Annotated in this window: 48 protein-coding genes, 2 tRNA genes and 4 pseudogenes; 32 read left to right on the top strand and 22 right to left on the bottom strand. The window is 71.5% G+C overall.

What is annotated here, in order from left to right; translation table 11 throughout:
• Positions 1-152: 152 nt before the first annotated feature.
• The 3 genes from ACFYXM_RS02405 to ppk2 form a co-directional block, all read right to left on the bottom strand.
• Positions 153-2,753 carry an SdrD B-like domain-containing protein gene (locus ACFYXM_RS02405; RefSeq protein WP_389286093.1) on the bottom strand — a complete coding sequence of 867 codons (2,601 nt, stop codon included), beginning with the start codon at positions 2,751-2,753 and terminating at the stop codon, positions 153-155.
• A gap of 528 nt (positions 2,754-3,281) precedes the next feature.
• Positions 3,282-5,099 carry a multicopper oxidase family protein gene (locus ACFYXM_RS02410; protein WP_389286095.1) on the bottom strand — a complete coding sequence of 606 codons (1,818 nt, stop codon included), beginning with the start codon at positions 5,097-5,099 and terminating at the stop codon, positions 3,282-3,284.
• 569 nt (positions 5,100-5,668) lie between these two features.
• Positions 5,669-6,490: a polyphosphate kinase 2 gene (gene ppk2 / locus ACFYXM_RS02415; protein ID WP_389286097.1), complete on the bottom strand. Its 822-nt coding sequence runs from the start codon at positions 6,488-6,490 to the stop codon at positions 5,669-5,671.
• Between the two features lie 346 nt (positions 6,491-6,836).
• Between ppk2 and ACFYXM_RS02420 the strand changes: the two are divergent.
• Positions 6,837-6,995 (top strand): annotated as a pseudogene (locus ACFYXM_RS02420) (universal stress protein); the annotation flags it as partial.
• Between the two features lie 112 nt (positions 6,996-7,107).
• Here the strand turns inward: ACFYXM_RS02420 and hypB are convergent.
• Together hypB and ACFYXM_RS02430 are read right to left on the bottom strand one after the other, a co-directional pair.
• On the bottom strand, positions 7,108-8,055 hold the full coding sequence (gene hypB, locus ACFYXM_RS02425; protein ID WP_389286099.1) for a hydrogenase nickel incorporation protein HypB: 948 nt from the start codon (positions 8,053-8,055) through the stop codon (positions 7,108-7,110).
• 4 nt (positions 8,056-8,059) lie between these two features.
• Positions 8,060-8,389: a hydrogenase maturation nickel metallochaperone HypA gene (locus tag ACFYXM_RS02430; RefSeq protein ID WP_389286101.1), complete on the bottom strand. Its 330-nt coding sequence runs from the start codon at positions 8,387-8,389 to the stop codon at positions 8,060-8,062.
• Between the two features lie 216 nt (positions 8,390-8,605).
• On the opposite strand from ACFYXM_RS02430, the gene ACFYXM_RS02435 reads away from it, so the two are divergent.
• The 16 genes from ACFYXM_RS02435 to ACFYXM_RS02510 all read left to right on the top strand — a co-directional run bounded on the left by ACFYXM_RS02435 (position 8,606) and on the right by ACFYXM_RS02510 (position 24,570).
• Positions 8,606-9,661, top strand: coding sequence for a hydrogenase expression protein HypE (locus tag ACFYXM_RS02435; RefSeq protein ID WP_389286103.1), 1,056 nt, complete (start codon positions 8,606-8,608; stop codon positions 9,659-9,661).
• A 60-nt stretch (positions 9,662-9,721) separates the two neighbouring features.
• Positions 9,722-11,494: a nickel-dependent hydrogenase large subunit gene (locus tag ACFYXM_RS02440; protein WP_389286104.1), complete on the top strand. Its 1,773-nt coding sequence runs from the start codon at positions 9,722-9,724 to the stop codon at positions 11,492-11,494.
• A gap of 1 nt (position 11,495) precedes the next feature.
• The gene (locus ACFYXM_RS02445; protein ID WP_389286106.1) at positions 11,496-12,476 is read left to right on the top strand and encodes a NifU family protein; all 981 of its coding nucleotides are present in this window, start codon (positions 11,496-11,498) and stop codon (positions 12,474-12,476) included.
• Positions 12,473-13,171 (top strand): DUF5947 family protein, encoded by a 699-nt coding sequence (locus tag ACFYXM_RS02450; protein WP_389286108.1) that lies wholly within the window; start codon positions 12,473-12,475, stop codon positions 13,169-13,171. Before ACFYXM_RS02445 ends, ACFYXM_RS02450 begins: the two co-directional genes overlap by 4 nt.
• Positions 13,168-13,854: a DUF6084 family protein gene (locus tag ACFYXM_RS02455; RefSeq protein WP_389286110.1), complete on the top strand. Its 687-nt coding sequence runs from the start codon at positions 13,168-13,170 to the stop codon at positions 13,852-13,854. Before ACFYXM_RS02450 ends, ACFYXM_RS02455 begins: the two co-directional genes overlap by 4 nt.
• On the top strand, positions 13,851-15,290 hold the full coding sequence (locus ACFYXM_RS02460) for a hypothetical protein (protein WP_389286112.1): 1,440 nt from the start codon (positions 13,851-13,853) through the stop codon (positions 15,288-15,290). The genes ACFYXM_RS02455 and ACFYXM_RS02460 overlap by 4 nt, the downstream gene beginning before the upstream one ends.
• Positions 15,287-15,406, top strand: coding sequence for a DUF6893 family small protein (locus tag ACFYXM_RS02465; RefSeq protein WP_389286114.1), 120 nt, complete (start codon positions 15,287-15,289; stop codon positions 15,404-15,406). Before ACFYXM_RS02460 ends, ACFYXM_RS02465 begins: the two co-directional genes overlap by 4 nt.
• Positions 15,407-15,436: 30 nt before the next feature.
• Positions 15,437-15,964 carry a hydrogenase maturation protease gene (locus ACFYXM_RS02470; RefSeq protein WP_389286116.1) on the top strand — a complete coding sequence of 176 codons (528 nt, stop codon included), beginning with the start codon at positions 15,437-15,439 and terminating at the stop codon, positions 15,962-15,964.
• A gap of 2 nt (positions 15,965-15,966) precedes the next feature.
• A complete protein-coding gene (hypF, locus tag ACFYXM_RS02475) occupies positions 15,967-18,546 on the top strand; it encodes a carbamoyltransferase HypF (protein WP_389286118.1) in 2,580 nt (859 codons plus the stop codon).
• A 47-nt stretch (positions 18,547-18,593) separates the two neighbouring features.
• A complete protein-coding gene (locus ACFYXM_RS02480; protein ID WP_389286120.1) occupies positions 18,594-18,890 on the top strand; it encodes a HypC/HybG/HupF family hydrogenase formation chaperone in 297 nt (98 codons plus the stop codon).
• Positions 18,887-19,990, top strand: coding sequence for a hydrogenase formation protein HypD (hypD, locus tag ACFYXM_RS02485; protein ID WP_389286122.1), 1,104 nt, complete (start codon positions 18,887-18,889; stop codon positions 19,988-19,990). Before ACFYXM_RS02480 ends, hypD begins: the two co-directional genes overlap by 4 nt.
• The gene (gene hypE / locus ACFYXM_RS02490) at positions 19,987-21,084 is read left to right on the top strand and encodes a hydrogenase expression/formation protein HypE (RefSeq protein WP_389286124.1); all 1,098 of its coding nucleotides are present in this window, start codon (positions 19,987-19,989) and stop codon (positions 21,082-21,084) included. The genes hypD and hypE overlap by 4 nt, the downstream gene beginning before the upstream one ends.
• The gene (locus ACFYXM_RS02495; RefSeq protein WP_389286126.1) at positions 21,085-21,873 is read left to right on the top strand and encodes a DUF6390 family protein; all 789 of its coding nucleotides are present in this window, start codon (positions 21,085-21,087) and stop codon (positions 21,871-21,873) included.
• Between the two features lie 5 nt (positions 21,874-21,878).
• On the top strand, positions 21,879-22,538 hold the full coding sequence (locus tag ACFYXM_RS02500) for a dienelactone hydrolase family protein (RefSeq protein WP_389286547.1): 660 nt from the start codon (positions 21,879-21,881) through the stop codon (positions 22,536-22,538).
• 719 nt (positions 22,539-23,257) lie between these two features.
• The gene (locus ACFYXM_RS02505; RefSeq protein WP_389286128.1) at positions 23,258-24,298 is read left to right on the top strand and encodes a sporulation protein; all 1,041 of its coding nucleotides are present in this window, start codon (positions 23,258-23,260) and stop codon (positions 24,296-24,298) included.
• On the top strand, positions 24,298-24,570 hold the full coding sequence (locus ACFYXM_RS02510) for a twin-arginine translocase TatA/TatE family subunit (RefSeq protein WP_389286130.1): 273 nt from the start codon (positions 24,298-24,300) through the stop codon (positions 24,568-24,570). Before ACFYXM_RS02505 ends, ACFYXM_RS02510 begins: the two co-directional genes overlap by 1 nt.
• Before the next feature lie 109 nt (positions 24,571-24,679).
• Here ACFYXM_RS02510 and ACFYXM_RS02515 read toward each other — a convergent pair whose 3' ends face one another.
• The 4 genes and pseudogenes from ACFYXM_RS02515 to ACFYXM_RS02530 form a co-directional block, all read right to left on the bottom strand.
• Complete coding sequence (locus tag ACFYXM_RS02515; RefSeq protein ID WP_389286132.1) at positions 24,680-24,943, bottom strand: hypothetical protein; 264 nt, start codon at positions 24,941-24,943, stop codon at positions 24,680-24,682.
• Positions 24,910-25,791: a hypothetical protein gene (locus ACFYXM_RS02520; RefSeq protein ID WP_389286133.1), complete on the bottom strand. Its 882-nt coding sequence runs from the start codon at positions 25,789-25,791 to the stop codon at positions 24,910-24,912. Before ACFYXM_RS02520 ends, ACFYXM_RS02515 begins: the two co-directional genes overlap by 34 nt.
• The gene (locus ACFYXM_RS02525; protein ID WP_389286135.1) at positions 25,686-26,099 is read right to left on the bottom strand and encodes a hypothetical protein; all 414 of its coding nucleotides are present in this window, start codon (positions 26,097-26,099) and stop codon (positions 25,686-25,688) included. The genes ACFYXM_RS02520 and ACFYXM_RS02525 overlap by 106 nt, the downstream gene beginning before the upstream one ends.
• A gap of 82 nt (positions 26,100-26,181) precedes the next feature.
• A pseudogene (locus ACFYXM_RS02530) lies at positions 26,182-26,361 on the bottom strand (RpiR family transcriptional regulator); the annotation flags it as partial.
• A gap of 244 nt (positions 26,362-26,605) precedes the next feature.
• Between ACFYXM_RS02530 and ACFYXM_RS02535 the strand changes: the two are divergent.
• On the top strand, positions 26,606-28,621 hold the full coding sequence (locus ACFYXM_RS02535; protein WP_389286137.1) for an FAD-dependent oxidoreductase: 2,016 nt from the start codon (positions 26,606-26,608) through the stop codon (positions 28,619-28,621).
• 62 nt (positions 28,622-28,683) lie between these two features.
• Positions 28,684-29,310, top strand: a complete 627-nt coding sequence (locus ACFYXM_RS02540; protein WP_389286139.1) for a PadR family transcriptional regulator — start codon at positions 28,684-28,686, stop codon at positions 29,308-29,310.
• Here the strand turns inward: ACFYXM_RS02540 and ACFYXM_RS02545 are convergent.
• A complete protein-coding gene (locus tag ACFYXM_RS02545) occupies positions 29,299-30,174 on the bottom strand; it encodes a phosphatase PAP2 family protein (RefSeq protein WP_389286140.1) in 876 nt (291 codons plus the stop codon). The two genes, ACFYXM_RS02540 and ACFYXM_RS02545, sit on opposite strands and share 12 nt — an antisense overlap.
• A gap of 188 nt (positions 30,175-30,362) precedes the next feature.
• On the opposite strand from ACFYXM_RS02545, the gene ACFYXM_RS02550 reads away from it, so the two are divergent.
• The 3 genes from ACFYXM_RS02550 to ACFYXM_RS02560 all read left to right on the top strand — a co-directional run bounded on the left by ACFYXM_RS02550 (position 30,363) and on the right by ACFYXM_RS02560 (position 32,949).
• Positions 30,363-31,022, top strand: coding sequence for a TetR/AcrR family transcriptional regulator (locus ACFYXM_RS02550; protein WP_389286141.1), 660 nt, complete (start codon positions 30,363-30,365; stop codon positions 31,020-31,022).
• Positions 31,023-31,253: 231 nt separating this feature from the next.
• Positions 31,254-32,090 (top strand): SDR family oxidoreductase, encoded by an 837-nt coding sequence (locus ACFYXM_RS02555; RefSeq protein WP_389286142.1) that lies wholly within the window; start codon positions 31,254-31,256, stop codon positions 32,088-32,090.
• Between the two features lie 358 nt (positions 32,091-32,448).
• The gene (locus tag ACFYXM_RS02560) at positions 32,449-32,949 is read left to right on the top strand and encodes an NUDIX hydrolase (protein ID WP_389286144.1); all 501 of its coding nucleotides are present in this window, start codon (positions 32,449-32,451) and stop codon (positions 32,947-32,949) included.
• A gap of 56 nt (positions 32,950-33,005) precedes the next feature.
• Here the strand turns inward: ACFYXM_RS02560 and ACFYXM_RS02565 are convergent, their stop codons facing one another.
• The 4 genes from ACFYXM_RS02565 to ACFYXM_RS02580 all read right to left on the bottom strand — a co-directional run bounded on the left by ACFYXM_RS02565 (position 33,006) and on the right by ACFYXM_RS02580 (position 39,360).
• Positions 33,006-34,067, bottom strand: a complete 1,062-nt coding sequence (locus ACFYXM_RS02565; protein WP_389286549.1) for a PP2C family protein-serine/threonine phosphatase — start codon at positions 34,065-34,067, stop codon at positions 33,006-33,008.
• Between the two features lie 227 nt (positions 34,068-34,294).
• Positions 34,295-36,100 carry a glycoside hydrolase family 15 protein gene (locus ACFYXM_RS02570; protein WP_389286146.1) on the bottom strand — a complete coding sequence of 602 codons (1,806 nt, stop codon included), beginning with the start codon at positions 36,098-36,100 and terminating at the stop codon, positions 34,295-34,297.
• 503 nt (positions 36,101-36,603) lie between these two features.
• Positions 36,604-36,677, bottom strand: a tRNA-Pro gene (locus tag ACFYXM_RS02575).
• Between the two features lie 49 nt (positions 36,678-36,726).
• Positions 36,727-39,360 (bottom strand): ATP-binding protein, encoded by a 2,634-nt coding sequence (locus ACFYXM_RS02580; RefSeq protein WP_389286148.1) that lies wholly within the window; start codon positions 39,358-39,360, stop codon positions 36,727-36,729.
• Between the two features lie 108 nt (positions 39,361-39,468).
• Between ACFYXM_RS02580 and ACFYXM_RS02585 the strand changes: the two genes are divergently transcribed.
• Together ACFYXM_RS02585 and cobF are read left to right on the top strand one after the other, a co-directional pair.
• A complete protein-coding gene (locus ACFYXM_RS02585; RefSeq protein ID WP_389286150.1) occupies positions 39,469-39,993 on the top strand; it encodes a DUF309 domain-containing protein in 525 nt (174 codons plus the stop codon).
• Between the two features lie 105 nt (positions 39,994-40,098).
• Positions 40,099-40,854, top strand: a complete 756-nt coding sequence (cobF, locus tag ACFYXM_RS02590) for a precorrin-6A synthase (deacetylating) (protein WP_389286151.1) — start codon at positions 40,099-40,101, stop codon at positions 40,852-40,854.
• On the opposite strand, the gene ACFYXM_RS02595 is transcribed toward cobF, so the two are convergent.
• Positions 40,823-41,617: a cobalt-precorrin-6A reductase gene (locus ACFYXM_RS02595; protein WP_389286153.1), complete on the bottom strand. Its 795-nt coding sequence runs from the start codon at positions 41,615-41,617 to the stop codon at positions 40,823-40,825. The two genes, cobF and ACFYXM_RS02595, sit on opposite strands and share 32 nt — an antisense overlap.
• A gap of 81 nt (positions 41,618-41,698) precedes the next feature.
• On the opposite strand from ACFYXM_RS02595, the gene ACFYXM_RS02600 reads away from it, so the two are divergent.
• A complete protein-coding gene (locus ACFYXM_RS02600) occupies positions 41,699-42,301 on the top strand; it encodes a hypothetical protein (RefSeq protein WP_389286155.1) in 603 nt (200 codons plus the stop codon).
• Between the two features lie 112 nt (positions 42,302-42,413).
• Here ACFYXM_RS02600 and ACFYXM_RS02605 read toward each other — a convergent pair.
• Positions 42,414-43,247: pseudogene (locus ACFYXM_RS02605) on the bottom strand (FGGY family carbohydrate kinase); the annotation flags it as partial.
• 657 nt (positions 43,248-43,904) lie between these two features.
• Here ACFYXM_RS02605 and ACFYXM_RS02610 point away from each other — a divergent pair.
• The 3 genes and pseudogenes from ACFYXM_RS02610 to ACFYXM_RS02620 form a co-directional block, all read left to right on the top strand.
• Complete coding sequence (locus ACFYXM_RS02610) at positions 43,905-44,912, top strand: hypothetical protein (protein WP_389286157.1); 1,008 nt, start codon at positions 43,905-43,907, stop codon at positions 44,910-44,912.
• Positions 44,913-45,035: 123 nt separating this feature from the next.
• The gene (locus tag ACFYXM_RS02615) at positions 45,036-46,565 is read left to right on the top strand and encodes an amino acid permease (RefSeq protein ID WP_389286159.1); all 1,530 of its coding nucleotides are present in this window, start codon (positions 45,036-45,038) and stop codon (positions 46,563-46,565) included.
• A gap of 191 nt (positions 46,566-46,756) precedes the next feature.
• Positions 46,757-47,284, top strand: a pseudogene (locus ACFYXM_RS02620) (DUF2264 domain-containing protein); the annotation flags it as partial.
• A gap of 377 nt (positions 47,285-47,661) precedes the next feature.
• On the opposite strand, the gene ACFYXM_RS02625 reads toward ACFYXM_RS02620, so the two are convergent.
• From ACFYXM_RS02625 to ACFYXM_RS02640, 4 genes are all read right to left on the bottom strand, one after another.
• Positions 47,662-48,294, bottom strand: a complete 633-nt coding sequence (locus tag ACFYXM_RS02625) for a lactate utilization protein C (protein WP_389286160.1) — start codon at positions 48,292-48,294, stop codon at positions 47,662-47,664.
• Positions 48,291-49,832 (bottom strand): LutB/LldF family L-lactate oxidation iron-sulfur protein, encoded by a 1,542-nt coding sequence (locus tag ACFYXM_RS02630; RefSeq protein ID WP_389286162.1) that lies wholly within the window; start codon positions 49,830-49,832, stop codon positions 48,291-48,293. Before ACFYXM_RS02630 ends, ACFYXM_RS02625 begins: the two co-directional genes overlap by 4 nt.
• Positions 49,829-50,596, bottom strand: coding sequence for a (Fe-S)-binding protein (locus tag ACFYXM_RS02635; RefSeq protein WP_389286164.1), 768 nt, complete (start codon positions 50,594-50,596; stop codon positions 49,829-49,831). Before ACFYXM_RS02635 ends, ACFYXM_RS02630 begins: the two co-directional genes overlap by 4 nt.
• Positions 50,597-50,763: 167 nt before the next feature.
• Entirely contained in the window at positions 50,764-51,498 is a 735-nt protein-coding gene (locus ACFYXM_RS02640) for a FadR/GntR family transcriptional regulator (protein ID WP_389286165.1), read from the bottom strand.
• Positions 51,499-51,868: 370 nt separating this feature from the next.
• Here ACFYXM_RS02640 and ACFYXM_RS02645 point away from each other — a divergent pair, with 370 nt between their 5' ends.
• Together ACFYXM_RS02645 and ACFYXM_RS02650 are read left to right on the top strand one after the other, a co-directional pair.
• Positions 51,869-52,774 carry a DUF2510 domain-containing protein gene (locus tag ACFYXM_RS02645; protein WP_389286166.1) on the top strand — a complete coding sequence of 302 codons (906 nt, stop codon included), beginning with the start codon at positions 51,869-51,871 and terminating at the stop codon, positions 52,772-52,774.
• Between the two features lie 48 nt (positions 52,775-52,822).
• Positions 52,823-53,128 (top strand): hypothetical protein, encoded by a 306-nt coding sequence (locus ACFYXM_RS02650; protein WP_389286167.1) that lies wholly within the window; start codon positions 52,823-52,825, stop codon positions 53,126-53,128.
• Between the two features lie 58 nt (positions 53,129-53,186).
• Here ACFYXM_RS02650 and ACFYXM_RS02655 read toward each other — a convergent pair whose 3' ends face one another.
• Positions 53,187-53,819, bottom strand: coding sequence for a class I SAM-dependent methyltransferase (locus ACFYXM_RS02655; RefSeq protein ID WP_389286168.1), 633 nt, complete (start codon positions 53,817-53,819; stop codon positions 53,187-53,189).
• Positions 53,820-54,469: 650 nt separating this feature from the next.
• Positions 54,470-54,543, bottom strand: a tRNA-Pro gene (locus tag ACFYXM_RS02660).
• Between the two features lie 126 nt (positions 54,544-54,669).
• Here ACFYXM_RS02660 and ACFYXM_RS02665 point away from each other — a divergent pair.
• Together ACFYXM_RS02665 and ACFYXM_RS02670 are read left to right on the top strand one after the other, a co-directional pair.
• Positions 54,670-55,371: a transketolase gene (locus ACFYXM_RS02665; RefSeq protein ID WP_389286170.1), complete on the top strand. Its 702-nt coding sequence runs from the start codon at positions 54,670-54,672 to the stop codon at positions 55,369-55,371.
• Positions 55,372-55,424: 53 nt separating this feature from the next.
• Complete coding sequence (locus ACFYXM_RS02670; RefSeq protein WP_389286172.1) at positions 55,425-56,327, top strand: transketolase family protein; 903 nt, start codon at positions 55,425-55,427, stop codon at positions 56,325-56,327.
• Positions 56,328-56,504: the final 177 nt, after the last annotated feature.

The raw sequence follows: 56,504 nt of genomic DNA on the forward strand, positions 1-56,504 counted from the left end.
CGCCCCCCGCCCCCCCCGCCGCCGGCGCGGCGCCCCCCCTCTCGCCCCCCCGGCGCGGGGCCCGCCGGCGGCGGGGCGCCGGCGCGCGGGGCCGCCCCCCCCCCCCCCCCCCCCCCGACGCTCCTTCCGGGCAGACCTCTCCGGTCACGGCACTAGCTGTACTGCGCCCTTCGCCTGCGCACCAGGACGACCAGCGCGGCACCGAGGACGGTGAGCGCGGCGCAGCCGGCCAGGGCCAGCGGAACCATCCGGCTCATGCCGGTGGATGCCAGACCCGAGTCGGGTGCGTGACCCGGTGGCCCCGGTACACCCGGTGCACCCGGCGCCCCCGGCGAACCCGGTTTGCCCGGTACCGGCGTCGTCGGTGTCGGCGTCGGGGTGGTGCCGGGCAGCCGGTGGTTGACTGCTGTCACCGAGACCCCGGCGTCGAGATTTTCGGGGTTCAGCACCAGCGGCCCGAACACCGCCACGTCGGGCACGGCGTACCCTGCGGGCGGGCTGACTTCCTGCCAGTAGTACGTGCCCGGTGCGCCGGTGCCCCGGCAGACTCCGTCGGTCCCGGTCGTGCAGGGCTTGTCGACCCGCGTGTCCGGCTCCGCCCCGGTGGTCTGCAAGTCGTCGGAGCCGTTCGTCTCCTTCCACAGCTGGAACTTCGCCCGGGCCAGCGGCTTGCCGTCCTGGTCGTGCTTGACCAGGCGCAGCACGCCCTCCTGTTGTCGGAAGCCGAAGTCGTAGGTGTGGTCGTTCTCCCCCGGCCCGCCGGTGGTCAGCGCCCGCTCCGGGAACTTCGCACCGCGCGGGACGATGCCCTTGGAGTCGATGAAGTGGTTGTCGCCGACATCCGCGTCCGTGGACACCCACTGGTGGAGCGGCCCGTCCTTGGCGTAGTCGGCCGGATTGTCGAGGCGGATGGTGTACTTGGTCCTCGGGCGGAGGCCGCCGGTGACATTGGAGTCGTCGAAGTAGTACTCGCCGCGCGCCGTCGTCCTGGTCGTCCCCACGAGCTTGCCCGACTCGTCGTACAGGTTGACGGTCGCGCCCACGACCGGGCGCTGGCCCGGGTTCTGGATGCCCTTGCGCTCGGGGTCGTACCAGACCCGGTTGCCGATCTGGAGCGGGGCCTGGTCGCAGAGCACCTCCAGGTCGCCCATCGAGGCGCCCTTGCCGAACGGGGCCGCGGCGCCCGGCGGGTTGAGGCGCAGGCCGAACTTCGGGTCCTGCTTGCCGTCACGCTGGAGGAACGACGTGCCGTAGCCGTAGGCGGTGTGGTCGGGGTCGAAGGCGGAGGTCGCGATGGTGTTCTCGACCTTGGAGTGCGCCATGCCGGCGAACGCCGTGTTGCGGTGACCACCCCAGCTGGTGTCGAAGAACCGGGTGCCCCGAGGGGACAGCCCGCAGCCGTTGTTGGTGTCCATCACATACATGTCGTTCGCCGGGCAGGCCTTGTTCAGGTCACCGCCCGACATGACGACGGCAGCGGAGCCGGGCGTGGTGCCGGCCGGGGCGCGGTCGCCGAAGCGGTCGCGGAAGGCCAGCAGCATCGAGCCGTCGGCCTCGAAGGCGATCTCGCCCAGTTCCGGTTCGGGGTTGGCGATGGTGGAGTTGCCGCACGGACTGCCGTTCTGCGAGGCCGGGTAGGTGCTCGTCCACGGGAACCAGCCCGCGCCGTCGCACGGGCCACCGCCGACCGTCGAGCCGCGCGGGTAGTCCAGCGGCTGGTTCAGCACGGCCTTCTGGAAGGCGCCGGTGCCCAGGTCGAAGGGCAGAACCACCGCGCGCAGGTCCGAGACCTTCCCGGTGGACTCGCCGGAGCACACCCCGCCGAGGTAGCCGGTGCCGTCCTGCATCCCCAGGCCGAAGGGGCGCCAATCCCCGGACGCCGGGCAGCCCGGGTCCGGGATCGAGTAGACGGCCTTCGGCGCCGCGGCGGTCGGCACGGTGGCGTCGTAGCGGTAGAGCTTGCGGTTGTTGAGGTTGACGACGAACAGGTCCTTGCCGTCATCCGTGATCTTGATGCCGCCCAGACTCTCCTTGCCGGGCACGACGAGGAACGCGTCGTCGGTACCCGGGCCGTGGGCCGTCGCCCCCGCGTCCGGGACGACGGTGAACAGGGAGGTCTTCTTCCGCCCGGGGTCGGTCACGTAGATGCCCCCGGCGTCACCCGGACCGTAGTCCGTGGTGCGCTTGGCCAGCGCCGAGGAGAACACCCGCTTGTCGGCCTTGTTCCACGCGATACCGAACAGTGTGCCGGTCTCGGCGTTGGTGGCGATGTTCGTGACGTCGACGTCGACGCCGCCCTGGCCGCGCGCGTCGTACGGGAAGGAGGCCAGCGTACGCTGGGCCCCGCCCTCGCGCGTGGTGGGCTGACAGGTCGTCATCAGCGGTGCGTTCTTCTGACAGTAGTCGCCCGGACTCCACAGCCCGGTGGTGAACGCCACGCTCTTCCCGCCGGAGAGGTCGACGAACTCCTCATTGCTGCTCAACTGGTTGGGCGCACCGTCCAGACCCTGGCGCGAGGCGAAGGCCGGGAACAGCACACCCGGCTTCGGATTCACCACCTGCACCCGGTACCTGCCGCTGGTGGGCTCACCCGCCGCCGGAGTCAGCGTCACGGTGCCGTCGGCCGCCGTGACCCCCTCGACACCGACCCCGGCGTCGTCGGTGAGGGTCACCTTGACGCCCGCGATGCCCGGTTCCAACGCCGGCTTCCACACACCACTGGTGTCCACGGCCCGGATCACGCGGACCGTCACGGATCCGTCCCCCGCCTGCGAGTACGCCGCAGGCGCCACGGCTAACGAGCCGCTACCGATTCCCAGGGCAAGCGCGGCCAGGCAGCCAACGGTGCGGCGACCGAGCACGCCCGGCCGTCGCCGACGCGGCTGGGGCGCGGCTCCCTTCACTTCTTCATTCTTAGATCTCATCCCCTGCTCTCAGCGTTCAGAAGGGCCTGATGCCCTGCTCGTGAGGGAGTACATAGAGATGCGGAGAACCGCCTTGCGGGCGATCTTAGAAGGGCTTTGGGCAAGATCGTGCCGTAATGGCGAACTCGGCCTCCGTGTACCGGTGTTCGGTACGGACGCTGGTGGGACTGTCGTCATCGGGCGAGCGACCAGCGATACGTCGTCGCCGTTCTGCCGGTCGTCGCCGGCGGGAGGAGCGGAGCCGGCCTGGGAGCCGGCGGCATCAAGGCCGCGTCCCTGCGCAGCGCTGACGGGACGGAGCGGCTGCGGAGCGGCACCCTGCCCTTGACGAAATCCCGGTGCGTCGAGCCACCGCCGTCATCCGATCGTGTAGGGGCGCATCATCTCGTTGTCCTCGTGTTCGAGCATGTGGCAGTGCCAGACGTACCGGCCCGGCCGGTCGAACGTCGCTTTCAGCCTCGTGACGACGCCCGGGTAGGCGACCACCGTGTCCTTGAAGCCTCTCTCCCACGCTTCGGCGGGTTGCGCGGGGCGGCCGGCCATCTGTCGGCCGAGAACCTGGAACTGCACCTCGTGGACATGGATCGGGTGGGCGTCCTTCGTGAAGTTGTGGATCTCCCATACCTCGGTCGTCCCCAGCGTCGGGGTCTCCGTGACGGGGTCGTCCCAGTGCATCGGCACGGCGGCGCCCTTTCGGTCCAGGGTGCCGAGCAGCAACTGCCGGGGACCGACGTGCGGCAGCGAGGCGGAATTCTGCTCGCTGAGGGAGAGCTGCCGGACACGGCTCGCCTCCCCCAGCGGCTCGAACGGCGGAAGCGACAGCCGACCGGGAGGCACGCTCCTGTCCGGCGCCGTGAGTGTCCCCGTCACGAACTTCATGATCTGCCCGGTGGTGGCCGGGTCCGCGGGGGAGAAATCGGTCCCGGCCTTCCCACCCCGGAACGCCGTGTCGGGCCCCTCGTTGGTGAGGTACAGCTCCGTCCCGGCCGTAAGAGACGTGAAGTCGACGACGACGTCGGCGCGTTCGGCGGGAGCGATGAGCAGCTGGTCGAGCTGGACCGGCGCCGGGAGGAAGCCGCCTTCGCTGCCTATCTGCCAGAACGGAAGTGCGGCACGCGCGGGCCTGCGGGCGAGCGGGTGGGTGGTGATCTTCAGGATCAGGTACCGCGAGTTGCACCCGTTGAGGATCCGGAAGCGGTACCGACGGGGCTCGACGCGGAGAAACGGCCAGGTTCTGCCGTTGGTCACCATCGTGTTGCCGAAGAGCTCCGGATTCCAGATCGGAGGAATGTCGCTGCCCGGGATGTAGGGTCCGCCGAACCCGTCGAAATCGCGGCGCCCGGCCGGGTAGTGGAGGCTGCCGTCGACATGGAACGAGCGGTCCTGGACGACGACGGGGATCTCGTAGTACTTCCGCCCGGGCGGATCCCCGGGCCGGGGCGCGGGGCCCGGCAGCACCCCTTCGGGAAGGTCGGCGGGGCCTCCTCGCAGGAGGTAGAACCCGGCCAGCCCGGCGTAGACGTTCAGGCGTGTGACGCCCAGGGCGTGATCGTGGAACCAGAACGTCGAGGCCCTCTCCTCATTGGCGTACTGGAACACGGCTTCGCCCCGATTCCAGACCTCGCCGAACCGGCCTTGGAACTTTCCCCTGAACTCCTCGTAGAAGGAGCCGACCTCGGCGTACCCCGCAGGAACGTCGAGCGCGTCGGGAAGGTACCAGGCCTCGGTGTAGCCGTCGCTCTCCTCGGTGTTCAGCCCGCCGTGGAGATGCGTCACGATCGGCACGGGGCCGGTGTACGGTCCGGGCGTCGAGCGGAACACGGGACTCGCGTCCCGGCCCCGGGGTCCGCCCGGAGGGTTCGCCCAGTGCAATGTGGGGTCGACCGGCAGCAGATGCGGCAGGTACCGGCCGTCACGACTCCGCAACTGGTTCTGCCACCTCACGCGCACGGGCGTTCCCGACCGGGCCTCGATGGTGAAGGCGGGGTAGTGGAAGGTGCCCGGATGCCCGGTGGAGCCGTACCCCCACACCGTTGTCGCGGGCAGACCGGGTGGCAGCACCTGCTGTCGGAACTGCCGCACGCCGATGACGTAGTTCTCGACCGGAGCACCGAGGGTGCCACGGATCGACGGCATGACGGGCGGGACGACGAGAGGCTCGACGTACTTGCCCACCTTCCGAGGGTCGAGGACGTCCCCTCGGGACGCCGTCCACAGCCTCGGACGAGCGGTGCCGGCTGGAAGGAGCGCGGCCATTCCTCCGACCGCCGCCTGGACAACCCTGCGTCTCGTGACCATCCGTACCCTCCGGTTTGCCTCGGACCGGTCTCTTCACCGTCGTCCTCCCGGCCCGGCCCTGCGGTCTCCCCGAAACCGACGGCACGTGCCGGGCGTCATCAGGCTGCCTCAGACGACCCGGACGCGCGTTGCCGGAGTACTCCGGGCGAAGGACCTCCCGGGCACCGCCGACGCCCCTCGGCAGGGTGCGGGAACTTGCCGCACACGGCGCCGTCTCGCCGATCAGGTGCCGGCGCGAGCGACCGGCACGACTGACCCGATGCGGTGACCACCGCACAGGGTCTCAAGGACCTCACGGTCCGGGCTACTGAGAGCCGGCGCCCGGTGCTGCCCGTCGGCGCGAGCCGGGCCGCAGCTCGACCGGGGCGCTCATACCCTGCTTCGCCATGCCGACCGCCCGGTGGCCGTCATGCCTTGGCCGCCCGACCGGGGGACCCGCCCCCGGCTCACCTGCTCAGTTCTGACGCGTGGTCGGGGACGTAGGTCTGAAGGTCCCTCGGCGGGCGTTGGTATCCCGTGGCCGGTGGGCGCCGAGGCAGTTCGATCTCCGACCAGGTGACCTCCTCGTACGGCAGGGTCGAGAGCAGATGGGCGATCATGTTCAGCCTCGCCCGGTGCTTGTCGTCGCTCTCGACCACGTACCAGGGGGCTTCCAAGATGTCCGTGTGGACGAACATCTCGTCCTTCGCCCGCGAATAGGCCTCCCAGCGACTGATCGACTCCAGGTCCAGCGAGGAGAGCTTCCACCGGCGGGTGGGGTCCTGCAGCCGACGCCGGAACCGCTGCTCCTGTACGGCGTCACTCACCGAGAACCAGTACTTGCGCAACAGAATGCCGTCCTCCACCAGCATCCGCTCGAAGATCGGGCACTGTCGCAGAAACCGCTGGTATTCCTCCATCGTGCAGAAGTCCATGACGCGCTCGACGCCCGCGCGGTTGTACCAGCTCCGGTCGAGCAGGACCATTTCCCCCGCGGCGGGAAGGTGCGCGACATAGCGCTGGAAATACCACTGGCCGCGCTCGCGCTCCGTGGGCCGCGGCAGCGCGACGATACGGGCCACCCGGGGATTGAGGAACTCGGTGACACGCTTGATCGTGCTGCCCTTGCCCGCCGCGTCACGCCCCTCGAACACGACGACGAGCCGTGCGCCTTCGGCCCGCACCCACTCCTGAAGCTTCACCAACTCGGTCTGGAGCCGGTACAGCTCGCGCTCGTACAGCGAGCGCGGCAGCTTCCCGGAGCCGACCTGGTCCTTTTCGTCCGGCATGGGATGACGTTACGGAGGAGAGCGTGCTCGAAGTCAAGTGTCAGCGCCGGACGTATCGCTCGCCGGACCCAGTACGACGTGTCCGATGAGACAGGCCGGCCGTCCGCCGGACCTGAGGGGGGCGGTGGACGCACCGCCGCGCTCGTAACGACCTGGGGAGCAATAAGGAGCGGGCTCCCGACGCCCTGCGACTCCGCCTCCCGCGTCGTCGGTCACCGACGCTCCTTCCCCGAGCTCTCAGCTGCTTTCGAGCAGGACAGACCCCATCCGCCTCCCTCCTCCGCCCTGGATTCGAAGCCGCACGACGCCGCTCGCCGATCCACTCCCTCTCGTTCCCCAGGTCGTAAGCCCGGCCAGGGCTGTCGTACGGGCCGCCGACGGTGCCGCGCTGCCGGTCGTCGGCCGGCGTCGGCACCGTCGCGCCCCGGCACCGCATCTCGGCCCCGTGGTCCAGGCCGCCGTGCACCACGCGCGCTGCCCCGCCGCCGTCGTCCCCCACGACTGACACGCGGGGCACACGGCTGGGATTCCGCTCGACCGGGCCGTGCTGCGTAACCGATTTCCGCCTGCGAACCCGGCTCCCGTTCCACGTCGGGCCTCGACGAATGACCGTGGGGTCAGCGCACTGCCCGACGATGCCGCTCGTCCAGCCAGCCGTACCAGTCCGGCATCCCCTCTCCGGTGGTCGCCGAGACCCTGAGCACCCGCAGGCCCGGGTTGACGGACGCGGCGTACTTCTGGCACTGGTCGGGGTCGAAGTCGACGTACGGGAGCAGGTCGATCTTGTTGATGATCACGAGGTCCGCGACCGCGAACATATGGGGGTACTTGATCGGCTTGTCCGTGCCCTCCGTGACCGAGATGATCACGACCCGGCTGCTTTCCCCGAGGTCGAAGAGTGCGGGACAGACCAGGTTGCCCACGTTCTCGACGAGGACCAGCGATCCGGGCCTCGGGGCGAGGGCCGTGAGCGCGTCCCGCGTCATCTCCGCGTCGAGGTGGCAGCCCGCACCGGTGTTGATCTGTACGACGTCACCGCCCGCGCCCCCGATGCGCTCGGCGTCGAGCGTCGTCTCCTGGTCCCCCTCGATCACCGCGACCGAACGGCCCCGTGCGGTCAGCTCCCTGACGGTGCGTTCGAGAAGGGTGGTCTTGCCCGCGCCGGGCGAGCTCATCATGTTCATCGCCACGATGTCCCGTTCGGCGAGCCAGGCACGGTTCCGCGCGGCCAGGTCCTCGTTCTTGGCGAGCACCCTCTGTTCGAGCGTGACGGTCTCCCCGTCGGGCCTGGCGGTCCCGTCTCCCCCGGTCGCCCCGTGGGCGGCGGCCGACGGGGCGAGCGGCCCGGGTCCCCGCACGAGGTCGTGGCCGTGCCCGCCGTGGTCGTGGCCGTCGTGGTCGTGGCCGTCGTGGCCGTGTGCCTCGCGGTCACGGTCGTGGCCGTCATGACCGCCATGAGCATGCCCGCCGTTCGGGTGTGCTGCATGCGGTCGGGTGAGTCCGGTGATCCGGGTACCTCCGCCGCCTTCGCCGCCACCGTCCGCACATCCGCAAGTACCGCACATGCCGTCAACCCACTCTCATAGAGACGATCTGCAACTCCCGGCCCGACGTGACGTCCACGTCGGAACTGCCGCACGGACACAGCAATACAAGATCGTTCAGGAGGAAGTCGGTCCCACACGCCCGGCAGTGCGCCCTTCCGGGCACGTGATCGATCTCCAGGAGCGCGTCCTCCGCGACCGTTCCCGCGGTCGTCAGGTCGAAACAGAAACGCATCGCTTCGGGCACCACGGCGGTCAGTACCCCTACCCGCACCCTGACGGCCCGTACCGGCCTTCCATCGGCGCGCTCGCACACCGCTTCGACGATGCCCTGAGTGATTGACAATTCATGCATCAGCGCCTCACTCTCCGGAATTCACTCACGTGGACGCGACCACCGAGAGGAAAGCGATTCCCTGCCGGAGAATCATATGTTGACAGGAGATCGCGGCTGCTCCTAGATGGTAGCAATTCGCGTGACGTCGAATTCATCACGTGTGGCAGCACCATCCCCACGTCCACATTCCTCACGTCCGACAGCGAGCGGTTCGAGACCGGAAGGCAGCGGGCCATGCCGACAGAAGCAGCGATAAAAGCGGAGAACACTCTCATCCATGTGCTGTGGATCAACGCGGGACTGAGTTGTGACGGGGATTCCGTCGCCCTGACCGCCGCCACGCAGCCCAGCATCGAGGAGATCGCGCTCGGCGCGCTGCCCGGGCTGCCGCAGATCGCCGTGCACTGGCCGCTCATCGATTTCGAGAGCGGGCCGCGCGAGGGCGCCGACGACTTCATGGAGTGGTTCTTCAAGGCCGATCGCGGCGAACTGGACCCGTTCGTCCTGGTCGTCGAAGGGTCGATCCCCAACGAGCGGCTGCACGACGAGGGGTACTGGTGCGGCTTCGGCAACGACCCGGTCACCGGACAGCCCGTGACCACCAGCGAATGGCTCGACCGACTGGCCCCCAAGGCCACCGCGATCGTGGCGGCCGGCACCTGCGCCACGTACGGCGGGATCCACGCCATGGCGGGCAATCCGACCGGCGCGATGGGGGTGCCGGACTACCTGGGCTGGGACTGGAAGTCCCGGGCCGGGGTGCCGATCGTGTGCGTCCCGGGTTGCCCCATCCAGCCGGACAACCTCTCCGAGACACTCACCTACCTGCTCTACATGGCCACCGACCAGGCCCCGATGATCCCTCTCGACGAGGCGCTGCGCCCGGTCTGGCTGTTCGGCAGCACGGTGCACGAGGGATGCGACCGGGCCGGCTACTACGAGCAGGGCGATTTCACGACGGAATACGGCTCACCCGAATGCATCGTGAAACTCGGCTGCTGGGGTCCCGCCGTGAAATGCAATGTGCCCAAGCGGGGCTGGATGAACGGCATCGGCGGCTGCCCCAATGTGGGTGGAATCTGCATCGGCTGCACCATGCCGGGATTCCCCGACAAATTCATGCCGTTCATGGACGAGCCGCCGGGAGCCCGGCTCTCGTCGAACACCGTGAAGCCGTACGGCACGACGATGCGGCGACTCCGGGGCATCACCACGCACACGCTCGACCGCGAGCCCAAGTGGCGCAAGCGCGGCAAAAAACTGACGACCGGGGCCACGCGCACCTGGTGACCGCGTATTCATGAACCGGCCCGGCCGGAAACGCATCGAAACGGAAGAAGAGGCGGCCCCATGACGGCGATCAGCCAGGGCAAGGACGAACTGGTGGAGATGGCGTGGGATCCCATCACCCGGATCGTCGGAAGTCTGGGCATCTACACGAAGATCGACTTCAAGCAGAAGACCGTTGCCGAGTGCCACAGCACCAGCTCGATCTTCCGCGGCTATTCGGTCTTCATGAAGGGCAAGGACCCGCGCGACGCCCACTTCATCACGAGTCGGATCTGCGGAATCTGCGGCGACAACCACGCCACGTGCTCCTGCTACACGCAGAACATGGCGTACGGGGTGAAGCCGCCGCACCTCGGCGAGTGGATCGTGAATCTCGGCGAGGCCGCCGAGTACATGTTCGACCACAACATCTTCCAGGAGAACCTGGTCGGGGTCGACTACTGCGAGAAAATGGTCGCCGAGACCAATCCCGGCGTGCTCGAACAGGCCAACCGCACGCCTTCCCCGCACGCGGGGGACCACGGGTACCGGACCATCGGCGACATCATGCGCTCGCTGAACCCCTTCACCGGTGAGTTCTACCGCGAGGCCCTTCAGGTCAGCCGGATGACCCGCGAGATGTTCTGCCTGATGGAGGGGCGTCACGTCCATCCGTCCACGCTCTACCCGGGCGGTGTGGGCACGGTCGCGACCGTGCAGCTGATGACGGACTACATGACCCGGCTCCAGCGGTACGTGGAGTTCATGAAGAAGGTCGTGCCCATGCACGACGACCTCTTCGACTTCTTCTACGAGGCCCTGCCGGGGTACGAGCAGGTGGGCAACCGCCGTGTCCTGCTCGGCTGTTGGGGCTCGTTCCAGGACCCGGAGCACTGCAACTTCTCGTACGGGGACATGACTTCCTGGGGCCGGAAGATGTACGTGACCCCCGGTGTCGTCGTCGACGGGAAGCTCGTCACCACCGACCTGGTGAAGATCAACCTCGGCATCCGCATCCTGCTCGGCTCCTCGTACTACCGGGACTGGGAGGAGCAGGAGATGTTCGTGACGAACGACCCTCTCGGCAATCCGGTCGACCGGCGCCACCCCTGGAACCAGCACACCAACCCGCAGCCCCAGAAGCGCGATCTGGACGGCAAGTACAGCTGGGTCATGTCGCCGCGCTGGTTCGACGGCAAGGACTACCTCGCACTCGACACCGGTGGCGGTCCGCTGGCCCGGCTCTGGGTCACTGCCCTCGCGGGCCTCGTCGACATCGGATACGTCCGGGCCACCGGCAGCAGTGTGAAGATCAACCTCCCGAAGACCGCGCTCAAGGGCCCGGTCGAGCTGGAGTGGCACATCCCGCGATGGAGCAACACCCTCGAACGCAATCGGGCGCGCACCTACTTCCAGGCGTACGCCGCCGCCTGTGCGCTGCACTTCGCCGAGAAGGCGCTCACGGAGATCCGGGCCGGCCGGACCCGGACGTGGGAGAAGTTCGAGGTGCCGGAGGAGGGCATCGGCTGCGGCTTCACCGAGGCCGTGCGCGGAGTGCTGTCGCACCACATGGTGATCAGGGACGGCAAGATCGCCAACTACCACCCGTACCCGCCGACCCCGTGGAACGCGAGTCCGCGCGACACGTTCGGGACGCCCGGGCCCTACGAGGACGCGGTGCAGGGCCAGCCGATCTTCGAGGAGAACGACCGGGAGAACTTCAAGGGCATCGACATCATGCGCACGGTGCGCAGTTTCGACCCCTGTCTGCCGTGCGGCGTGCACATGTACCTCGGCAAGGGCAAGAAGCTGGAGCTGCTGCACTCCCCCACCCAGTCCGCGGGCAGTGAGTGACGTGGCAAAGCTGCAGACGTCCCCTCCCCCGACCTCCGAGCCCTGGCGGACGACCGGCGAGCGCATCGAGAGCCTGCTCACCGCCTGTGCGGCGGGAGGGACCGCGGCCCGTGAGCGCGGCGAGGAACTGGTCCGGCTGGTGACCGACTTCTACGGCGCCGGACTCGAACGACTCCTCGACCTGGTCCATGCGCACGGCCGGTTGGACGACCCGCTCCTGGCCGCCCTGGCCGCCGACGACCTGGTGGCCGGCATGCTCCTGGTGCACGGGCTGCACCCGTACGGTGTGGAGGACCGGGTCGAGAGCGCGCTGGAGAGCGTGCGTCCGTATCTCGGCTCGCACGGCGGCGATGTGGAACTGCTCGGGGTCACGGACGACGGAGCCGTACGGCTGCGGCTGCTGGGCACCTGCGACGGCTGCCCGTCGTCCTCCGCCACGCTCGCGCTCGCCGTGCGCGGAGCGGTCGAGGCGGCGGCACCCGAGATCACCACGATCGAGGTCGAGCCCGCGACCGGGAGCGCGGGGAACACCACTGCTCCTGGGCCGTTGGTTGCGGTGGACTCGCTGTACTCCCGGCTGCGCGAGGCGGGACCGCCGGACGGCGGCGGCGAGGACGCCGGCGCGGTCTGGGAAACGGTCCCGGCCCTGGTCGCGCTGGGCCCCGGCGAGGTCGAACGGCTCAGCGCCGGTGGCTTCCCCCTGATCGCCTGCCGGATCGGCACGGAACTGTTCGCGTTCCACGACCGGTGCGCCCGGTGCGAGCGGCCCTTGGAGGGCGCGACGCTGGCCCGGCGCCTGGGCGGCGGTCCGGACGACGGAGTCCTGCGCTGTGCCGCCTGCCGCGCCCACTACGACGTCCGGCGGGCGGGCGCCTGCCTCGACGCGGACGCCGGCGGGGCGCACCTGGACCCGTTGCCCCTGCTGGTGGACGGGGCCTCCGCCTCGGTCGCCGTGCCGTCCGCACCCGTGGCCGCCCCGTGAGCGCGCCCCCGGGGCGTTCCGGGTCCCCGGCCGCGGTGCTGCTCCGGATCGGCCGTGACCGTCCCGAGCCGGTCACCGGCGAGCGCTGCGAGATGTGCGCGGCCCCGGCTGCCGAGGAGCACCGGCACGTGGTGGACCTGGAGAGCCGCGCCCTGATGTGCTGCTGCCGGTCCTGCCATCTGCTGTTCACGGACGAGGGGGCGCGGCAGCGCTATCGCGCGGTCCCCGACCGGTATCTGCGCTTCGAGGGATTCTCGCCGGACGCGCGGGCGTGGGACGCGTTGCGGATCCCGGTGGGCCTGGCCTTCCTGTTCCACGACTCCACACGGGACCGCACCGTCGCCTTCTATCCCGGCCCGGCCGGGGCGACGGAGTCCGAACTGCCGCTGGACGCCTGGGCGGCGCTGGTGGATGCCGACCCCGCGTTGTCGACGGTGCGTTCCGATGTCGAGGCTCTCCTCGTCCGCCGGAACGACGGGGCCGGCCGTGAGGACGTGTCCTCGTGCCACCTGGTGCCGATCGACGCCTGCTACGAACTGGCCGGCCGGCTGCGCACGTTGTGGCGCGGATTCGACGGCGGCCGGGAGGCGCACGCCGCGCTCGACGCGTTCTTCGAACGCGTCGACGCCCGCAGCAGGCCGGTGAGCACGGGGCGGACGGCCTCCGGGCCCGCGGGCAGGGGTGGTCCCTCGTGAACGGGCCCGCGTCCCGCGGACTGGCGTTCTCGGTTCGCGACATCGTCGCCGAGCCGTACACGGCGGCGCCGCAGCTGACCGCACGGCTGAGGATCGAGGACGGCACGGGCGAGCGGATCCACTCGATCGTGCTGCGCTGCCAGGTCCGCATCGAACCGCAGCGCCGCCCCTACGACCTGGCCGAACAGGACGCGCTCCGGGGCCTGTTCGGCGGGCGGGAGCGGTGGTCGGGCACGCTGCGCCCGTTCCTGTGGATGCGCTGCGACACGACGGTGCAGGGGTTCACCGGCTCCACCGAGACCGACCTCGCGCTGCCGTGCAGCTACGACTTCGACGTCGTGGGCTCGCGCTATCTGCACGCGCTCGGGGACGGGGCGGTGCCGCTCAGTCTGCTCTTCTCGGGCACCGTCTTCACCTCGGGAGGAGGCCGCGCCGGATTCGGCGTACGGCAGGTTCCCTGGGACTGCGAGGCGCGCTATCACCTGCCGGTCGAGGTGTGGCGTCAGGTGATCGCGTCCCACTACCCGCATTCCGGCTGGATCAGGCTGGATCACGACGTCCTCGCCGACTTCGCCCGTTTCCGGGAGCGGCGCGGGCTGATCAGCTGGGACGAGACGGTTCGCACGTTGTTGTCGCAAGCGGGCGGCGCCGCCGCCGATGACCTCGACGAGGTGGTCCAGTGACCCGGACGAATCCCACGGCTCCGGCGGATCACGATCCGGTGCGCCGGATCGCCGACGCGGTGCTGTACGAGGGCTATCTGCTGTACCCGTACCGCGCCGGCTCCCCCAAGAACCGGTCCCGCTGGCAGTTCGGTGTGCTCGGGCCGCCCTTGGCGGCGCCCACGAGCTTCGCCGAGGATCCGGGCATGGCGATGGAGTGTCTGCTGTCCTTCCCGCCCGGTCCGCCGCCCGCGGGCGACGTGACGGTCCGGCTGCGCTTCCTCCAGCACCAGGTGCGTCAGGTGCGCAGGCGGGAGGCGGACGGGGGCGACCTCGACGTCGCTGAACTCACCGTGGACGGCGTGGCGTTCCTCAGCTGGGACGAGGCGGTGGAGCGGGAGGTGGACCCGGGGCCGGTCCCGTTGACCGGCTCGACCGATCGGGTCTGCTCCGTGCCCGGCGGCGAGGAGTGCGAACCCATCACGGATGCACGGGGTGTGATCGTGGGTCAGATCGTTCGCCGTCGCGAGCCACTGCTGGCCAGGGTCCGCACCCGTACGGCCGAGGACGACGGATTCCTGCGGCTGTCGGTGTCGGTGGACAACGAGCACGCCATGACGGCCGCGGACAAGGAGTCCGCGGTCCGTGCCTCGCTGCTCGGCGCGCACCTGCTGCTGCGGGCCCCGCACGGCGCGGAGTTCGTCTCCCTGCGCGAGCCGCCGGACGCGGCCGCCGCCGCGGCGTCGCGGTGCGAGCAGCGGCGGTGCTGGCCGGTCCTGGCGGGGCCGAAGGGGTCCACGGACACGGTGCTCGGCGCGCCGATCATTCTCTACGACCATCCGGAGATCGCCGAGCAGAGCCCGGGCGCCCTGTTCGACTCTACCGAGATCGACGAACTCCTGACGCTCCGGATCATGACGATGACGGACGAGGAGAAGGCCAGGGCCCGGGCCACCGATCCCCGGGCCCGCGAGATCGTGGACCGCTGCGACGCGATGGCGCCGGAGGACCTCCGGCAGCTGCACGGCTTGATCCGGTCTCCCGACACCCCGGCGGCGTGCCGGGAGGTGCCCGTCGCGGACCGGTTCGGGAGGAGGCCGGAGACCGTGGCCGACGGTCCCGCGGGCGGCGGCGCGCCGCCGGGGTCCGAGGCCGTCGTGATCGACGGGGTGCGCGTCGCCAGGGACAGTCTCGTGCGGGTGCGTCCTGCCCGCCGCGCCGACGCCCAGGACCTCTTCTTCGCCGGTCGGGTGGCACGGGTGACGGCCGTGCTGCGCGATGTCGACGAACGCACGCACGTGGCCCTCGTCCTCGTCGACGACCCGGCGGCCGACCTGCACGAATGGTACGGCCGCTCCTTCTACTTCGCCCCCGACGAACTGGAGCCGCTGCCCGTCGGCGGTCCCGGACGGGGCGTCCCCGGTCCATCGGAGCCCAAAAAGGAGAACCCATCGTGAAATCGCTCGGACTGGTCACCACGGGGGTGGTCGCCGCGCTCGCCGTGGTCGCCGTCGTCGTCGGCGTGCGCTCGATCCCCGACATCCGCAGGTATCTCAGAATGCGCTCCATGTGAGTGCGCCACGTGCCGGGGAGGGGTTCTGACGTGTCCGCGGGACTGCTCGTGGCCGGCGTCGGCAACCTCTTCCTCGGCGACGACGGCTTCGGCCCGGAGGTCGTACGCCGGCTCGCCGCCGACCCCTGCGGGGAACCGCTCCCGGCCGGGGTCCGGGTCGTCGACTACGGCATCCGGGGGCTGCACCTCGCGTACGACCTGCTCGACGGGTACGAGGCGCTGGTGCTGGTCGACGCCTGTCCCGGCGGCGGAGCGGCTGGTGAGCTGACGGTGCTGGAGGTCGGTCCGGACGACCTCGGATCCGGTGAATTCGACGCACATGGCATGAATCCGGTTGCGGTGCTGGCAAATCTGGACCAACTAGGCGGTACGCTTCCGCTGACTCACGTCGTGGGCTGCACGCCCGCCGACGTCGACGAGGGCATCGGTCTCAGCGAGGCCGTCGCCGCGGCCGTCCCCCGGGCGGTGGAAACCGTGCGGGCGCTGGTCCATCGGCTGACCGCGACCGCGCCCTGCCAGGAACCGGCCACCGCGCCCGACCCGCTCCGGAGGTCCTGATCATGTGTCTCGGCATTCCCGGACGCGTCGTGGAGATCGTCGAGGGATACGCGGGCCAGCTCGCCCTCGTCGACGTGGAGGGGGCCCGGCGCCGCGTCAACATCGGCATGCTCGACGCGCCGCCGGCCACCGGCGACTGGGTGCTGCTCCACATGGGCTTCGCCACGCAGGTCATCGACGAGGCCGAGGCGGCGGCCGCGCTGTCGGGGCTGGAGCTGATGGGCAGCGGCCCCCGGGAGGACGGCGAGGCGGACCGTCGCCAGGAGCGGGTCCGCCGCCGTTTCGAGGTGCGCGGCGTGGTGCAGGGCGTGGGTTTCCGCCCGTTCGTCCACGTCACCGCCACCGGGCTCGGCCTCGTCGGCTCGGTGGCCAATACCGGCGACGGGGTGGTCGCCGAGGTGGAGGGGGACTCCGACGCGGTCGCGGAGTTCGCGCACCGGCTGCGGACCGGACCGCCGCCGCTCGCCATGGTGGAGTCCGTGACGGAGACCGGACGGCCGCTGTGCGGGGGCGACGGGTTCACCATCGCGGACTCCGACGCCACCGGCCGGGCCCGCACCCTGGTCTCCCCCGACACCGCGACCTGCCGGGACTGCCTGGCCGAACTGCGCGACCCGGACGACCGCCGTCACCGCCACCCCTTCATCACCTGCACCCACTGCGGTCCGCGGTTCACGATCGTCACCGGCCTGCCCTACGACCGCGCGGCCACCACCATGGCGGACTTCGCGATGTGCGAGACCTGCCGCACGGAGTACGACGACCCGCGCGACCGCCGCTTCCACGCCCAGCCGATCTCCTGCCACGCCTGCGGTCCGCGGCTCGAACTGATCCAGAAGGACGGCCGGTCGCCGCTGCACCGCGACGAAGCGCTGCGCCGTGCCCGGGACCTGCTCGCCGGGGGACGGATCGTCGCGGTCAAGGGAATCGGCGGCTACCACCTCGCCTGCGACGCCCGTGACGAGGCGGCGGTCGACCGGCTGCGCCGCCGCAAACGCCGGGGTGGCAAGCCCTTCGCCGTCATGGTCGCCGACCTCGATGTGGCCGAGGAACTGGTGACCATGACCGAGGACGAGAAGCACCTGCTCAGCGGGGCCGTGAAGCCCATCGTGCTGCTTCCCCGCCGCTCGCGCGCGGCCGCCGTCGGGGTCGCGGACGCCGTGGCCCCGGGCAGCCCGGACCTCGGCATCATGCTTCCGTACACCCCCCTGCACGTCCTGCTCCTCGGTCTCGACGGCGACGCACCCGGCCCAGACGCGCTGGTGATGACGTCCGGCAACCGCTCCGGGGAGCCCATCGTCACGGACGACGCGAAGGCACTGACCGAACTCGCCCCGCTGGTCGACGCCTGGCTCCGGCACGACCGGCCGATCCGGGTACCGTGCGACGACTCGGTCAGCCGTTTCGTCGCGGGTGCCGAACTGCCCGTGCGCCGATCGCGCGGATACGCGCCGCTCCCCCTCCCCCTCCCCTTCGAGGTGCCGCCACTGCTGGCCGCGGGCGCCGACCTCAAGAACACCTGCGCACTGGGCGAGGGCTCCCGCGCCTGGGTCAGCCAGCACATCGGCGACATGGACGACCTCTCGACGATCGACGCCCTGTCCCGCACGGCCGACCATCTCGCGCTGCTGACCGGCGTCGAGGCCGAGCGGTTCGCCGCCGACCGGCACCCCGGCTACCGCAGCGGTGCCTGGGCCCGCACCCGCGCCGGGGCCCGTCCCGTGCACGCCGTGCAGCACCATCACGCGCACATCGCGTCCGTGATGGGCGAGCACGGCCTCGGCCCCGAGGACGAGGTCATCGGCTTCGCCTTCGACGGCACCGGCCACGGCACCGACGGGGCGATGTGGGGCGGCGAGGTACTGATCGCCGGGTACGCGTCGTACCGGCGGGCGGCACACCTGGCGTACGTGCCCCTGGCCGGTGGCGACGCGAGCGTGCTGCGCCCGTACCGGATGGCGCTCGCCCACCTGCACGCCGCGGGTGTCCCCTGGGACGAGGGGATTCCTTCGGTCGTGGCCTGCCCCGAGGGCGAACGCGGGGTGCTGGCCCACCAGTTGACGACGGGCCTCGGCTGTGTCCCGACCTCCGGCATGGGCCGGCTGTTCGACGCCGTGGCCTCGCTGGCGGACGTGCGGCACGAGGTGGCGTACGAGGCCGAGGCGGCGATGGCGCTGGAAGGGCTGGCACGGGCGGCATCGCCCGAGCCGGCCGGGCACGCCTACGCCTTCGGCACACGGGCCGTACCGGGAGACGGCGAACCGCTGCTCGCGGACCCCGGTCCGGTGATCCGCGCGGTGGTGTCCGACGTTCGGGCGGGCGTGCCCGCGGAGGTGGTCGCGGCCCGTTTCCACACGGCCGTGGCCCTTCTCGTCGCCGGTCTCGCCGAGCTGTTCCGGAGGCGGACCGGGATCGGTGTGGTGGCGCTGGGCGGTGGCGTCTTCCAGAACGCCGTTCTCCTGGAGGCGACCCGGACCGCCCTGTCGGCACGGGACTTCATCGTCCTGCGTCCGCGTCTCCTGCCGCCCAACGACGGCGGGCTCGCCTTCGGGCAACTGCTGGTCGCGGCGTCGTCCTGCTGACGTCCGCGAGCGAATCCCACCCATGACCCGCAGAGAGGGAAGACACCATGTGTCTGGCAGTACCGGGGCGTGTGCTCCATACCGCCGAGGTCGACGGCGTCCCGATGGCGCAGGTCGACTTCGGCGGCGTACGCAAGGAGGTCTGTCTCCAGTACGTCCCCGACGCAGTGAGCGGCGAGTACGTCATCGTGCACGTCGGCTTCGCGATCCAGCGGCTCGACGAGATCTCCGCCCGGGCGACCCTGGCCGACTTCGAGCGGCTCGGGCTCCTGGAGGAGGAGTTCGGCGACGGCCTCGAAGCGGCCGCCGCACAGCAGTCCCCGAAAGAAGGAGCCGACCGGTGAAGTACCTGGACGAGTTCAGCGATCCCCGGCTGGCCGAGCGACTGCTCGACCAGATCCACGCGACCGCCACCCGGCCCGCGGTGATGATGGAGGTCTGCGGTGGCCAGACCCATTCGATCATCCGGCACGGCATCGACCAACTGCTGCCCGACTGCGTGGAGATGATCCACGGTCCCGGCTGCCCCGTGTGCGTGACGCCCCTGGAGATCATCGACCGGGCACTGGCCATCGCCGCCCGGCCGGAGGTCGTCTTCTGCTCGTTCGGCGACATGCTGCGCGTACCGGGCAGCGGCCAGGACCTTTTCTCGGTGAAGAGCGCGGGCGGTGACGTGCGCGTCGTGTACTCCCCGCTCGACGCGCTGGGACTGGCCCGGGAGAACCCTGACCGGGAGGTTGTCTTCTTCGGCATCGGCTTCGAGACCACCGCCCCCGCCAACGCCATGGCGGTGCATCAGGCACGGCGGCTGGGCGTGCGCAATTTCTCGCTGCTCGTCTCGCACGTCCTCGTGCCGCCCGCGATGGCGGCCGTGATGGAGTCCCCCGGCTGCCGGGTTCAGGCGTTCCTGGCCGCCGGGCACGTGTGCAGCGTGATGGGGACCTCGCAGTACCCTTCGCTGGCCGAGAAGTACCGGGTTCCCATCGTGGTCACCGGCTTCGAACCGCTCGACATCCTCGAAGGCATCCGCAGGGTGGTGCTCCAGCTGGAGGAGGGCCGTCACGAGGTGGAGAACGCCTACCCCCGCGCCGTGCCCGCCGCGGGGAACCTCCCCGCCATGGAGATGCTGCGGGACGTCTTCGAGGTCACGGACCGGACGTGGCGCGGCATCGGCATGATCCCCGACAGCGGCTGGCGACTGGCCGAGAAATACGCCGAGTTCGACGCCGAACGCCGGTTCGACGTGGCGGCGATCCGTACGTCGGAGTCGCCGCTGTGCCGGTCGGGCGAGGTGCTCCAGGGGCTGATCAAGCCGCACGCGTGCCAGGCGTTCGGCAAGGAGTGCACCCCGAGGAATCCGCTGGGCGCCACGATGGTGTCCTCCGAGGGCGCCTGCTCCGCCTACTACGCGTACCGCCGACTGGAACTGGTCGAAGCGAAATGACCGAGACGACGAAGCACGCCCCCGCCCCTGCCCCGGACACCGGCCTCGACTTCGAGGGGTGGGTCTGCCCGGCCCCGCTGCGTGAGACCCCCGTGATCGTGATGGGCCACGGCGGTGGCGGGGCGATGTCCGCCGAACTGATCGAGCACCTGTTCCTCCCGTCCTACGGCGCGGCGGCCGTCTCCGGGATGGGCGACTCCGCGGTGCTGACCGTCGGCGGCGGCACACGGCTGGCCTTCTCCACGGACTCGTTCGTGGTGAAGCCGATGTTCTTCCCCGGCGGTTCCACCGGAGACCTCGCGGTGAACGGAACGGTCAACGACCTGGCGATGTCGGGCGCCGTGCCACTGTTCCTGTCCTGCGCGTTCATCCTCCAGGAGGGCACCGCCCTGACCGACGTCGGACGGATCGCGCGCGACATGGGCGCTGCGGCCGAGGCGGCCGGGGTCCGGCTGGTCACCGGCGACACCAAGGTCGTCGACCGCGGCAGCGGCGACGGGGTCTACGTCACCACGTCGGGGATCGGTGTGATCCCCGACGGCGTCGAGATCGGTCCCGGTCGTGCGCGTCCGGGGGACGCCGTCCTGATCAGCGGCGACATCGGGGTGCACGGCATCGCGGTGATGAGCTGCCGGGAGGGCCTGGAGTTCGGTACGGCGGTGGAGAGCGACACCGCGCCCCTGCACGGCCTGGTCGCCGCGATGCTCGCCACCGGGGCCGACGTACGCGTGCTGCGCGATCCCACGCGCGGCGGGGTCGCGGCCTCGCTCAACGAGATCGCCCGCGCCTCGGACGTCGGCGTCGAACTGGTCGAGCGCGAGCTGCCCGTGCCGGACGCGGTGCGTGACGCGTGCGGTCTGCTGGGACTCGACCCGCTCCAGGTGGCGAACGAGGGAAAGCTGATCGCCTTCGTGCCCGCCGAGTCCGCCGACGCCGTGCTGGCGGCCCTCACGTCGCACCCGCTGGGCCGCGCGGCCCGCCGGATCGGCACGTGCGTGGCCGGCCATCCCGGCATGGTGGTGGCCAGGACGGGCCTCGGCGGCTCCCGGGTGGTCGGCCTGCCGGTCGGCGAGCAGCTCCCGAGGATCTGCTGAGTGAGCGCGCACGGCGCCGCCCTGTTCGCCCGGTACGCCTACCCGCCCAACGAACTCGGCTACTGCGGCCCCGCCGACGCCTCCGCCCTGCTCCGCCCCGAGGACACCGCGGTCGTCGAGCGTCATGCCCGCCGGTTCGAGGGCGCCTGGTGCTACCTGGAACTGCTCGCCGAGGCGGCCGGGCTCCCCGACCCCCTGGACGAGCGGGTGGTCGAGGCGTACTGGATCGGCAACGAGCTCCTGGAACGCACCGATCCCGCCGCCCTGCTGGCCCGGCTGCGTGAACGCTTCCGCGGCCAGGGGGGCGGCACGTGGCAGGACGCGTCCGACCGCGCCCGAGCCCACCACAGCTTCCAGGTCTTCGAGGTATACCCCTGGACGCGTCTCCTGGTGGCCTCGGGCCATCCGACGGCGCTGTCCGTCCTCGACCGGTGCCGCATCCGCACGGGCGTGGTCCGTTCGGTCGGCGGCGAGCGGGCCGAGGTCGAGTCCCGGCCACTGCTCTGGACGGGCGGCCGTCTGGTCCACGGGGCTCCGCGCCGGGAGTCCGTACGCTGGTCCACAGGGGGCCGTTCACTGGTCCCGGGGCTCGGCCCCGGGGATCTGGTGGCGCTGCACTGGGACTGGGTGTGCGACGTCCTCACGGAGCAGCAGGCGGCACGCATCGAAGCGGCGGAGGCCCGTCAGCTGGCGGCGCAGGGGCTGACCACCGGCTGGCCCGCGCCGTCCGGCGGACGGGTGGCGGGAGCCGGGACGGGCGCGGCGGTCCTCCCGGGAAGGAGTGGGTGACGATGGTGGCCTCGGAGGCTGTTTCCGTACCCGTCGACGGATCGGTGATCGCCGGTGACCTGGCGGTCGGGCCGGGGGCGGGGGGTGTGGTGCTCTTCGCCCACGGCAGCGGCAGTTCGCGCCACAGCCCGCGCAACAGGGCGGTGGCCGCGTATCTGCGGGAGGCGGGACTGGGCACGCTGCTCCTGGACCTGCTGACCGTCCGGGAGGAGCGGGAGGACGTGGTGACCGGGCAGTACCGGTTCGACATCGGGCTGCTCGGCCGACGGGTGGTGGCGGCGGTGGACTGGCTCGCGGCGCGGCCGGACTCGGCCGGACTTCCGCTGGGTCTCTTCGGGGCGAGCACCGGGGCGGCGGCCGCGCTGCTGGCCGCGGCGGAGCGGCCCGGGCACGTCCGGTCGGTCGTCTCCCGCGGGGGCCGTCCCGACATGGCCGAGGAGGCTCTGGACCGGGTGCGCGCCCCGGTGCTGCTGATCGTGGGCGGCGCCGACCAGGGGGTGCTGCGGTTGAACGAGGAGGCGGCCGGGCGGCTGCGCTCTCCGCACCGGATCCATGTGGTCCCGGGGGCGACGCATCTCTTCGAGGAACCCGGAGCCCTGGAAGAGGTGGCCGAGGAGGCACGCCGTTGGTTCCTGCGCCCGGGAGGGGAAGAGGAACAGGGCTGAGACCGGGTGCGGCGCCGCACCCCCGCCCGGCCGGAGCGTTGTGCACGGCGGCCCGTGTCCACGGACGGCTGTGTCCGGGCCTTGTCGTGGCCCGGACACAGCCGTTCGTTCAGGACTCCGGGAGAAGCCGGTCTCTCAGGATTTCGGAGAGAAGCGCAGCCGCGTGGCCGCCAGGGCCCCGAGGGCCAGCAGCACGACGGACACCCACAGTCCGGACAGGTGGTTGCCGGTGGCGTCCTCTTGTCGCGCAGCACGGTCAGCAGGGAGCCGGACCCGTTGCCGGCCGCCTTGGCGCCCTCGTTCTGCTCGCGGGTGACCACGTCCTGGACCAGCCGGGCCTCCTCGGCCGTCAGCCACGGCGCCTTGGCCGGGCCGTCCAGCCGCCGTCGCCGACCATCACCTGTCTCGCGCGGAAGCCGGCGGGAGCGGCCCGGCGGACACCCGCCACCGAACACGCCGACCTCCCGGCCGCGGACCGCCGCCCGACTCCGCGACGGGCCGCGTCACCAGCACCGAAGGCACGACCGAACGGATCCGTCAAGCGGCTGCACGGACGACTGGGCGATCCGTTTCGGACTTTCCCGCTCCGCACGGCCGCGTGCGCCCCGAAGCCGCGTCGGCAGCTCTATGCTTCTACACGCCTGTAGAGCACGGATGTCCGTCCCAGTGTTCCGGACATCCGCGCAACCTCGTACGTGTGTAAGGGAGTGGACGCCTCGATGGTGTTCAAACGACTGCTCGGCTCACTCGGTGTGGGCGGCCCCACCGTCGACACGGTCCTCGACGCCGGGGCGGCCGTGCCGGGCGGCACGCTGTCCGGTCAGGTCCACCTCAAGGGTGGCAGCGCCGGCTTCGACATCGAGCACATCGCGCTGGAACTCGTCGCGCGGGTGGAGGCCGAGTTCGAGGAGGGGGAACGGGAAGGCGTGGTGGCCTTCGAGCGTTTCACCGTCGGCGGCGGTTTCCGGCTGCATGAGGGCGAACAGCGCGCCGTTCCCTTCACGATCGCCCTCCCCTGGGAGACACCGATCACCGAACTGTACGGGCAGGCCCTGGGCATCGTCCTCGGTGTCCGTACCGAACTGTCGGTGGCCGGCGCCAGGGACAAGGGCGACCTCGACCAGCTCGCCGTGCGCCCGCTGCCGGCCCAGGAGGCCGTCCTGGAGGCGCTGGGGCAGCTCGGCTTCGGCTTCAGGTCCGCGGACCTGGAGTACGGACGCATCGGCGGCACCCACCAGCAACTCCCCTTCTACCAGGAGATCGAGCTGACTCCGGCGCCGCAGTACGCGGACCGGGTCAACGAGATCGAGGTGACCTTCCTCGCCGCTCCGGGCGGCATGGACGTGGTCCTGGAGGCCGACAAGCGCGGCGGTCTCTTCTCCTCCGGGCACGACGCGCTCACCCGGTTCGCGGTCGCCCATGACACCGTCCACCAGCAGGACTGGCGGGCGCTGGTCGACGGCTGGCTGCGGCAGTTGGTCGAGCACCGCTCCGCGTACGCCCCCGCCCCCGCGTACGGCGCCCACGGTCACGGCGACCCGTACGCCGCGCACCACGGCGGCGGTCACGGCCATGACGGCGCCCACCATCACGACGGCACTCACCACCACGACGGCGGTCACCGCTCCGGACCGGGCGTCGGCACCGCCGTAGCGGCGGGCGCGGCCGGGCTCGCGGTGGGCGTCGTCGGCGGCATGGTCGCCGCCGAAGTCGTCGACGAGGTCGGGGACTTCTTCGAGGGCGACGAGGGCGACGACTGATGTTCGGAATCAGCGAGCTCGCGATCATCCTGATCGTGGTCATATGCGTCCTGGGCGCCAAGAGGCTTCCCGAACTCGCCCGGTCCGCGGGCAAGTCGGCCCGCATCCTCAAGGCCGAGGCGAGGGCGATGAAGGAGGAGCGGCACGCCGGATCGCCCGCGGACACCGGGGCGGACACCCACGGCCGTCGCGTCATCCGCGGGGAGACCGTCACCCGGACAGGGCCCGAGGGCTCGAAGCCGGACGCGGGGCACGCCCCGGACCAGGCATAGGGCGGACCGGTCGGGCGGGGCCCGCGCCCGCCGGTTCGCCCTTCCCGGCGCGCTTCGGCTGCCGGTGGCGCCCGGCGGGCACCGACGGCGGTGGTGACCCCCCGGCCGGTCAGTCCTCCCGGACCGGGGCCCGCCGCGCCGGGTCCTCCCGGTCGGCGGGGAGCCAGGGCGCGAAGATCTCCGGGAGCCGGTCCAGGTCCGCGGCCGTTAGGGTGACGAGGCGGATGCCCGCCTCCCGCGCCAACTCGGTCTTGCGCTGCACCTTTTCGTAGTACGACCGCTGTTCCATGAGCCCCAGCGCGGCCTGCGGCAGATCGCGCACGGCCACCGCGTCCTCGATCAGCCGGATCGACCAGGCCTCTTTGGGGAGCACGGTGGCGTCGGGTACGCGTCGAGTCCCGCGAGCACCGACGGCTCCCCCGGTTCGACGCCGTGCCGGCGCAGCGCGACGAGCGCCTCGGGGCGTGCCCGTTCGTCGATGAGTGTCAACGGCCCGTCCGGCAGGAGGTACTCACCGACCTCCAGCCCGGTGCGGTCCAGTACGAGGACCTTGTGCGTGCCGTGGACGGTACGGCTGACGGCCCGCAGATCCTCGTACGTGTGGGGGCGTCGGCGGTAGCGGGCCCAGGCCCGCAGCTCGGCCTCCGCCCGTTCGTCGCGAAGGGCCTGCACCCGGTCCCGGGCGGTCTCCCGCCCCCGGGTGCCGGACGCGGCCCGGGCCGCGAGCGCCGCGCGCAGCTGTGCGGCCAGGCGCCCGTGGAGAGCTCCCCGCAGGCCGGAGTCCGCCGCCCCGGCGCCCTGCTCCGGGATATCCGCCGATGTCCCGGTGGACACGTCGGCGGGCACACGGGCGGCAGGCCCGGCGGGCGCGTCGATGCCGGAGGGCGCCCGTCGCGGAGCGGTCTGCGCGACTGCGGGCCCGGCTTCGAGGAAGTCCATGACGAGCGAGCGGAGTTCGTCGGCGTCGGGCAGGTTCAGCCGCACGCGCCCGATCCAGTGAACCGCGGCGAGTTGCTCGGCACGCGTGAACGGCCGTCGCCGGTTCGGGAGCCGGTCCTCCTCCCCGTCGGAGGCGTGTTCGTCGTCCTCCTCGCACTCGAACGCGTCGACGCGGTTCAGCTCGATCCAGCCGTGGCAGCCCACGGCGACATCGGCGGCCTCGGCGAGGCGGTGGATGTCCGCCCCCTGGTGGTGGAGGAAACTGTCGTACAGGTAGCCCATGTGACGGTCCAGCACCGAACCGCCCTGCCGGGGCGGCGCGGCGCGGCGACCGAGACGGCCCGCTCGTCGTACGAGTTGTCCGGCCGCGGCACCAGGCTCACCACGACGGGGACCACCACGTCGCACTTCACGCCCGCGGGGGCCGGGACCATGCTCCCGCGCCGTTCCAGCCGGCCGAGCACGAACGTGCGCAGCGCCTCGACCGATTCGTCGAAGACGGCGAAGGCCGTCGACACCTCGGGGTCGCCCGGCGGGATCACCACCATCGCCTCGTCCCGCAGGTATTCGATCGGCTCACCCTTGCACATGTGGGGATTCTGCCAGCGAAGTATGACAAGCCGTCAATGAGACGAGATACGAACGTGAGTACGAGCGCCGGGAGGGTGCCGGGGCGACCGCGCCGTGCTTCGACGGATGAAATCCCATGGCCTCCATCGCGGCGCTGGTTCCCGCGATGCCTCCGCCACCGAACCGGCCGGCCGGTTTCCGGGTGCCGCGCGCGGCCAGTACCACGCCGGTGCCGACGCGCAGGACGAGCAGACCGAGATCGCGCCGGCCGGGACGGGACATGGGACTCTCCGCGGGGCCCGGAATTCGGCGTCCGGCAATCCGGAGCGGGGCCGGCGGCTCCCGGACGGGACGGCCGCCCCGGCTCCCACTCTCCGTGACGCGGGCCGCCGGTGTGACGCGGCACTACGCCGTCCGGGGGACGCGCGCGTGCCGCTCTGCGGCGAACGCCATTATGCAACTTGTTGCACAATGGCGTTCCGGTGGTCTACAACTGGCGCAACGACACCGCGCGAGGAGCCGCCGCATGAGCCCGTACCCGAATCTGCTGAGCCCGCTCGACCTCGGGTTCACCACCTTGCCCAACCGGGTGCTGATGGGTTCCATGCACGTCGGCCTGGAGGAGGCCGAGCGCGGCTTCGAGCGGATGGCCGCCTTCTACGCGGAACGTGCCCGGGGCGGCGTCGGCCTGATCGTCACGGGTGGCATCGCCCCGAACGCCCGGGGCTGTTCCACGCCCGGCGGGGCCAGGATGACCACCGAGGCGGAGGCCGAGCGGCACGCGGTGGTCACCTCCGCCGTGCACGCGGCGGGCGGCCGGATCGCCATGCAGATCCTGCACTTCGGCCGGTACGCCCACCACCCCGACCTGGTGGCGCCGAGCGCGCTCCGGGCGCCGATCAGCCCCTTCACGCCGCACGCCCTGACGGACGACGAGGTCGAGCAGACCGTCGAGGACTTCGTCAGGGCTGCCGAGCTGGCGCGGCACGCCGGGTACGACGGCGTCGAGATCATGGGTTCCGAGGGCTATCTGATCAACGAGTTCGTCGTCGCGGCCACCAATCACCGCACCGACCGCTGGGGCGGCTCGTACGAGAACCGGATACGGTTCCCCGTCGAGATCGTGCGCCGGGTCCGCGAGCGGGTCGGAGACGACTTCATCCTGATCTACCGGCTCTCGATGCTGGACCTGGTGCCCGACGGCTCCTCGTCGGAGGAGGTCGTGCGTCTGGCGCGCGCGATCGAGTCGGCCGGGGCCACGATCATCAACACGGGGATCGGCTGGCACGAGGCCCGCATCCCCACCATCGCCACGTCCGTGCCGCGCGGCGCCTACACCTGGGTGACCGAGCGTCTGCGCGGGGCCGTGTCGGTGCCGCTGATCACGGGCAACCGCGTCAACACGCCCGAACTCGCGGAGGAGATCCTGGCCTCGGGCCGGGCCGACATGGTCTCGATGGCCCGGCCGTTCCTGGCCGACCCCGATTTCGTGGCGAAGGCGGCCGCGGGGCGCCCCGAGGCGATCAACACGTGCATCGGCTGCAATCAGGCGTGCCTGGACCACGTGTTCGGCGGCCGGGTCACCTCCTGCCTGGTCAATCCGCGCGCCTGCCACGAGACCGAACTCGTCCTCTCGCCGACCCGGACGGTCAGGCGGCTCGCGGTGGTGGGCGCCGGACCCGCCGGTCTCGCCTGCGCCGTGACGGCGGCCGAGCGCGGCCACCGGGTCACTCTCTTCGACACCGCGGACGGCATCGGCGGACAGCTCGACGTGGCGCGCAGGGTTCCCGGCAAGCAGGAGTTCGACGAGACGCTGCGCTACTTCCGTACCAGGCTCGCGGAGGAGGGGGTCGAACTCCGGCTCGGCACGCGGGCCACGGCCGAGATGCTCGAAGACTTCGACGAGGTCGTCCTGGCCACCGGCGTCACGCCCCGCTCCCCCGCGATACCGGGTCTGGACCATCCGTGCGTGGTCGGCTACCTCGACGTCCTGCGCGACGGGGCGCCGGTCGGCGACCGTGTCGCGATCGTCGGGGCGGGCGGGATCGGCTTCGACGTCGCGGAGTTCCTGACCGACCCGGGCGACGGGGCGAGCACCGCCCCCGAGGCGTTCTTCCGGCGATGGGGCGTCGACACCGCCCTCCGGGAGCGGGGCGGTCTGCGGACCGCCGAACGCGCGGCACCTGCGCGCACCGTCCACCTCGTCCAGCGCAGGCCCGGCAAGGTCGGTGCGGGGCTGGGGAGGACGACCGGCTGGATCCACCGCACCGAGCTGCGGCAGCGGGGCGTGACGATGATCGCGGGCGCGGCCTACGACCGGATCGACGACGAGGGCCTGCACCTCACGGTCGACGGCGAGCGGCGCGTCCTGCCGGTCGACACCGTGGTGGTGTGCGCGGGCCAGGAGCCGCGCCGCGAGCTGTACGAGGAACTGATCGCGGCGGGCCGTCGGGTGCGTCTGATCGGCGGCGCGGACGTGGCCGCCGAGCTGGACGCCAAGCGCGCGATCCGCCAGGGCACCGAGGTCGCGGCCGCGCTCTGACGGAGCCGGCTCCGCCATGAGAGGGCGGGAGGGCCCGGTCGGCACTCCCTAGGATGCACCCCATGTCACTCCCGTACGCGATCCTGACCGCCCTGCTCGAAAAGCCCTCGTCGGGACTGGAGCTGACCCGCAGGTTCGACCGGTCGATCGGCTACTTCTGGTCCGCCACGCACCAGCAGATCTACCGCGAGCTGGGGAAGCTGGAACGGGCCGGGCAGATCCGGTCGCTGCCGTCGGAGCAGCCTGCCCGTGGCCGGAGGAAGGAGTACGAGGTGCTGCCCGCGGGCCGCGAGGAGCTGGCGGCGTGGGTGGCCCGCTCCGAGGACCCCAAACAGGTCCGCGACCCGTTGCTGCTGCGGATCCGGGCGGCGGCGGTCGTCGGCGCCCCCGGGCTGGACGCGGAGCTGCGCCGCCATCTGGAGCTGCACCGGCGGCAGCTGGCGGAGTATCTGGAGATCGAGGAGCGGGACTTCCCGCCCGGCCGGGACTCCGAGCCGGACCGCTTGCGGCATCTGGTGCTGCGCGGCGGGATCGATCTGGAGAGCTTCTGGATCGGGTGGCTCACCCGGGCCCTGGGCAAGGACGAGCGCGAGGGGCCCGGTACGGCCCCGGCGGTGTCGGACGTCCGAGACGGCGTCGGCCGGTCCGGCCCGCGGTGTGCGCCGCGGCCGGACGCCTCACACCCCTGACGAGACGTGCGGGGGCGCGGTACGGGCTCCCGGTACGGCGGCGTGGGCCGCGGGCGCGGCGGGTCCGGCGGACCGGGGCACGGCGTCGGGTGCCCGCGTGCCGCCCGACGCACGCCACGGACGCCGTGCCGGCGCCGACCGCACGCGGCGCAGCGGCAGGACCGCGCACGCCACCGCGAGGAGGGCACCGGCCACGATCGAGTCCAGCCAGTAGTGGTTGGCGGTGCCGACGATCACCAGGAGCGTGACGAGCGGATGCAGCAGCCACAGCCAGCGCCACCGGGCGCGGGTGGCGGCGATCAGCCCGGCGGCCACCATGACCGCCCAGCCGAAGTGGAGCGAGGGCATCGCGGCGAACTGGTTCGCCATCGTGTCGGTCGCCGGGTCCGCGGCGTACACCGACGGTCCGTACACCCGGCCGGTGTCGACAAGTCCGGCCTCGGCCAGCATCCGGGGCGGGGCGAGCGGGAACAGCAGATGGAGCGCGAGCGCGGCGCCGGTGAGCGCGACGAGGATCCGGCGCGACCACACGTAGTGGCGCGGGCGGCGCCAGTAGAGCCACGCCAGGAACAGGAGCGTGGCCGGGAAGTGCACCACCGCGTAGTAGGTGTCGGCGAGACGGACCAGCGTCACGTCGTGCAGCAGCAGGCCCTGGACCACGCCCTCGTCGGGCAGCCGCACGGCCCGTTCGAGGTCCCAGACACGACCGGCGTTGTGGAACGCCTCCTCCACGTGACCGTTCGCGACCCGCCGGCCGAGTTTGTAGAGAGCGAAGAACCCGACGACGAGCAGAAGTTCGCGGACGAGCGACGGCCGGGCGAAGCCCTCCGGCTCACGGTCCGCGGGCCCGCTACCGGCATGCATCACCCGGCGCCCCTTTGCTGACGAAGCTGTGTGTATCGGCGGCACGGTCGGACGCACGCCAAGGCGTGGTCGGACGCACGCCAAATCGATACGCCAGTGTACCGATACGTTCGCGTATCGGTACGCGCGCGTTTCGGTAGACTGACATATCGATGAACCTCGTCGCAGCTCGCCGGGAGGACGCCGCAATGACGTCGCAGGACACCGCGCACGCACCGGCGCACCCGCCGCGCCGCTCCAAGATCACGCCGGAGCGCGCGCGGGAGTTCTACGCGGCCGTGCTGGACATCCTCCGGGAGTCCGGGTATGAGGCCCTCACCATGGAGGGGGTCGCGGCGCGGACGCACTGCGGCAAGTCCACCCTCTACCGGCAGTGGGGGTCGAAGCCGGAGCTCGTCGTGGCGGCGCTGCGCGGCACCCGGCGGTCGGAGCTCCCGCACATCGACACCGGCACGCTGGCGGGGGACCTCCGCGAGGCCGCGCGCGTCATCGGCGCGGGTTCGGGCCGCGAGACCCAGCTGATGCATGCGCTCGGCCACGCCGCACTGCAGAACTCCGACCTGCTGTGCGCGCTGCGCGAGGCGCTGATCGCGCCGGACATCGCGGCGATCGAGGCCATGGTGCGGCGCGGCGCGGATCGCGGCGAGATCCCGGCGGACAGCGCGGCGGCGGAGTACGTCTCCGCGCAGCTGCTGGGCGTGCTGCGCGCACGGCCGCTGCTGGACGGGAGATTCGCGGACGAGGCGTATCTCACCCGCTTCGTGGAGAGCGCCGTTCTCCCCGCACTCGGACTGGGCACCCCCGGCGCCCCGGTCCCCGAGGACGTGGACCGTCGCTCGAGCGGCTGACGACGGCCCACCTGCGCCGCACCGTGGGGACGGGGGCGGCGCACGAACCGGACGGCCGGTGGTTCCCCCGGGAACCACCGGCCGCCCGTGTTCCGGCGGCGCTCCTCGTTCCACGGCACCTCGCGTTCCCCGCGCGCACCTCCGGCACCCCCCTCGCTCGCCGAACAAACGATTGGTAGATTGCCCCTCGATCGGCGCTCCCCCATCGGCATCGGCAGAGGCGGACGGACCATGGACAGCGACGGACCCTTGGACTTCTCGGGACGGGCGGTGATCGTCACCGGCGGTACGAAGGGCATCGGCGCCGTGATCGCCAGGGCGTTCCTCACCGCCGGGGCCCAGGTGCTGGTGTGCGGGCGCACCGACCCCCCCGAGCCGCCGCGGGGCGGGGGCCGCCGGGCGCATTTCCTGCCGGCGGACGTGCGCGATCCGGAGGCCGCGGGGGTGCTGGTCGACGGGGCGGTGGAGCGGTTCGGCCGACTGGACGTTCTCGTCAACAACGCGGGGGGCTCCCCGGACGCCGACGCGGCCACCGTGTCACCGAGGTTCGTCGAGAAGATCGTCGCCCTCAATCTGCTGGCACCCTTCTACGTGGCCCAGGCCGCGAACCGGGTCATGCGGGAGCAGAGCACGGGCGGCTCGGTCATCAACATCGGCAGCGTCTCCGCGCACACCCCGCAGCCGGGCACAGCCGCCTACTCCGCGGCGAAGGCCGGACTCCTCGCGCTGACCCGGGCGCTGGCCCTGGAGTGGGCGCCGAAGGTGCGCGTCAACCACATCACCACCGGCCCGGTTCGTACCGGGAGCGCGGCGTCGGTGTACGGGGCGGACGAGGGCGCCGCGGTGGACGGCGTGATCCCGATGCGGCGCATGGCGGCGCCGGACGACGTGGCGCACGCCTGCCTGTATCTCGCGGGCGGCCTGGCCCGTTACGTCAACGGCGCCGACCTGGCGGTGCACGGCGGGGGCGAGGTACCGGCCAGGTACCTCGCCATCCGCGGCGAACTCCCGGGCGAGCCCCCCGACAGGCTCCCGGCCGGCCCACCGGGCGGCTTCCCCGACGCATAGGGCACGCCGCCGCCCGCCCGCACGGATGCCCGTCCGACGCGGCCGCCCTGCTCCGCGCGGTCCGACCGGATGGTGGTCTTCGGCGACGGGATGGAGGCGGACGCGCTGGAACCGGCCTGGGGTCGGTCCGTGCACCTCGGCATCGCCGCCGCCTCGCTGCGGCCGGCCGCCCGAGGCCGCGCCACCGGGGCGCACCCCGGGGCGAAGGCCCGTACGACCGGTCACCGCGGGCGTGATCACCGCCCGTTCACGGGACCGCGGGCGACGTACGTAGGCTTGTCCCCCGGCACGACCGCCGGGCGCCGCGGCCCCGCGCTCACGTGCCCGAACGGTCCCGCGCACGACCCCGAGGAGCACCATGCACACCACCTCTGCCGACTCCCCCGCCCGCGACTCCCGCCCGCCGGTGGCGCAGGCGGCGCTCGGCGTGGGCGTCGTCGTGCAGGACGCCCGGGGGCGCGTACTGCTCGGCATGCGCCACGGCGGCACGTGGGAGCTCCCCGGCGGCAAGGTCGACCCGACGCACGAGTCCATCGCCGAGGCGGCCGTCCGCGAACTGCGCGAGGAGACGGGGCTGGAGGTAGGCGTGGACGACGTGACGGTCTTCGCCATGCTCCACGACGTGGTGGCGGGGATCAACCGGGTGTCGATGGCCGCCGCGGTGACGCTGGAGTCGGGAAGCCCGCGGGTGACGGAGCCGCATCTGATCGGCGTCTGGGAGTGGACCGCGCTCGACGCGCTGCCGGAGCGGATGTTCGGCCCCTCGGCCCAGGTTCTCGCCGCCTGGCGCCCCGACCTCGCGATCGAGCACCCGCCGGCGCACCGGCTGGCCATCGCGACCACCGCGGCCGACGCGTAGCCCGGCCGGCCGCCGCACCGGCCCGCCCCGCCCGCCGGTGCCGGGACCGGTGTCGCTCAGCCGGGCCCCGGACCGGAGCCGCGGCGCACGACGGCCAGGACGGCCATGTCGTCCTCCTGGCCGTTGCCGGTCCACCGGGCCACATCCGCGATCACCGCGCGGACCAGGTCGTCCGCGTCCATGGGACCGGCTCCGGTGAGCACGGGCGAGGCGCAGGGGTCGTAGAAGGTGCCCGTCCGGTCGCGCGCCTCGGTGACCCCGTCGGTGATCAGAAGCAGCAGCGCACCGGGCGGCAGCGGGACGACGTCGGTGCCGGTGGCCCCGTCGGGTGGTGCGACCGCCCCGAGGCCCATGCCCAGGGGGAGCTGCGGGACGGTGGCGTCCAGCCGTAGGACCGTGCCGTCGTGGATCAGATAGGGGCCCGGATGGCCGCGGTTGACCAGCCGCACCAGCTCACCGCTGCCGGGCACCTCGGCCAGCACCGCCGTGGTGAAGTCCTCCTGGGCCAGATCGCTCCCGCCGCGTTCGGCCTCCCGGCTGAGCGCGATGTCCAGTCGCCGGGCCAGCTCGGCGAGGGTGGGGGCGTTCTCGGCCTCCTGCCGGAACACGCCGATGGCCACCGAGACCGAGGCGACGGCCTGCACCCCCTTGCCCTTCACGTCCCCGATGATCAGGCGGACGCCGTAGGGGGTCTCCTGCACGGCGAAGAGGTCGCCGCCGATCCTGGCCTCGGCCTGCGCGGCGGTGTATCCGGCGGCGACGCCGAGCGGTCCGGCTCGTGACGGCGGGTCCGGCAGGACCGCGAGCTGTACGGCCTCCGCGACGCCCCGGGCCCTCGCGAGGTCCCTGCCCTGGCGCCGCAGCAGGCGGTTGACCCCGAGGGCCAGGACGCCGATCAGGCCGACCACGGCGATGTCCACGGAGCTCGCCGAGACGGAGCGATGCTGCGCGAGATCCAGCAGCGCCGAGAAACCGCAGGCGACGACGGCGACGACGGCGCAGGCCCGGAACGACAGCATGGCACCGGCGACCAGCGGGGCCGCGGCCAGCAGTGGGAGCCCCATGTACGGCTCGGGCGCAAAGACGTTCAACAGTATGCCCACCAGCAGAGCCGGCATCACGAGCAGCCAGCCGACCCAGGCCGGTGGGCGGAGCCCTGCCGTCACGTGTGCTCCCCGCTCTTCTTCCGGCACACCCAAACACCCCGAAATGCCATGAAACGCCCTGAATCAGAACGTATCACTCCGGAGATCCGCGAACATGCCGCCGGGAACCGCGCGGGCCGTGCAAGGGGTACCCGGATTGCGCGGCTCGGTCGAGCCGCGGACCGGGAGCACGGCCGGACTCAGCCCAACGCCCTGTCCAGGTTGAACGCGGCGCTGATGAGTGCCAGGTGGGTAAAGGCCTGGGGGAAATTGCCCACTTGTTCGCCGGTGCGGCCGATCTCTTCGGCGTACAGCCCGACGTGGTTGGCATAGGTGAGCATCTTCTCGAAAGCGAGCCGGGCCTCGTCCACGCGGCCGGCTCGCGTGAGCGCCTCGACGTACCAGAACGTGCAGATCGAAAATGTCCCCTCCTCACCCCGCAGTCCGTCCGGACTGCTGTGGGGGTCGTAGCGGTAGACCAGGGAGTCCGACACCAGCCCCTCGCCGAGGACGTCCAGAGTGGAGAGCCATTTCGGGTCGGTCGGAGAGATGAACTTGGCCAACGGCATCATGAGGACGGCGGCGTCGAGGACGTCTTCGCCCTCGTGCTGGACAAATGCCTTCCGCTCGGTGGACCAGCCCCGCTGCATGATGCGCCGGTAGATCGCGTCGCGGGCCCGGGCCCATCGGGGCATGTCCGCAGGCAGACCCCGATGGGTCGCGATGCGTATCGCCCGTTCGATCGCGACCCAGCACATCAACTGCGAGTACAGGAAGTTCTGGATCTTGCCACGGGTCTCCCAGATGCCCTCGTCCGGCTGGTCCCAGTTGTCACAGACCCAGTCGACCAGGGTGCCGACGGCGTCCCAGTGTTCACTGGACAGGGGCTGCCCCCACTTGTCGTAGAGGTAGAGCGAGTCGATGAGGGCCCCGTAGATATCCAGTTGGAGCTGGTTGACGGCGTTGTTGCCGATCCGGACAGGAGCCGACCCCAGGTGCCCCTCCAGGTGGGGGAGCTCCTGCTCGGGAAGTTCGCTGCGACCGTCGATGCCGTACATGATCTGCAGCGGTCCGCGAGAGCCTTCCTTCAGGCAGATGTTTCCGGACAGGAAGCGCACGAAGGCCTCGGCCTCGTCGGTGAAACCCAGCCTGAGCAGCGCGTAGATACAGAAGGCGGCGTCCCTCACCCACACGTATCGATAGTCCCAGTTGCGCTCGCCGCCGACCTGCTCGGGCAGGCTCGTCGTCGGGGCAGCCACGATGGCGCCGGTCGGTGCGTATGTGAGGAGCTTGAGGGTGAGCGCGGAGCGGTGCACCATCTCCCGCCAGCGTCCCCGGTAACGGGAGTGCGACAGCCACGTGCGCCAGTACCGCACCGTGGCGCCGAACAGTTCCTCCGCCTCCAGCACGGGACAGGGCCGCGGCTCCACCCTGCCGCCTATCCTGTCGAGCGCGAAAACCGCGGAGTTGCCCTCGTCCAGCGTGAAGGACGAAACAGCGTCCTGACCGTCGATTTCGACCGGGACGCTGGACGTCAGCGCCAGCGTGAGATCCGGAGAGTCGAACACTGTGTGACCCTGTTGCACACTCACTGTGTGCGTACGCCGACCGTAATCGAACCGGGGAGCCACCCGCGCGGTGAACGGCATCGACCCGCGCACGCAGAGAACCCGCCTGATCAGACGGTGGCGGCCCGCCTCGCGCGAGTCGTCGACGATCGGCATGAAGTCCTGGACCTCGCCGACACCATTGTCCGCGAAGAACCGGGTGATCAAGATGTTGGTATCGGGAAAGTAGAACTGCTTCGTCCGAGCGGGCACGTCCGGTGCGAGCTCGAACGCCCCACCGCGGTCGGCGTCCAGGATCGCCGCGAAGACGCTGGGCGCGTCGAAACGCGAGCAGCAGTACCAGTCGATGGTGCCGTTCGTACCGACGAGGGCAGCCGTGCGCAGGTCGCCCTGCTGGGCGCTCCGCGCATGTGGTCGAGCATGCCCCCTTGGCGCCACGAAATTCTCGGCAGTCCTGCCTCAGCAGGTCAGCGACCAGATCGCCCGGTCAGCGACACAACATGAGTGACACATCATCAGAAAGGGCGTCACGAGCGTCATTTCAGCCAACGTCGAACCGCATGGCGAGAAGGAGGACGCAACGCACTCTGCAGCTCCCCGCCATAATGTCGTCTCGGTCGACACCCAGGCGTTCCTCCTGGCCAACGCCTGGAATTCCACCAGCGACCTCGCCGCAGAAGTCCCGGTCCACGCCCTGCGACGCATTGCCGGACTGGCTCGCCGACCACCACCCAGCTCGACCTGCACCCGGACGCGCACAAGATCACGGCCGCTGGCGCGGCACTCTCTCGGCGCACCTGAGCGTGCTGCGCGCCCCGCGCTGCCTGCCGAGCCCGATCGTCGTCACTCGCCGACGCCGGTCGAGCCCGCCGGTCCCCAAAAACGATCAAAGGCCGGTTTCGGATTCCTCCGAAACCGGCCTGACCTACGACTCTCACGAGTCGGGACGACAGGATTTGAACCTGCGACCCCTTGACCCCCAGTCAAGTGCGCTACCAAGCTGCGCCACGTCCCGCTTTGGTTCTTCCCGGTGTTCCGGGCGACCGCGCAGGACAAACATTACCTCACTCCGAGGACCGGATCGACGCACGTGCCTGGTGGGCGCGGTCGGCGAGCATTTCCGCGCCGCACGCGGTGGCCAGTTTGTGAGCCCTGGCGAGTTCGCGCGGGGAGCGGGTCGCGATGCCGTAGTCGACGAGCGCCAGGGCGTGTTCGTACGCGGCCGGGGACGCCTCCAGGTGACGGACCGCCTCGGCCAGCAGATGGACCGCGTCCTCGGTACGGGCGAAGAGGGCGACGCAGCGCAGGGCCTCGCCGATCGCGGTGTCCGTACCGAACCGTTCGGCGTGCACACGTGCGGCGGTGGCGAGTTGGGCGGCGCGCTGCGGGTCCTCCTCCGCCAGGGCGCGGGCCAGGTCACCGGCCCAGGGAGCCCACACACCGTTGAACCTGCCCCGGGCCTCCAGTGCCTGACCGGCCGCTTCGAGTTCGGTGGCGGCCTCCTCGGTACGGCCTTCCGCCAGCAGCAGCCTGCCGCGCAGGCAGGGTGCGTCGGGCAGCACCATCGCGCTGGGGTAGGGCGGAGCGAAGTCGTAGCGGTCCGCGATCTGTCGGGCCTCGGCGACGCGGCCCCGGGCGATCAGGGTGTCGATGAGCAGGCAGGCCGCGTCCCAGTGGACCGGAAGTCCGCTGCCGACACGGTCGGCGAGGCGCAGTCCCTCGCGGAGGAAGCCCTCGGCCTCGGCGAGTCGGCCACGACGGCGGTGGACCAGGCCCAGCAGCGTATGCGCGAACGCGAGGTGCGCACCGCTCCACCCCGAGATCTCGAAGGCGCGGACGGCCTCGCCGAACAGCGCCTCGGCCCGGTCGACCTGGTCGGTGAAGGCGTACGTGATGCCGACGAGCGTGGGCAGCTCGAAGCCCCATTCGGTGTCGGTCCAGCCGAGACCGCGGGCGGGGTGGCCGTCGACCAGGGCGCGTTCGCAGAGGTCGACGATCAGCTGGGCGTTCTCGCCGCGCATCATGGCGTCGAAGGCCCGCAGCGTCAGCAGGGCCCGTTCGGCGTTGTCCCGGCCGGTGAGATGGTCGGCGTTCCGGGCGAGCCGTTCGGATCTGGCGGGCCCGTCGCCCTCCGTGGCCTGCATGCCCTCCCAGAGGAAGTGGGCGGCCTGCAGTCGCATCAGGCCGGGACCCGGCGCAGTGCGCGCGGCCTCGGCGGCGAGCGCGCTCGCCGCCTCCTTGAGCTGGTTGTTGTGGGAATGCGCGGCCGCCAGCCGGTAGGTGGCGTCGATCCGCTGTGTCTCGTCCAGACCCGGCATGTCGAGAGCGGCCCGCAGGTGCTGGACCGTGGTGGCCGGGGACGTGAGCAGGGTGGCGCAGCCCAGCTCGTACAGCAGGATCGCCTTGATGTCCGGGTGCGGGGGCTCCTCCAGGGCACGCTCCAGACAGCGGCGGGCGGCTTCCGGGGCGCCGACGGCGAGGTGCTGCCGGGACGCCTCGCGGAGCTGCTCGACGAGTTCCGGATCGTCGTCCGGGTGCACTTCGAGGAGGTGCCGGGAGGCCGCCGCGGCGCCGAGCCCCGCACGGGTGATGGCCCACGCGGCCCGTCCGTGGAAGGCGGTGCGGGTGGCCGGCGGGATGGAGCGGTAGATGGCGGAGGCGATCAGCGGATGGACGAACTCCAGCGGATCGAACCCGGTGACGATACGGGCCTCGCGCAGCAGCGCCGTGCAGTCCGCGGCCTCGGCCTGGCTCATCCCGGCCAGCGTGGCGGCGAGGTCCTGCGAGATGTCCGTGCCGAGGACGGCCACGGCCCAGGCGAAGCGGGTGGCGTTGGTGCCGAGCCGTTCGAGCCGGGCGACGAGACCGCTGCCCCGGGCGGAGGCGCCGAGTTCGCGCAGCAGACCGGCCGACTCCTCCAACGGTGCCAGTTCACGGTCCTGGACCTTGGCGACGAGTTCGACCGCCTCGTAGGGATTGCCTCCGGTGACGGCCCAGACCTCGCGGCAGAACGGGTCGTCGGCGTGCTCGCCGAGGGCGGCGCGGGCCAGTTCGGCGGTGGCGTCCGGGGTGAGGGCACGCAGGGCCACCCGGGTCTGGCACAGGTGGGCGCCGCCCGTTGCGGCACCCTGGTGCCGTGCCGCCATCTCCTCCGGCCGGTGGGTACGGACGACGAGGACCGGCAGTTCGGCGAGGCACGCGGTGAAGGAGTCGAGCCAGGCGAGGGTTTCGCCGTCGGCCCAGTGCGCGTCGTCGATCATGAGCAGCAGCGGGCGGTGGCTCAGCCGGGCGGCGAGCCGGGCCACGACGAAATCGAGGCCGTCCCGGACACCCTGCGGGTCGGCCTGCGGTCCGCTCGGTTCGGCGAGCCCGAGGGCGGGCGCGGCGATCTCGTACCAGGGACCGAACAGGTCCCGCACCTCATCGGGCCGGAACTCGTCGAAAGCCGGTTGCAGTAACTGCCGCACGACGTGGAAGGGAACGGAGGTGACCGTTTCACCACCGCGTGCGGACCAGACCGTGCAGCGGTCGGCAGCCATCGAACGGATCTCGTCGAGCAGTGCCGTCTTCCCGATACCCGCCTCGCCGCTGAAGACCAGCAGTCCTCCGGTGGCCTGGGAGCCGCACAGGGCATCCACGGCTTGTGCGGCAGCGGCGAGTTCCGGTTCGCGCTCGTACAGTGGCCGGGACTGCTTCATCCCTACCCTCCCCAAAGTGGTGCGGACGAGTGCCGACACTAGTCGTGAACCCGGGTCCACGGACAGTGGTTCGTACACTTCATCGCAGGTGCGGGGCACAATCGAATGGTGGACGCCACCAGCAGGGACCGGGACACCGAGGGCCGGGCGCGCAACGCGCGTCCCCGTGACGGACTGGGCCGCCCCCTGCCGTACGGGGCCCCGGGAGTGGAGCGGCAGCCCGAGGGGGTGACCCGCACTCCCGAGGAGACGGTGCGGGAGGCGCAGCGGCTGCTGGACGCGGGAATGCCGTTCCACGCGCACGAAGTGTTCGAGGACGCGTGGAAGTCCGGGCCCCCGTCGGAGCGGGAACTGTGGCGCGGGCTGGCGCAGTTGGCCGTGGGGCTGACGCACGCGGCGCGCGGCAACGCCACCGGCGGAGCCCGGTTGTTGCGGCGCGGAGCGGCGGCGCTCGCCGGGTTCGGGACCGCCCGGCCGCACGGGATCGCGGCCGACGCGTTGATCGGCTGGGCCGGGGACCTGGCACGACGGGTGGAGGCCGGGGAGGACGAAGGCGTACCGGGCGGCGGGGCACGGCCCGTCGACGCGGCCGGTGAGGCACCCCGCCTGCTCTCCCGGGGCCGCCAGGTGTGACTGACCCGTGAGGTTGGGGACGCGGCCCGCGCTCACGGGAGGGCGCAGGCCGGTGCCGGTGGCCCGGGCTCCCCCGGCGCCGGGGCATCGGGCAGACTCGGTGCGGTGAGAAAGATCTATGTCATCGGTATCGGCGCGGGCGACCCCGACCAGCTGACCCTGCAGGCCGTCAAGGCGCTGAACAGGGCGGATGCGTTCTTCATCCTCGACAAGGGCGAGGAGAAGTCCGATCTGACCCGGTTGCGGCGGGACATCCTGAACGCGCACGCGAAGGACCGCTCGTACCGGCTCGTCGAGGCCCGGGACCCGGAGCGCGACCGCGTGACGTCGGACTACTCGCCCGCGGTGGACGACTGGCGCCGGCGTCGCGCGGATCTGTACGAGGACTTCATCGCGCGGGAGCTGGACGAGGACGAGTGCGGGGCGTTCCTGGTGTGGGGCGATCCTGCGCTCTACGACTCCACGCTCGGCATCCTGGAGGAGATCGCCGGCCGGGGCTCGGTGGCCTTCGAGCACGAGGTGGTGCCCGGGATCAGCAGTGTGTCCGCGCTGCTGGCCAAGCACCGCACGGGGCTGAACCGGGTGGCGCGTCCGGTGCAGATCACCACCGGGCGGCGGCTGGCCGAGGGCTGGCCCGAGGGTGTCGACGACGTGGTGGTGATGCTGGACGCGCGGCAGGCGTTCACCCGCCATCTCGACCAGGACCTGTTCATCTACTGGGGGGCGTACGTGGGGACCGAGGACGAGATCCTGGTCTCCGGGCGCCTCGCCGAGGTGGCGGGGCGGATCGAGGAGTTGCGAGCCGAGGCGCGTGCCCGCAAGGGCTGGATCATGGACACGTATCTCCTGCGTCGCTGCTGAACCCGCCTTCCGCGTACAGGATCCGGAGCGCCGACGGCACGTCGTGGACGACGGGCACACCGTCGGGTGCCGGTGGGCGGCGGACCACGACCACGGGCAGGCCGAGGTGCCGGGCCGCGGTGAGTTTCGCGGCGGTGGCGGGGCCGCCGCTGTCCTTGGTGACGAGCACGTCGACGGCGTGCGCGCGCAAGAGTTCCGTCTCGCCCTCGACCGTGTACGGGCCGCGGTCGAGGATCACCTGCGTGTGCCGGGGCAGCGGCGGGTCCGGGGGTTCGACGGACCGGACGAGGAAGTGGAGCCGGTCGGCGCCGGGCCCGGTGGCGAAGGCCGCCAGGCCCAGACGGCCCGTCGTGAGGAATATCCGTTCTCCCAGGCCGGGCAGTCGCTCGGCGGCGTGGGCGAGGTCTCGGGCCGGGTACCAGCGGTCGCCGGGGCCAGCCGTCCAGCCGGGGCGGCGCAGCGCGAACAGCGCGGTGCCGGTGGACTGAGCCGCCTGCGCCGCGTGGGCGCTGATGGTGTCCGCGAAGGGGTGGGTGGCGTCGACGACGGTGTCCACGTCATGGGTGCGCAGCCAGTCGGCGAGGCCACGCGCACCTCCGAAGCCGCCGACACGCACCTCACCGGCGGGCATACGGGGCCGGGCGACCCGTCCGGCCAGTGACGTGGTGACGCGGATCGTGGCGGGGCGGCCGGGCGCGGTCAGCTCGGCGGCGAGCTGCCGGGCCTCGGTCGTACCACCGAGAACGAGGATGTGGCCGGGCATGCGTCGAACCTACGTCACGTTCGCGTCCGTCCCTCCCGAGCGGTGAACGGGGCAGGCCCGCAGCCATTACGATCCGGCGTCATGAGCACTTCTGACCAGGACCAGGCCGCGGACGCCCCGATAGCCGCTCCCGGGGCGGCCTCCGACGGCGTTCCGGAGGGTGAGACGAAGCAGGTACGCCACGCCCAGGCCGGGCCGGACGGGGAACCCGTACGGTCGGCGGGCGCGGGGCCGGCCGCAGGGACCGACTCCGAGGACGCCTCCGACACCCCCGTCGAGACCCCCGACGCAGCCGTTGCCGACGGGAGTTCCGCCGAAGCCGTGGCCGACGCGGCCGACACGGGCGTCGCCGGTGCGCGCGGCATCGGCACCGCCGACGAGGCCCGTCCGGAGCCCGTCGCGCAGGTCGGCCCCGGTTCCGGGGACCGACGACTGACGCCACGTCAGGCGAGAAGGCTCCGCGTCGCTCTGTCCTCGGTCGGCATGGCCGCGATGGCCGTCGTGCTCGCGTTGCGGATCGCCAGCAGGTCTTCCGTACTCGTGGTCGGGGTGTACGGGCTCGCGCTGATCCTGTGCGGAATGGTCATCGAGCTCAGCAGGAACGGCCGCACTCGCCTCGGCACGTGGCTGCTCGTGGTGGGGCTGGTCGCGGCGATCGGCTCGGACTGGCTGCTGATTCCCTGACGCTTTGTCAGGACCCTTCGGCGGAACACGCGACTGCGGCACGGGCACGGAACGCGGGATCGTACCGCGGGCCAGGACGCCGGGCCTGGCCGGGCGCGGAACGCGGGCGGCTGTAGCGCGTGTGTCCGCCCAGTCGCCAGGCGACACAGCCGACCAGTCCGGTGGCGGCCCGGCGCGGGGCGGGCCCGGTCCGGGCGAGCAGGAACGCGCCGGTTCCGTAGGTGCATGTGGCGTCGCCCGGGTGCAGCACGTTCTGGGCGAGCAGCGCGGCTTGTCGGTCGACGAGGAGTCAGGTCGGCGGGATCTCGGTGCCGAAGGCGGTGGTCGTGCCGACGTCCGCGTCGGAGTCGACGACGGCGGGGAGGCGTTCGCCGCCAAGTCCGAAGAGGTCCAGGGCGCGCGCGGGAACCACTCGGCCCGTTCCGGATGGAGCAGTCGGGTGCGGCCCGCGGTCGCGGTGTCCGTGACGAACGCACCGGTCAGCCGGTGGACGGGCCAGGAGTCGCTGGTGGTGACGACGCCCTCGCGGGTGAGTTCCCGACGGATCCAGGCCATTTTGGGGGCGGCGAAGCATGGGTCGAGCGGAAGGCCGGTGAGATGCCTCAACTCGCCGCCGTACGCTTCGAGTTCGGAGAAGATCGGCGCGGAGTGGCGGTCCTGCCGGACGATGGCGTCGGCGAGGGGCCGCCCGGCGTCCGGATCCCGGGCGAGGACCGTCCCGCCCTGGTTGGCCAGGCCGACGGCCGACACGAGTTCGCCCGCCTGCACCATCGCCCGGCTCCCGGCGAGGAGGACCGATTCGAGCAGCTCCGCCGGGTCGGCCTCGACAGCTCCCCCGCTGCCGTGCCGCGGCCGGCCCGGAACCGATCACGCCGCGTTCGGGGCAGACCACGAGCGCCTCGGTGCCCGATGCGCCCTGGTCCACGGCGAGTACCGGGCCTGTCATCGACACTCCATCGGCGCGGAAGCTCTGCGGCTTGAACGGATCCGTGTCTCGAACAGAATCGTGATCATTGATCTGCGAAGCCCAGCGTGATGCAGACCACCGCCCACGTCAAGGCTCGTCAGGACAGGGGGCGCGGAATCGTTTCGGCAAATCAACCCGTGCAAGGATCAGTCGACTTGGGATACGGCTTCCAGGGCGTGTTTCGAAACGGGCGTCGTCCGCCCGAAGGGCGGGGCCCGCGGGGTCCGGTGCGGTGCATCGCAAGGCGGAGGGTGGGTCGTCCTCGTACAGGGCGTACACGGACGATCCCGACAACGTGGCGAGGCTCCGTGCCAGGCGTCGCGGGCCGGACGGGACTTTCGAAACACGCGCCAGGCCGTAAGATCCGCGAATCGGTCGGGGGTTCGGGTCGACTGGCCTTACACTCACCGCCGAGCAACACCCTGACACTTTAAAGCAGTTCGGAATTCAACAGCAGCACGCCCCCCACGCCCCCGAGGATTCATGAGACCGAAACACCGCCCCGAGCGCCGGGACCCCGCTTCCCGGGCACTCCGCCGCACCACGGGTTCCACTCCGCCACGGGGTTGTGTGACGTGCTGAGGAGACACTCCGTGCCCCGCTCTCCGTCCCGTCGCACGGGAGCAGGGAACGTCGATGGCCAACAGTGAATTCCGGCCGGTCTATCACCCGGCCGGCCATGACAACGACTTACGTTCCGCGTTACAGGATTTGCGCACCGGACGCTGGTTGTCCATGCGGAAGCTGCTGGAGAGCACTCCGGACTGGTCCCTGTGGACGCAGCGCACGCAGGTGCTGGGCGCGGTCGCCGCCGGTTCGGACGCAGTGCAGGCGTGGCTGGCCGAGGAGCCGCACAGCGTGGCCGCCGCCGTGATGCGCGCGCGGGTCGTCGTGGAACGGGCCGTCCGCGCCCACCGCGAGGGCCATCACCGGGCCCGGGAGCTGTGGCAGGAGGCGTGGAGCGCCTGCCGGACGGCCGCACACGCCTCGCCCGCCGACCCGGTGCCGTGGGTGTGTCTGCTCGCCCTGTCCCAGCTGGACGAGCGCCAGCAGTTGGAGGAGCACCGGATGCACCCGCCGGGACCGATGCTCTTCCCCGGCCCGTGGGGGCTGCTGGCGGAGGCCGACAGGCGTGACCCGTACAACCGCGAGGCGTACCACCGGATGCTCCAGTTCGTGTACGCGCGCAAGGCGGGCGGAATGCTCTCGGAGGCGTTCAACTTCGTCCAATGGGCGGCCTCTTCGGCCCCGGAGGGCTCCGCGCTGCATGTGCTTCCGTTGTACGTACGGGTCGAGCGGTACCGGCGGGAGCAGGGCCACGAGAAGGCCCTGGACCTGCACTGGGTCACCGAGGACGCCGAACGGGACGCGATGCGGGCCTCCCGGCTGTGGTTCCGCCGCACTCCCCCGCTCTCCCATTCCCTGCCGGATCTGAACCATCTGGCCCACGCGCTGTGGGGGGCGCTCAAATTCGCCGAGGCGGCTCCGGTGTTCGAGGAGCTCGGGCCGTACTTCACCTCGGTCCCCTGGATGTACCGGACGCGTGACCCCAGAGCCCCGGGGGGCGCCGAGGAGGTCTTCCTGCGCGCCCGGAGCCGCTGCCTGGCCGCGCCCCGCGAACCCGGGCACGGTCCGCCCGGCTGAGCCGGTACGCCGCGCCGTCACACCGCACTCCCCCGTTCCGGACCGGACCTCGCGCAGGCGTCCGCGGTCCGGCCGCTCCCCTGTCCGTCCGTCCCCCTGTCCACCGCTCACGGAGGTCTTCCCATGTCCATATCCACCCCCGCCCGTTCGGGTGCGGAGGCCGCCCCATCGCACGACGAGGAGCAGCGACTGCGCGAACTCGGCTATCAGCCGGTTCTCGCCCGTCGCATGGGCGGGTTCGGCAACTTCGCCATCAGCTTCTCCGTCATCTCGATCCTGTCCGGCTGCATGACGCTGTACGGCTTCGGCATGTCGACCGGCGGTCCGGCGGTGATGCTCTGGGGCTGGGCGGGTGTGGGGCTCTTCGTGCTCTGCGTCGGCATGGCGCTCGCCGAGGTCACCAGCTCCTACCCGACATCGGGGGCGCTCTATTACATGGCCGACCGGCTCGGCGGCCGCAAGTGGGGCTGGTACACGGGCTGGCTGAACCTGCTCGGCCTGCTCGGCGCGATCGCCGGCATCGACTACGGTGCCGCGTTGTTCACCGGCGCGTTCATGAACCTGCAGTGGGGCTTCACCCCCACCCCGGGCAAGACAATGATCATCTTTGTCTGCATCCTGCTGCTGCACGCGGTGCTGAACCTCTTCGGTGTCCGTCTCGTCAGCGTGCTCAACTCCATCAGCGTCTGGTGGCATCTCGCCGGTGTCGCGGTGATCGTGGTCGTGCTGGCGGTCGTGCCCTCGCACCACCAGTCCCCGAAGTTCGTCTTCACCGAGTTCGTCAACGACACCGGCTGGGACAACCCGTTGTACGTGGCGGCGATCGGTCTGCTCCTCGCCCAGTACACCTTCAGCGGCTACGACGCCTCCGCCCATCTGTCGGAGGAGACGTCGAACGCCTCGGTGACGGCCGCCAAGGGCATCGTCCGCGCCATCTGGGCGTCGTGGATCGCCGGGTTCGTCCTGCTGGCCGGGCTGACGTTCGCCATCCAGGACTACAAGGGCGCCCAGGAGACCGCGACGAATGTGCCGCCGGCCCAGATCATGATCGACGCGCTGGGCACCTCCGGGGCCACGGCCCTGCTGCTCATCGTCATCGCGGCGCAGCTGTTCTGCGGCAACGCCGAGGTCGCCGCCGCCAGCCGGATGGTGTTCGCGTTCAGCCGTGACAACGCCCTGCCGGGCTCGGCCCTGTGGCGCAAGGTGAGTTCGCGCACCCAGACGCCGGTCAACGCGGTGTGGCTGTCGGTGGCCGTCGCCGCGGTGCTGGCCCTGCCGTCGCTGTACTCGGCCACCGCGTACGGAGCGGTGACCGCGATCAACGTCATCGGCATCACCCCCGCCTACGCCATCCCGATCTTCCTGAAGCTGCGCTCGGGCGACCGCTTCGAGCGCGGTCCGTGGCACCTGGGCCGCTGGAGCAAGCCCATCGGCTGGATCGCCGTGGTGTGGGTGGCCTTCGTCACCGTGCTGTTCCTGCTCCCGCAGTCGTCGCCGGTGACGATCGACTCGATGAACTACGCGTCGATCGCGCTGATCGCGGTGCTGGTCCTGGCCACCGTGTGGTGGTTCGTAGCACGCCGCTCGTACAGCACGCCCTCGGCGTACGGGACCGCGCGCGAGCAGGCGCAGATCGAGGAGGACGTCATCTGACCGGGCTCGCTCACGCGTCGGAGCGCAACGCCCCGGCCCTCCCCCGCCGCCACGAGCGGCGACCGGAAGGGCCGGGGCGTTGCGCTCCGACGGCCACCGCACCGCCCGCGCACCCGTGGTCGTGAGCCGTCGCGCGCCGTTCAACGCGGCAGCAGTCGCAGTCCGCCGAGGACGGTCGCCGCGATCACCAATTGCTCGAAGCGCTTCTGGTCGATCCGGTCCACGCAGGCGCGACCGATCCAGCCACCGGGGAGCGCGCCCGCGACCTGCTGGAGGGCTGGTACCGCGGCGACGGCTGGTGCTCGGACGGCGACGGACGCGCCTTCGACCACTACAACGGCTGGGCGCTGCACCTCTACCCCGTGCTGGACGCCCATCTGTCGGACGACGCCGGGCAGTTCGCGCACTACGGCGCGCGGCTGAGCGAACATCTGGAGGGTTTCTCGCTGCTGTTCGGCGGCGACGGCGCGCCGATCCACTTCGGCCGGTCGCCGACCCACCGTTTCGCCGCCGCCTCGTCGGTCGCGCTCGGTGCCGTCACCGGGCACACCCCGCTCGCGCCCGGTGTCTCCCGACGGTGATCGACGGTGCGCTGCGCTCCTTCCTGGACCGCGGCGCGGTGGGCGCGAACGGGCTGCTGAGCCTGGGCCGGCACGGCCCGCACCCGGCCGGTCTGCAGAACTGCTCGGCCCCCCGCGTCGCCGTACTGGGCGTCCAAGGCGTTCGTGTCGCTGCTGGCCCCGGAGGATCATCCGCTGTGGACGGCGACCGAGGAGCCCGCGCCGAGCGAGGGACCCGACCGGGTGCTCGCGCTGCCCGCGCCGGGACTGCTCGTGCAGTCCACGGATACGTACGGGATCGTACGGCTGCACAACCACGGCAGCGACCACGTGCTGCCGCACGAGGGCGAGGCCGGTGCCCCGGCCGATCCGCTGTACAGCCGTCAGTCGTACTCCACGGTGACCGGTCCCACCTCGGGTGGGAACGTGGTGGACAACCATCTGGCGGTGGTCGTCGCCGGGGCGCGCAGCGGCCCCCCGCCACCCCGCCAGGGGTCCCGCGCGGGCCCGCCCCCGTGTCCTGGGCCCTGCCCGCCCTACGCGTCGGTGCGGATCACCACCACCAGGGTGCGCGGTCCGTGGACACCCTCCACACGTTCCAGTTCGATGTCCGACGTGGCGGACGGTCCGCTGATCAGCGTCGTCGGCCGGTCCGGCACCAGCCGGGCCACCGCCTCGGGCACACCGACCTCGACCGCCGACAGGTCGACGACGCACACATGCAGATCGGGCACGAGGGAGAGCGCCCGCCTGCCCTGGTCCGGTGATCCGTCCAGGAAGACCGTGCCCGTCTCGGCGCAGCCGGCGGCCGACGCGGTGACGACTCCGTCCAGCGCGTCGAGGCGCGGTGCCGGAAGGTCGGCCGAGTCGATCCGGACCTCGCCGTCGTGCCCGCCGAGCCACGACGTGTCGAGTCCTGCCGGTACCCCGATCAGCTGTGCGTCGTGTTCCCGCAGCACCTCGGCGACGGTCGCGGCGGTACGGTCGGCGGTGCAGGTGCGCACCTCGGCCCGGTAGTCGACGAGGCGGTCGGTGAAGAGAGCCAGGCGTTCGTCGTCGGGAAGGGTGCGCCCGGTGCGGTAGGCGCGGCCCACGGGGGTGTCCTGGACCGGGGCGAGGGTCAGGGCATCCCTGATCCGGCCCAGCACGGTCTCGCGTGCGGTCGTCACTTCTCCTCCTCCTTCCGTGGGTTGTCCGTGTGCTCGGTGGCGGCCGCGCGCATCGTCGCGGCTCCCTCGGCCGATGCCAGCCAGGCGCGGAAGGTCTGCTTCGGCGGCGCGGCGGTGTCGCGTCCGGCGCTCCAGTGGTCGAAAGGCGGCGGCAGATGTCTGATCCTGCCGTCCCGTCCGGCGAGGACGCGGCCCAGGGCGGCGCCCTTCTGCGCGGTCGTGTACAGCCCGGGTCGTCGCATCACTGTCGCGGCGGCCTTCATGGCCAGCTTCTCCGCCGTCGTCCCGGCGTGCTCGGTGTGCTGATGGCGCAGTTCGACCAGCAGCGACGGAATGTCGATCTTGACCGGGCAGGCGTCGAAGCAGGCGCCGCAGAGGCTGGAGGCGTACGGCAGCGAGCCGTTGGGGTCGCCCTTGGCCGCGTCCATCCCGGCGAGCTGCGGGGTGAGGACCGCGCCGATCGGTCCGGGGTACGTCGATCCGTACGCGTGGCCGCCGACCCGTTCGTACACCGGACAGACGTTGAGACAGGCCGAGCAGCGGATGCAGTTGAGGGCCTCCCGGCCGATCCGGTCGGCGAGCGCCGCGGTGCGGCCGTTGTCGAGCAGGACCAGGTGGAACTCCTGCGGCCCGTCGCCCGGTGTCACCCCGGTCCACATCGAGGTGTAGGGGTTCATCCGCTCCCCGGTGGAGGAGCGCGGCAGCAGTTGCAGGAACACCTCCAGGTCCTGGTAGCGCGGCAGCACCTTCTCGATGCCCATGACGGTGATGAGGGTGTCGGGCAGGGTCAGGCACATGCGGCCGTTCCCCTCCGACTCCACGACGCAGAGCGTTCCGGTCTCCGCGATGCCGAAGTTGGCCCCGGAGACCGCCACCTCGGTCGTCATGAACTTCTCGCGCAGATAGGCGCGGGCGGCGGCGGCGAGATGCGCGGGCACGTTGTCGAGACGCGGGTCGACGCCGGGGATCTCCTTGAGGAAGATCCGCCGGATCTCGTCGCGGTTGCGGTGGATCGCGGGGACCAGGATGTGTGACGGCTTTTCATGGGCGAGTTGGACGATCAGTTCGGCGAGGTCCGTCTCGTAGGCGGTGATGCCGGCGGATTGGAGGTGCTCGTTGAGGCCGATCTCCTGGGTGGCCATCGACTTGACCTTGATGACGTCGGTGCTTCCGGTCGCCTTGACGAGCCGGGTGACGATCTCGTTGGCCTCGACGCCGTCGCGCGCCCAGTGGACGGTGCCGCCGCGCTCGGTGACCTTGTGCTCCAGTTCCTCCAGGAGTTCGGGGAGCCGGTTCATGGTGTCGGTCTTGATGGCCGATCCGGCGTCGCGCAGCGCCTCCCAGTCGGGCAGTTCACCGGTGACGTCGAGGCGTTTGGCGCGGATGGTGCGGGTGGCTCTGCCGAGATTGCGGCGCAGTTGTTCGTCGCGCAGTTCGTCGTGGGCCGCCTTCGGGAACGTCCGGTCGCCGCGCAGATTGCCCGTTCCGTACGGGGAGCGGGGCGGGGTCGCGGGCATGCCGAGGAAGGTGCTGCTCATCCGAGGGCCTCCGTCGGGGCGTACGGCGCGGTGCGGGTGGCGGCGAGGATCTGCGCGAGGTGCAGGGTCCGGGTACCCGATCCGATGCGGGAGAGACCGCCGCCGATGTGCATCAGGCAGGACGAGTCACCAGCGGTGCAGACATCGGCGCCGGTGGTGGCGATGTTGCGCATTTTGTCCTGGAGCATCGCCGTCGAGGTGTCGGCGTTCTTGAGGGCGAACGTGCCCCCGAACCCGCAGCACGCGTCGGCTTCGGGGAGTTCGACGAGGTCGATGGAGTCGACGGCGCGGAGCAGCTTCAGGGGCTTCTCCCCGACCCGGAGCATGCGCAGGGAGTGGCAGGTGGGGTGGTAGGTCACGCGGTGCGGGAAGTAGGCCCCGACATCGGTGACGCCCAGGACGTCGACGAGGAGTTCGGACAGCTCGTATGTCTTGTCCTTGACGGTGGCGACCCCGGAGCGCAGCGCGGCGTCGCCGTACCGCCGGGCGACCAGGTCGTGCTGGTGACGGACCGTTCCGACGCACGAACCGGACGGCGTGACGACGGCGTCGATCGACGCGTCGCCGAACTGCTCGGCGAAGTTCCGCACCAGCGGCACGGGTTCGCGCTGGTAGCCGGTGTTGACGTGCATCTGTCCACAGCAGGTCTGCCCCGGAGGGAACACCACGTCATGGCCGAGACGGGCGAGCAGGACCGCGGTCGATTTCACCGCCTCCGGGAAGAGCGTGTCTCCCAGACAGGTGGCGAAGAGTCCGATGCGCATGGACCTCTCCGATCGTGTCTCCGATTCTTTTATGGTCCGACCATACTAGCCTCCGTCCAGAACGCGAAGGGTGCGGCACGCATGCAGGGACAGAGGCATGAGTGAGAGGTCATGCACCTGACAATCACGTCCCGAAAGCCGGGCCCGGAACAGATCGACCGGCGGCCTCACACCTGCCCGGCACCCTCGTCGACGAGCGTGCCGTGGAGGTTGCGGATATGCCGTTCGACCAGGTCGGCGGCGTCCGCGCCCCGCCCGGACCGGACCAGTCCCAGCAGTTCGGCGTGCTCGGCGTCGAGCGCGGCGGCCGTGGCGGGCCAGTCCTCGGCCCGCTCCAGCGCCCGCAGGATCAGCGGGCGCACCGACTCGCGCACGGCGGAGGTGAGCGTGGAGGTCAGTTCGTTGCCCGAACTGCGGGCGATGTGGACGTGGAACCGGGTGTCCAGGTCGTTGAACTCGGCGACCTCGATCCCGGGCTCCCCCATGCGCTCGACCAGGCCCTCCGCCTCGTCGAGGTCCTCCTTCGAGGCATGCCGCGCGGCCGCCTCGAAACTGGACCGCTCCAGCGCGACGCGCGCCTCCAGGACGTCATGGAGCCCGTAGCTGCCAAGGGCGAAGTGCAGACGCAGCAGCCGCCCGAGGGCGTCGTCCGGATTGCGCACGATCCGCGCCCCCGCGTCCGGTCCCCGGCCCGGCTGGGCGACCAGCACGCCGATGGTCTCCAGCACCCGCAGGGCCTCGCGCAACGCGGACCGGCTGACCCCGAGAACCGGCGCCAGCTCCCGCTCGGGGGGCAAGCGGTCACCGGCCTTGAGCTCGCCGGCGAACACCCGCTGCTCGATGCTCTGAAGCACGAGTTCGTGCGTGCGCGACTGCCGTACGGGCTGCCACTCGACCCCCATCCGTCACCCCCTGCCCCGACCGGTGTCGTCCGGCCGCCGTCGCGTCCTCTGCTCCGCTCCCCACTATGTCACATATAACGTATGGTCGGACCAAAGAGCGCAGTCAGTCGCCGAAGACTCCGTGCCGCCCCGCACCGCCGCCGAACCGGGCGACCCCGGCCCGCGTCTCCCCCGCGGCGAGCGCCACCGGACCGTGCCGGCGCTCGGCAGCCAGGGCGTCCCGCTCCTCCAGACCGTGCTGCTCCCGCGACGGATCGCGTTGCCCGGCGGGGGATTCCGCCGCCGGGGACCACCCCGATGGTGCCCATCGCGCACATCCCCCGCCAACGGATTCATCTGATTCTCAGGCAATCGCTCTACGGTGGGCCGTGTGACCCAGACGAGCCCGCCCGGCTGGCATCCCGACCCCGGGCATACAGGAATCGGCCCCCTTCAAGAACGCTGGTGGGACGGCACCCGATGGACCGACCATCTGCGCGTGCCGCCCGCCACCCTCCGGCGACGCCGCAGGCGTATCGGCGTCGCCGCCGGTGCGGTGGTGCTCGCCACCGTCGCGGGCGGCCTCTTCCTCCTGAACGACTCCGACGACGCGCCCGCGGGACGGGACGAGGCCACGGCACCGTCCACCGGACCCGACGGCGCGCCCGGGGGGCGTGGCGGGGAGAACCGGGGCGGCGAGGACCGTGCGCCGGGCCGGGAACGGCCCCCGGTGGAGGACGGGTACGCCACCGACCTGCTCAGCGGCATCAGCCTTCCGGTGCCGAAGGGCTGGACGGGCCGGTCGGGAGTGTCGGGCGCCGGCGTGACCACGGGCGAGTACCCCTGCCCGGGCGACGCGTCCCAGCCGTGCGTGCGCGGCGGGGTGTTCTCCGCGCCGGCGAAGGCCCTGAAGCTCGACACGGAGACGGCGAAGGCCACGGCGACGCGGGACATCTCCGCCAACGCCACGGAGTCCTACGGCGAGAAGATCTACGGCGGCATCACCTCGCACGAGGAACTGAAGTCCGGGGCGGTCACGGTGGCGGGCCGTCAGGGCTACCTGGTGCGCTGGAAGGTGGTGACGAAGAACGGCGACGACGGGCACGTGCAGTCATTGGCCTTCCCGTCCCCCCGCGACGCGGACACGATGGTCGTCGTCCGTTCGGGGTTCGACATCGGTCCGCAGGCGCCCGCGCTCTCGGTCATGGACGACATCACCAAGGGCATCAAGGCGGCCTCCACGACGGGCGCCGGCCCGGGCACCTGCGGCTCTGAGTACGAGAGGCGGTCGGGCTGAGTACGCGGACCGGTCCCCCGTCCGCGCGCGGCTGGTCGAATGACGGTCATGGTTCCCCACACACCGCACCGTCCCCGCCTCCAGCACGTGACCACGGCCGGTACGGCCCTCGCCGTGACCCTGGCCCCACTGGTCATCGGCGTGCTCCTGGCGAAGGCCATGGCCGCGGACCCGATGACACCGGTCAACGCGCTGGTCACCAGGGGCGGTCAGCCCGTTCCCCTCTCGCCCGCGCAGTGGCGCGGGTGCGGTGCCCGGGCACTGCGCGGGTGGCGGGGTCCGCTCGGCGGTCGCGGACGGGCGGCGGCACGCGCACGGCTCCGCGCGAGCACGCGGATCACGCGCGAGCACTGAGGGAGCACCGCCCCCGGCCAGGCAGTCCCCGTCGGGCCGTCCCGGTAGGGCGGCCCGGTCAGCCCCGACGGCAGAGCAGGAACAGTTCCGGTTCCGGCACGGCCGCCCCGTGCGCCGGGGTGAACAGATCGCTGCGCTCCCACAGGACCGAGAACCCGGCGGCCGTGACCGTCTCGGTGAACGACGCGGCGTCGAAGCTGGACACCCGCATCTCCTGCCCCATGAAGACCACGGAGGCGTCCTCGACGTCCAGGGGCACCGTCGCGACGGCGAGCACGCCCCCCGGTGCCAGAAGCCGCCCGAGCTTCCGCAGCACCTTCGACTGGTCCTCCCGGGGCATCTGCAGCAACGAGAAGTAGGCGCACACGGCGTCGAACCCGCCCTCTTCCAGGTCGAGTTCGCGGATGTCGGCACAGACGAACGACGCGCTCGGAACCTGACGGGACGCCAGTTCCACCATGACGGGGGAGACATCGACGCCCAGGACGGCGTGCCCGGCTTCGGCGAGAGCCAACGCCGTCGGCCGCCCCGTACCGCTTCCGACGTCCAGGACCCTTCCGTGCGGCGGGAGTTCCTCCAGCAGGCGCTGGAGCGAGGCATGGCGGGCGGGCGAGCCGGCGAACGCCCGCTCGTACTCCTCCCCCAGCGCGTCGAACACTGCGGCGGCCGACCGGCCCTGGTCGTCGTGCATCGTTGCGGTCCTTCCGTTGCTCCGGCACCTCTTCGTGATCGCCATCATTGCTGATTTCCAACGAGCCCCGGCAAACCACTCATGACGTCAAGTCAGCGGATATCGCCTCACCCCGGCCCGACGGACAGGTTCCAGGACATGAACCGGTTCCGTGCCGACGCGGGGCATCACGGCACTCGCCATCGAGCACACGTCGTCGCAACCACAACATGCGCAAGGACGGAATGATCACGCTCCGGGACTGCACGACGGGGCCCGGGATCGGTTCCGGCGAGTGCAGTACCGCGGTGACCGACCGCATCAACAGCTGAGCCGTCCCGGCACGGCGTCCGAGGGTGCCGGCGGCCTCTCCCGGTCCCGGCATCGCCGACGTCCATCACATCGTCCGACGGCGAGTGGTGCTGACCCGAGGCACGCTTCGAGCCGCCAGGTGGTCGACGCGATGCGCGGCGACTCCTTCCGGGCCCACGAGGGTCCGCCCACCATCCGCGTACGGACCCTCGCGATGCGTCGCCGTCGTCCGGCCTCCGGGCGTCCGGTCCGTCCGCGTTCCGGGCGGGCGACCGCACTGCGACCACCACGCCCTCGAACGCACGAAAGGCCGTCCTCTCGTCATGAGAGAACGGCCTCCGACCTGCGTCTCCGCGCGGTCGGGACGACAGGATTTGAACCTGCGACCCCTTGACCCCCAGTCAAGTGCGCTACCAAGCTGCGCCACGTCCCGCTACCCGTCTGACCTGGGTTTTCCCCTGGCCGAACGCGCATGAGAACAATACCGCACTCAGGAGGGTGGTCACGAACACCTTTCCCACCTTGACCTCAACCGGGCTTGATGTTCAAGGCTGGAGACATGACGAGGACCACAGTCACGACGACCGGCCACTACGGCGACATGAACCGGCTGATGAGCCTGATGACGGGGGACGAGAAGCACGGCCCCGCCGCGACCTCCACTCTGGACGTGCTCTGGGTGCTCTACGACAGGGTGCTGCGGGTGACGCCCCGCACCGTCGACGCTCCCGACCGTGACCGGTTCCTGCTGTCCAAGGGGCACGGGCCGATGGCGTACTACGCGGTGCTGGCCGCCCATGGCTTCTTCGGCGAGGAACTGCTGCCCGGGTTCGGGACGTACGACTCGCCGCTCGGACACCATCCGGACCGGACACTCGTACCGGGTGCGGAGATCGGCAGCGGATCTCTGGGGCACGGGCTGCCGCTCGGGGTGGGGAGCGTGCTGGGTCTGCGGGCACAGGGGCTGACCGGTCCCCGGGTATGGGTGCTGGTCGGGGACGCCGAGCTGGACGAGGGCAGCAATCACGAGGCGATCGCGTACGCGGGCCCGGCCGGGCTGGAGCAGTTGCACACCGTGGTGGTCGACAACGCGTCGGCCTCGCACGCGCGGCCCGGCGGGATCGCCGCCCGGTTCGAGGCCGCCGGCTGGTCGGTCGCGACCGTGGACGGACGCGACCACGAAGCGTTGTTCGCGGCGTTCACCGAGCCGCACCCCGGACGGCCGCACGCGGTGGTCGCGCACGTCGACCCCAAGAGCTGACCGGACACGCGGAACCGACGAGAACGCCACGAAACGAAAGAAGGACATTTCACATGGACACGATGCGTGACCGGTTCATCTCGACCGTCTCGCAGATGCTGGACGAGGACCCCCGTCTCGCGCTCGTACTGGCCGAGATCAGCCGGGACGGATTCGGACCGGCCGAGCGGGCCCATCCGGACCGGGTGGTCAATGTCGGGATCAGGGAGCAGCTGCTGGTCGGTGCCGGGGCCGGGATGGCGCTCACCGGCCTGCGGCCGATCGTGCACACCTTCGCCAGCTTTCTGGTGGAGCGCCCGTTCGAGCAGGTCAAACTGGACTTCGGCCATCAGGAAGTGGGCGGGGTGCTGGTGAGTGCCGGGGCCTCGTACGACTGGCCGGCCGGTGGCTTCACCCATATGGCGCCGGGCGATGTCGCCCTCATGGACACCCTCGACGGATGGACGGTCCAGGTCCCGGGCCACCCGGACGAGGCGGAGGCGCTGCTGCGGCAGGCGGCGGCCGGCGACGACCGGGTGTACGTGCGGCTGTCGCTCCAGTCGAACGACCGCGCGCGGCCGGTCGGCGCGGAGACCGGCTTCACCTCGGTGCGGGAGGGCACGGGCGGGGTCGTGGTCGCGGTCGGGCCGATGCTCGACAACGTGCTCGCGGCGACCGAGGGGCTCGACCTGACCGTGCTGTACGCGACGACGGTGCGCCCGTTCGACGGGGCCGGGCTCAGGCGCGCGGTCGGCGCCGGCCGCACCGCAGACGTGGTGGTCGTCGAACCGTATCTGGCGGGGACGTCCACGGCCGCCGCCAACGACGCGCTCGCCGACGTGCCGCACCGGGTGCTGGGGCTCGGAGTGGGGCGGGCCGAGCTGCGCAAGTACGGAGAGATGGACGAGCACCTGGCCGCACACGGTCTCGACGCGCGGGGACTGCGGGAACGGATCGGCGCCTTCCTGGACCGGTGACGGGGCCGGAGCGGACGGAATGAGCGGAGACCGGAGCGCGTCGCCCTCCCCCGCCACGGACCGTTCGGCGCCGCTGTACCGCACGAGCGAGTGGTCCAGGGCGAGCGTCAGCCGCCCGGTGTGCACACAGCCGTACGCCTCGGTGCGCAGCCCCAGGTGTTGCGCAGCCCTAGGTGT

The sequence above is a fragment of the Streptomyces sp. NPDC002476 genome (genome assembly GCF_042889785.1).
Taxonomy (GTDB): Bacteria; Actinomycetota; Actinomycetes; order Streptomycetales; family Streptomycetaceae; genus Streptomyces.

What these genes read in the sequence shown, in the direction of transcription:
- ppk2 (WP_389286097.1), bottom strand. Translation starts at nt 6,490, where the DNA reads ATGCCGGACGAAAAGGACCAGGTCGGCTCCGGGAAGCTGCCGCGCTCG.
- hypB (WP_389286099.1), bottom strand. Translation starts at nt 8,055, where the DNA reads ATGTGCGGTACTTGCGGATGTGCGGACGGTGGCGGCGAAGGCGGCGGA.
- ACFYXM_RS02430 (WP_389286101.1), bottom strand. Translation starts at nt 8,389, where the DNA reads ATGCATGAATTGTCAATCACTCAGGGCATCGTCGAAGCGGTGTGCGAG.
- ACFYXM_RS02435 (WP_389286103.1), top strand. Translation starts at nt 8,606, where the DNA reads ATGCCGACAGAAGCAGCGATAAAAGCGGAGAACACTCTCATCCATGTG.
- ACFYXM_RS02440 (WP_389286104.1), top strand. Translation starts at nt 9,722, where the DNA reads ATGACGGCGATCAGCCAGGGCAAGGACGAACTGGTGGAGATGGCGTGG.
- hypF (WP_389286118.1), top strand. Translation starts at nt 15,967, where the DNA reads ATGTGTCTCGGCATTCCCGGACGCGTCGTGGAGATCGTCGAGGGATAC.
- ACFYXM_RS02480 (WP_389286120.1), top strand. Translation starts at nt 18,594, where the DNA reads ATGTGTCTGGCAGTACCGGGGCGTGTGCTCCATACCGCCGAGGTCGAC.
- hypE (WP_389286124.1), top strand. Translation starts at nt 19,987, where the DNA reads ATGACCGAGACGACGAAGCACGCCCCCGCCCCTGCCCCGGACACCGGC.
- ACFYXM_RS02505 (WP_389286128.1), top strand. Translation starts at nt 23,258, where the DNA reads ATGGTGTTCAAACGACTGCTCGGCTCACTCGGTGTGGGCGGCCCCACC.
- ACFYXM_RS02510 (WP_389286130.1), top strand. Translation starts at nt 24,298, where the DNA reads ATGTTCGGAATCAGCGAGCTCGCGATCATCCTGATCGTGGTCATATGC.
- ACFYXM_RS02520 (WP_389286133.1), bottom strand. Translation starts at nt 25,791, where the DNA reads ATGGGCTACCTGTACGACAGTTTCCTCCACCACCAGGGGGCGGACATC.
- ACFYXM_RS02525 (WP_389286135.1), bottom strand. Translation starts at nt 26,099, where the DNA reads ATGTGCAAGGGTGAGCCGATCGAATACCTGCGGGACGAGGCGATGGTG.
- ACFYXM_RS02535 (WP_389286137.1), top strand. Translation starts at nt 26,606, where the DNA reads ATGAGCCCGTACCCGAATCTGCTGAGCCCGCTCGACCTCGGGTTCACC.
- ACFYXM_RS02540 (WP_389286139.1), top strand. Translation starts at nt 28,684, where the DNA reads ATGTCACTCCCGTACGCGATCCTGACCGCCCTGCTCGAAAAGCCCTCG.
- ACFYXM_RS02545 (WP_389286140.1), bottom strand. Translation starts at nt 30,174, where the DNA reads ATGCATGCCGGTAGCGGGCCCGCGGACCGTGAGCCGGAGGGCTTCGCC.
- ACFYXM_RS02550 (WP_389286141.1), top strand. Translation starts at nt 30,363, where the DNA reads ATGACGTCGCAGGACACCGCGCACGCACCGGCGCACCCGCCGCGCCGC.
- ACFYXM_RS02555 (WP_389286142.1), top strand. Translation starts at nt 31,254, where the DNA reads ATGGACAGCGACGGACCCTTGGACTTCTCGGGACGGGCGGTGATCGTC.
- ACFYXM_RS02560 (WP_389286144.1), top strand. Translation starts at nt 32,449, where the DNA reads ATGCACACCACCTCTGCCGACTCCCCCGCCCGCGACTCCCGCCCGCCG.
- ACFYXM_RS02565 (WP_389286549.1), bottom strand. Translation starts at nt 34,067, where the DNA reads ATGCCGGCTCTGCTGGTGGGCATACTGTTGAACGTCTTTGCGCCCGAG.
- ACFYXM_RS02580 (WP_389286148.1), bottom strand. Translation starts at nt 39,360, where the DNA reads ATGAAGCAGTCCCGGCCACTGTACGAGCGCGAACCGGAACTCGCCGCT.
- ACFYXM_RS02595 (WP_389286153.1), bottom strand. Translation starts at nt 41,617, where the DNA reads ATGCCCGGCCACATCCTCGTTCTCGGTGGTACGACCGAGGCCCGGCAG.
- ACFYXM_RS02600 (WP_389286155.1), top strand. Translation starts at nt 41,699, where the DNA reads ATGAGCACTTCTGACCAGGACCAGGCCGCGGACGCCCCGATAGCCGCT.
- ACFYXM_RS02610 (WP_389286157.1), top strand. Translation starts at nt 43,905, where the DNA reads ATGGCCAACAGTGAATTCCGGCCGGTCTATCACCCGGCCGGCCATGAC.
- ACFYXM_RS02615 (WP_389286159.1), top strand. Translation starts at nt 45,036, where the DNA reads ATGTCCATATCCACCCCCGCCCGTTCGGGTGCGGAGGCCGCCCCATCG.
- ACFYXM_RS02630 (WP_389286162.1), bottom strand. Translation starts at nt 49,832, where the DNA reads ATGAGCAGCACCTTCCTCGGCATGCCCGCGACCCCGCCCCGCTCCCCG.
- ACFYXM_RS02635 (WP_389286164.1), bottom strand. Translation starts at nt 50,596, where the DNA reads ATGCGCATCGGACTCTTCGCCACCTGTCTGGGAGACACGCTCTTCCCG.
- ACFYXM_RS02640 (WP_389286165.1), bottom strand. Translation starts at nt 51,498, where the DNA reads ATGGGGGTCGAGTGGCAGCCCGTACGGCAGTCGCGCACGCACGAACTC.
- ACFYXM_RS02650 (WP_389286167.1), top strand. Translation starts at nt 52,823, where the DNA reads ATGGTTCCCCACACACCGCACCGTCCCCGCCTCCAGCACGTGACCACG.
- ACFYXM_RS02655 (WP_389286168.1), bottom strand. Translation starts at nt 53,819, where the DNA reads ATGCACGACGACCAGGGCCGGTCGGCCGCCGCAGTGTTCGACGCGCTG.
- ACFYXM_RS02665 (WP_389286170.1), top strand. Translation starts at nt 54,670, where the DNA reads ATGACGAGGACCACAGTCACGACGACCGGCCACTACGGCGACATGAAC.
- ACFYXM_RS02670 (WP_389286172.1), top strand. Translation starts at nt 55,425, where the DNA reads ATGGACACGATGCGTGACCGGTTCATCTCGACCGTCTCGCAGATGCTG.